Origin of the sequence: Allomuricauda sp. d1, assembly GCF_039592695.1 — a bacterium.
Classification (GTDB): Bacteria; Bacteroidota; Bacteroidia; order Flavobacteriales; family Flavobacteriaceae; genus Flagellimonas_A.
In genome coordinates this window covers 286178-343848 of sequence record NZ_JBBUTK010000001.1, presented here as the reverse complement: position 1 = coordinate 343848, position 57671 = coordinate 286178, and the positions used below count along the sequence as shown (strand labels likewise).

Here is a 57671-nt window from a genome sequence, read left to right as displayed (position 1 = left end):
GAGGTCAACGGTACTTCATGTATTCTGAAAGAGAAGCTCACCCATTATTGCTACAAAAACTACGAAGATTACAAGGGTAAAATGCTTCGTTATGGTCAGCTAAAGGCAAAAGAGGCCTTCTATAAAGAAAAACAGTTCAACTATTTTTTTATGTTGGTGAAGCCCGCTTGGAAGTTCTTCAACCACTATATTCTAAGATTGGGATTTCTCGATGGAAAAAAAGGAATCACCATCTGTTATTTGAACGCCCTTGGAGTCTTAGAGCGTTACCGAGAGCTCAAAAGATTGGAAAAGAAGAACGAATTGGCCTATTATTTGGTGATGCCATAGTGCGTCCACACCTCTTTGTTCTTTCGGGTATCACGTCGTATCGACCTATTCTTCTCAATGGACTCTGGAGTTTTATAGCCCCTTTTGTGGTCTAAATGCACGCAAACGGCACTGTAACGCAACTGTTTTGACTTGATACCAAAATTGAACAACCGTTCACCCAATTCCCTGTCCTGACCCCCATATTGCATACGTTCATCAAAGCCGTTTACGTTGAGAATATCCTTCTTCCAGCCTGATGAGTTGTGGCCATTCCAGCTGGCGTTAGTGGGTGTGACCAAATTCAAAAATGTGGAAATAAAGCCTCGGGCCCGTAATTTATTGTTCTTAAAGGTCTGCGGTATGCCTTTTTCTTTTAGCCATTGAATATTGAAGCAACGCTGCTTCTCAATATCATCTTTGGTTATCATCTTTGAGATGTTCATCGGCAGCATATAATAACCCCCAGAGATGAAATAACCAGGTTCTTTGTTGATGTAGTGCACCTCAACAAAATCTTCGCGCGGTATGCAATCGCCATCGGTCATGATAATATAATCTGCGTTGCACGCCTTGACCGCTTTGTTCAGAATACGTGATTTTTGAAAACCGTCATCCTCTTGCCAAACATGAATGATAGGGTAGAATACCTCTTTCGATAGTTGCTCGATAAGCGCCTTGGTCTCTGGCCCTGAACCATCATCGGCAATGACCACTTCGAAATGTCTGAAAATTTGGCAATTGAATCCCCAGAGTACTTTCTTGAGCCATTCCACAGAATTGTAGGTACTGACGATGACCGATATTTTAGGAGCTTCCATCACTTCAATTATTGTGGCACAAAAATATAAATATTAAAGTGTTGGCGTATATGTTTAATTTTGAGCTCATTTATGCCCATTGCAGGTCTCATGAAAGTAAAGGAACTACCCAAATCAATATACCACACCCTAAGACTTAGATTGACACCTTCAAAAAAGTTTGATGACAATAGACCAGTTTTACCGGTCATCGTCTCTTTGGCCACAATTCCATCAAGGCTCAATATTGTTCACCTGACCATCAGAAGTATTTTACTTCAAAAAAAGCGGCCAAAAAAAATAGTGCTTTGGGTGCACCGTGATTGCAAGTATGACATGCCTGAGAAATTAAGTCGATTGCAAAACAAAACCTTTGAAATCCATTTTTCAGAATTGACCTCATCCCATCGAAAACTGGTCAACACCATGCAGCTTTATCCTGAAGAAACCGTGGTGACCTGCGATGACGATATGATTTATCAGCCAAATTGGTTTCCACGATTGTATGATTCTCATCGAAAGCATCCCAACATGATTATTGCCAATCAGACACGGTGCATTATGTACGATGAAAATGGCAATCTACTTTCCTACAAAAATTGGGGCTCTGGATACACCTGCGAAAATTCTAAGGCTGTTTTGCCCATAGGTGCGGGCGGAACTTTATATCCACCGAACTCATTGCACGAAGATGCTTTGAATTCCTCGTTATTTCTCAAACTGACACCCAAGGCTGACGACCTTTGGTTCAAAGCCATGTCATTGAAAAAAGGCACGCTCAGTTATCAGGCCAAGAACATTGCCGGTGAACCGATTCCTATATTTGGCTCCCAAAAAGAATCCCTCAAAAAAAGTAATATCAAGCAAGATAAAAATCGTGACCAATGGCAAGCGGTCGCTGACCATTATGGATTGCACGATTTGATAAGATAAGCTGAAAATGACGGAAGAAATCAACCACTGTATTACTGCATTAAAAAATGGCGGACTCATACTCTACCCTACCGATACGGTCTGGGGCATTGGTTGTGACGCCACCAACGTAAAGGCAGTCAAAAAGGTGTACGATTTAAAACAGCGTGAAGACTCAAAAGCACTGGTCTGCTTGGTATCAAATGATGCCATGCTTGAGCGGTATGTAGAACACGTGCCCGAAACAGCTTACGACATCATTGATTTGGCCACCAAACCTACCACCATTGTATATGACAATCCGAAAGGAGTTGCCAAAAATCTTATCGCAGACGACAGCTCACTGGCCATTCGGGTGGCTTCCGATACATTTTGCCAACATCTTATCAATAAATTTGGAAAACCTGTCGTCTCAACTTCGGCCAATATTTCGGGTATGCCCACCCCAAAAAATTTTGATGCTATACATCCTCATATTTTAAAAGGAGTCGACTATGTGGTAAATTTGCCTTTGGTAAATCCGGATACGACACCATCATCCATCATCAAATTGGGAAATGACGGTACTGTAAAAATCATCAGAAAATAATTTTATATCTCCCCCTGTCATGCTGAGCTGTCACACTGGGCACAGTCGAAGAAAAGGAGGAGGTGGCCCCGACGATATTGTCGGGGACAGAGGAGTTGAAAATGAACCACAAAGAAGCACTACAACACGAAATCTTCAAAACCATAGGCCAAGCAGCAGATGAAGGGCAGGTCAAAGCCTATGTCATTGGTGGTTTTGTGCGTGATTATTTTCTCAAGCGAGATGCTAAAAAAGATATTGATGTGGTCGCTGTGGGGAGTGGTATTGACCTGGCACAAAAAGTGGCACAAAAATTATCGGACAAACCTGAAGTTTCCGTTTTCAAAAACTTCGGCACGGCCATGATAAAGCATAACGGACTTGAGCTGGAGTTTGTCGGTGCCCGGAAGGAAAGCTATCGAAAAGACAGTCGAAAACCACTGGTGGAAGACGGCACTCTTGAAGATGACCAAAACCGGCGTGATTTTACCATCAATGCCCTTGCGCTATCATTGAATCAAGACAATTTTGGTGATTTACTGGATCCTTTTGACGGCCTGAAAGATTTGGAGCGACAGCTCATACGCACCCCTTTACAACCCGATATCACCTATTCTGATGATCCGCTTCGCATGATGCGGGCAATCCGCTTTTCCACGCAACTCGATTTTACGATTGAATTGAGGTCTTTGCAGGCCATCACCAAAAATAGGGAGCGGATAAAAATCGTCTCTAAAGAACGTATCGTTGATGAACTGCATAAAATACTCATGGCTCCAAAACCATCGATTGGCTTTGCCCTCATGCACAAAACAGGCCTATTGCAATTGATCTTGCCCGAATTGACCACTTTGCAAGGCATTGAAGAAGTGGAGGGACAACGCCATAAAGATAATTTTTGGCATACCCTTGAAGTAGTTGACAACATTGCCCAAACTACCGATAATCTTTGGTTGCGATGGGCGGCCTTACTGCATGATATTGGCAAGGCGCCGACAAAAAAGTTCCATAAAAAAATCGGTTGGACGTTTCACGCCCACGAGTTTGTGGGCAGTAAAATGGTCTACAAACTGTTCAAAAGGCTTCGTATGCCCCTGAACGACAAAATGAAGTTCGTTCAAAAGATGGTATTGATGAGCTCACGCCCCATTGTTCTCTCCGAAGAACATGTAACCGATTCGGCGGTACGCAGGCTTGTTTTTGATGCTGGGGACCATGTTAATGAATTGATGACGCTCTGTGAGGCGGACATTACCACCAAAAACCTAAAAAAACAGCGGAAGTACATAAACAACTTTAAAATCGTTCGTGAGAAAATCATAGAAGTTGAAGAGCGTGACCGCATCCGTAACTTTCAACCCCCGGTATCGGGCGAAGAAATCATGAAAGCGTTTGATCTAAAGCCATCAAAAGAAATCGGTATCATCAAAGAGGCCATCAAAGAGGCCATTTTAGAGGGTGAAATTCCGAATGAACATGGGGCCGCTTACAAATTGATGCTTGAAAAAGGTAAAGAATTAGGATTAAAAGTTGCTTCCGCATGATTGTGTTCAGAAAAACAGCCAAAATCACCTTAATCTTAGTCTACCTCGTCATCATTGCCGGTGCCGTGGTGAGAATGACCGGTAGTGGCATGGGTTGCCCAGATTGGCCCAAATGTTTTGGGTATTACATCCCTCCAACAGATGTAGCGACCTTACAGTGGCAACCCGAAAGAAATTTCAAAAAAGGGCAGGTCATCATCGTAAAACAGCAACTGAAAGTTGCAAAATCAGATTTTACAACAAATGATGACTTCAAAGCTTCAAATTGGGAAACCTATACCAAACATGATTATGCCGTTTTCAACGTATGGCACACATGGATTGAATACATCAACCGTCTTTTTGGGGCACTAGCAGGTTTGGCCACTTTATTGTTGGCCTTATTTTCATTCCGCTTTTGGAATAAAAGTAAACGAGTCACCATCCTTTCATGGTTGGTGGTCTTCGGCATGGGCTTTCAGGCATGGTTAGGGGCTACCGTAGTGTACTCAGTGCTGGAACCCGTTAAAATCACCCTACACATGCTCATGGCTTTGGTCATTGTTGCCATGCTCCTATACCTCATCTACATCACAAAAACGCCCGCTAAAGACGTAACGCAAGATAAAACCGTTTCATCGTTGCTAGGTATTGCGTTGCTATTGACCGTGGTACAAATTGCATTGGGCACACAGGTACGGCAATTGGTCGACCATCAAGTAGAATTGGTCGGTGAACAGGCAAAAAGCCTATGGTTGCAACACCCTACGTTGACGTTTTATGTGCACCGTTCATTTTCTGTGGCTGTCTTTCTTTTAAATGGATTCCTTTTTTGGCAAATCCGACAGAAAAAACTCCCGCTTAAAAAAATCAATTGGGTCATGGGATTTATTTTTTTCGAAATCATAACGGGAATCTTGATGTACTACGTCGATTTTCCGTTTGGTACCCAACCTTTGCATTTAGTGCTCGCTTCGCTACTTTTCGGAGTACACTTTTATCTGGTTCTTGAAGCGTTTGGCAAACGAGAAAGGATAGTTTCAAAATCCGTCTAAGAGTTTAAACTTTTATACCTTTGCATTCTTGCAAAATGGACGTACGGATGATTTACAAAATCAGGATAATTCTTGATACTGAGGATGATATCTTTAGGGATATTGAGATTGAGGAAGAAAACACGCTGGAAGAATTTCACAACGCCATCACCCAAGCTTTCGGCTTTATGGGCAACGAAATGGCATCTTTCTATACCTGCGATGAAGAATGGAACCAAGAGGAAGAAATCGCGCTCTTTGATATGAGCGAAGACGGTTCAGACGTTCGCCTGATGAACGAGACCGCATTGGCTGATGTACTCACAGAAAAATCACCCAAATTAATCTATGTCTACGATTTTCTAAGCATGTGGACGTTCTTCGTAGAGCTTGCCGATATTGTTGACAAAGAAGATGGCCGTTCATACCCCAATCTGCTGTTCAGTTTTGGTGAATTGCCCGATTCGCCACCTGAAAAAAAGTTCGAATCAGAGTCTCCCGAAAATCTTGATGTGGACATCAGCAATTATGACGACCTTGATTTTGACGAAAACTGGAACTAAAGTCAGTAATCAAAGGCGTATCTCAATCTTTAACCTTTAACCTTTAAACTTTAACCTTTAACAAAACAATGCTCAACCTATTCTCTGCCCAAATCGAAACCCTCTCACTACATCGCGTCGGCAATAAGAGCCGTGGCGAAAAAATGTATATCTCGGCCAAACCCCATGCACTCAACGATGAGCTTTCCTCACTTTTGAAAGAGTATTTTTTCAAACCTTTTCGTGAAAAAGAAGAGAATTATTACAAATTTTCGCATGAGGCCGATTTAGAGTTTCATGAAGTCTATCAAGCGGTAAGCTCCATTTTTTCGGATGCTTCTAAGGCACACGAAGTCTCAAAAAGGATCACACAGCATCTTTTTGAGCAATCGGGCAATCCACACATCAAAAATGGGGAAGTGTACATGGCCCACTTTACCAATGTACTGTTGGATAATCAGAAAGTAGAGGCCATTGGCATTTTCAAGAGTGAGCTGAAACATGATTTTTTGGAATTCAAAGAGGGGAATGATACTTTGGATATCATTATCCGTCAGGGTATCAATATCAATAAATTGGACAAAGGTTGCCTTATTTTCAATGTTGACAAAGAGGATGGTTTTAAAGTGTTGTCTGTTGACAGCAACCGGTACGATGCCAAATATTGGGTTGAGGACTTTCTGGGCGTTGCGCCTTTGACAGACGAGAATTTTTATACCAAGAACTACCTGAAATTCTGCCAAAACTTCGCCAAAGATGTGGTGCTACCTGCAGAGGACAAGCAGCAAGAGGTATTGTTCATGAACCGGACAGTGAACCACTTTGCCAAAAATGATGCCTTTGAGGAGAGCAGTTTTTTGAACGAGGTGATGGAAAATCCTGAACTGATTCCCGAATTCAAGCACTACAAGGTCGAGAAAGGCCCAAAATACAGTATTGAGGATGTTTCCAACTTTGATATTGCCAATAAAGCCGTCTCAGATGCCCGAAAGAAAATCAAGAACGTCATCAATCTCGATACCAACATCCAAATAAAACTGGATTTTATCAATCCTGAATCTGCAGAAAAATTTGTCGAGAAGGGTTGGGATGAAGAACGGCAGATGTACTATTATCTGGTGTATTTTAATAAAGAGCAGAAAGGATAGGGTGTCCGTGGTTTATGGTTTATGGTTTATGGTTTATGGTTAAGTGTTCATAATCAGAACAATAAACAACGAACCATTAAACATTAAAATTTCTTCTCAATAATCTGTCGCATGCTCATATCTTCATAATTACGTTTCACAAAGTCAAGGGCAGTCGCCAATATCTGCCCCATGTTCTTACTTTTTTTGAACTCAACATCAGCTGTGTAATCATGTAATTCTGCACTGAGGCGTTCGATATGCCCAGACAGTGATATTTTATCGGTTTTGGCACTGCTGACCAACCTTTTGATTCGCGCGCCCGAGCTCAAAATACGCTTTGCAACGATAGAACGTTCTTCAATCTTATATTGGTCCACTGAATATTCCTGTAGCTTGTCGCTGACCAGCTCGACCATCTTAAAGTTTTCCTTGAAAAACTGGGGGCGGTACACTTTAAAGTTGCCCTCAAAACATTGCTGGTCAAAATCAATGGCGCGAATACGATACACCACATGATCAAAATCATGCACGGGTACAATAACGTAGTTATATGAACGCATGTCACCCAACAACCGAATCATACAGCGCTCGTTGAACTTTACGAACTCTTTGGCCAGCTGTGATTTTTCGGCTTCCGTCAGTACGGGCAAAAAATCTTTTATAAACACATCACCCGGTATGCCCGCAATATGTTCTTCGATGAGGGTATCCTTATAGACCAAAAAGTTCAGGTTGTAAGGTGATAGCATGTGCTCCAACTCTAAGCCATACACTCGTGACGCATCTGTTTTTTTGACATAGAAATGGGTGTAGTTATCGTTGAGGATGTTCCGAACCTTGATACGAAAGGGTTTAGAATTGCCAAAGGTGCAATAGTCGACGGCATCAACATTAAGGTACTCTAAAATACGTTCGCTACCATCAGAATGGAGGATCGAATAGACTTTCTTCAGGCTCAAATCAATTTCTTGTCGCTCTGTGTCAGAATAGTAGACCCGCACCCATAGCGTATCATCACCGTCATCATCATACACTGCAACCGAACCTGCAAATCGCAATAAATCCTCATAAAAAATGGGAATCTCTATTTTACGGTTGTACCGGCCCAAATAAGCATCCAACTTTTTTTGAATCGGATAGGCCGGTTTTTTCTTTGACATCAACTTTTCATCAGACATTCTTCCTTCCATTTTGTAACAAAATCATGTTAATTTCGTCAAGTTATTGAAATTAGTCCATTTTAATCCAATCAAAAAACTATAGCATTTGTCCACAATACTCACCGTCACCAATCTGACCAAGAAGTTTGGGTATCTCACCGCCGTAAAAGACCTTTCGTTTACCATCGAAAAAGGCAATGTCTACGGTATTTTAGGGCCAAACGGCAGTGGTAAATCCACTACTCTGGGTATCATTCTCAATGTTGTCAACCGAACATCTGGAGATTTTAGTTGGTTCGATGGTGCAACCTCAACGCATGACGCCTTAAAAAAAGTAGGGGCCATTATCGAACGGCCCAATTTTTATCCCTACATGTCCGCAGTCAAAAACCTGAAACTCGTCTGCAAGATCAAAGAGGTTTCAGAGGATAAGATTCAAGAAAAGCTGGAGTTGGTCGGACTTTGGGACAGAAAAGACAGCAAGTTCAAGACCTATTCTTTGGGGATGAAACAACGGTTAGCCATCGCATCTGCATTGTTGAACGACCCAGAAATCTTGATTTTGGACGAGCCTACCAATGGATTGGATCCTGCCGGTATCCACCAAATTCGTGAAATCGTCAAAAAAATAGCATCACAGGGTACCACCATTCTTTTGGCCTCGCACCTTTTGGATGAGGTTGAAAAAGTCTGCAGCCATGTCGTCATCCTTAGAAAAGGTGAAAAACTCTATTCTGGCCCAGTGGATGAAATGTTGGCCAGCCACGGCTTCTTTGAACTTCGAAGTTCAGACATGCCCAAGTTGAAAGATTTGTTGGAGAAACACGCCAGTTTTGGTAAAATTTCTGGCGAGAATGGCACTTTGACCGCATATCTCAAGGAAGAAATGAATGCCGAAACGCTGAACAAAATGCTGCACGATAAGGGGATTGTACTATCCCACTTGGTAAAGCGCAAAGAAAGCTTGGAGGAACAATTTTTAACCTTGACCAAAAACAAATAACCATGGTTCGATTGCTACAGATAGAATTTATAAAACTCTGGAACAACAGGGCAAGCAAAGTGCTCATTACCTCATATTTTATCCTGTTGACCTCCATTGCCTTGATTGCGGCCATCAAGTTTGACATTGGCCCGGTAAAATTTCACTTGGCAGAGCAGGGTATTTTCAATTTCCCCTACATCTGGCATTTCAACACCTTTATGACAGCCATTTTCAAGCTGTTTTTGGCAATTGTCATTGTCTCGATGATGGCCAATGAGTACAGTAACAAGACCATCAAGCAAAACTTGATTGACGGCCTCTCAAAGAAAGAATTCATTCTTTCAAAATTCTTGACGGTCATTTCATTCGCTGCCATTTCAACCGTTTTTGTATTTGTGGTTTCCATGATTTTGGGATTGATTTACTCAGACTATAATGAACTCTCCATCATTTTTTCTGACTTGGAGTTCTTAGTGGCCTTCTTTGTAAAATTGGTCGGATTTTTCTCGTTCTGCCTCTTTTTGGGCATTTTGGTCAAACGTTCAGCCTTTGCACTCGGGTTTTTGATTCTATGGCAAATATTCGAAGGATTTATAAGGGGCATGTTGCGTTGGAAGGTTTTTGATGGCCCCACCACAGATGCAGTCATGGGGTTTTTTCCATTGAACGCCATGTTCAACTTGATTGAAGAGCCCTTCACACGATTAAATGCCGTACAGAGCGTTGCCAACCAGATTGGAGAAAAGTTTGAATTGGACTATCACGTGCATTGGTACGAAATTCTTATCGTACTCGGCTGGACGGCAATTTTCATCTATTTATCGTATGCCTTACTGAAAAAGCGAGATTTATAGTATCTTACAGTGTTTGAGAGCATTGTATGTTAAAAAAATTGCTGCCCATATTGGTACTGGGGTTCTCTTATATTTCGTTTGCTCAAGATTGTGCCACTCTAATAACCCCAAGAAACGGTGATACGAACGTACCTGTTGACGTAGCCCTGTCATGGAATGCTGTAGATGGAGTACCATCTTACTTAATATCAATTGGAACAACACCTGGCGGTAGAGATATCGTCAACGAACGCGGTGTAGGAAGTAGTGCAACTTTTCAACCCCCATTGGGACTTCCGGAGAATTCACAAATTTATGTGACCATTACGCTGTCTTTTTTTAATCAATCAAATATCATCTGCACCACGGAAAGCTTTACTACAGCTGAAGTTACCACACCACCTGAATGCACTACTATAACAAACATTGAAGATGGCGATACCGGGGTAAGCGTCTTCACCAATATTTCATGGGATTATTCACCAACTGCCACTGGTTATCGAATTATCATTGGAACGGCACCTGGTTTTGGTGATTTATTCGACGGCGATGTAGGCAATGTTTTAAGCTTTAATCCAGCTTTTGAATTTCCTCCTGAGACTACTTTTTATGTTCGCATTGTTCCCTACAACGAGAACGGTACTGCCAACAACTGTGATGAAATAAGTTTCACCACGCGAGAAGTCGCCCCTTTACCCGATTGCACCAACCTTATAAATCCTTTGGATGGCGCAATCAATGTATCTCTGACACCATTGATTGAATGGGTGCCCGTACCAAATGCTACAGGCTATTTTGTGACCATTGGAACGACTCCTGATGGTAACGATATTCTAGATAGCGCTACTTTTATATCGAATTCTACATTCGTCATTAATTTCAATCCCAATACCCTTTTTTTTATTACCATCACCCCTTTTAATGAGAGTGGCCAAGCAATTGGATGCCAACAGGAAACTTTTTCAACCCTTTTGGGATGCGGACCTTATTTAAATCCTGATACTGGAGAATTTGTTGATTTGAATCCAGAAGTTGAATTTCCTTCGATATTTTCATTTTGTGTGAATGAAAACCCCTTGATTCTTACTGCCCCCATTATTGCAGATGGCTACCGTTGGTTTGGTATCGATGAGTTGGGTAATACGTCATTGCTATCAGAGGAAAGAAATCTTACAGTGGACGACACGGGTCAATTTCAACTTGAGGTGTATGATTTGGTGGTACAACCCGGTGATATCATTGAATGTGCCACATTGGTAGATTTTGAGGTGGTTTCCTCAGAAGCCGCTATCATCAGAAATCTCAGGTTTGAAGACCAAGGTACTTCAGATTTTAGGGTGGTTGTAGAGGTCAGTGGTATCGGTGATTATGAATATGCCATCGACAATGTTGACGGTCCCTACCAAGACAGCAATGTGTTCAATAATGTGTCACCTGGCACCCATACATTCTATGTTCGAGATAAAAATGGCTGTGGCATCGTAGAGGAAATCTTCGAACAAGATTTGACAGTTGAAGGATTTCCTAAATTTTTTACACCCAACGGAGATGGTATCAACGACTTTTGGCAATTCATTCAGCCGCCTGAAAGCGAACCCATCGTTTTACAAAGTATTCACATATTTGATCGCTTCGGAAATTTGCTGAAACAAATAGATCAAAGCTCAGCTGGATGGGATGGCAATTTAAATGGTCAAGCCTTACCGTCCAGTGATTACTGGTTCTTGGCCATAGACGATGAAAATCGGCAGTTCAAGGGCCATTTTGCCCTGAAAAGGTAATTCTTCACAGTTTCTTTTTCTCGTTGCCTTTCGTATTTTTAAGGAGTGAAATTTAAAGTCGTTTCAGAATTCAAACCTACGGGCGATCAACCACAGGCCATCGCCCAGTTGGTAAAGGGTATCGATGAAGGTGACCCCCATCAAACCTTATTGGGGGTAACGGGTTCGGGCAAAACGTTCACAGTTGCCAACGTCATTGAGAGAGTACAAAAACCTACTTTGGTATTGGCTCACAATAAAACCTTGGCGGCGCAACTCTATTCTGAGTTCAAACAGTTTTTTCCAAATAATGCCATAGAATATTTCGTTTCGTACTACGATTATTATCAGCCCGAGGCCTACATCCCCACCAGTGGCACCTATATTGAAAAAGACCTTTCAATCAACGAAGAGATTGAAAAGTTACGGTTGAGCACCACCTCATCACTACTATCAGGTCGCAGGGATGTGCTTGTTGTTGCCTCTGTTTCTTGCTTATATGGAATTGGAAATCCGTTGGAATTTCAAAAAAATGTAATCTCCATTCACAGAGATCAAGTCATTCCACGTACCAAGTTCTTAAAGCAATTGGTGCAGAGCCTGTATTCAAGAACGACTGCGGATTTCAAAAATGGAAACTTTCGTGTCAAGGGTGATGTGGTGGATGTTTTCCCCGGTTATGCCGATCATGCCTTCCGCATCCATTTTTTTGGGGATGAGATTGAGGAAATTGAGGCCCTTGACCCCTTCAACAACAATGTCATCGAAATCTATGATACACTGAATATCTACCCTGCCAACATGTTTGTAACCTCGCCTGATATACTTCAAAATGCCATCCACCAGATTCAAGATGATTTGGTGAAACAAGTGGACTATTTCAAGGAAATCGGAAGACCCCTTGAAGCCAAACGATTGGAAGAGCGCACCAATTTTGATCTTGAGATGATTCGAGAACTGGGCTATTGCTCAGGTATTGAAAACTATTCACGCTATCTTGATGGGCGTGAACCGGGCACGCGACCTTTCTGCCTGCTCGATTATTTTCCTGATGATTATTTGATGGTCATCGATGAGAGCCACGTTACGATTCCACAAGTACATGCCATGTATGGGGGCGACCGCTCACGAAAGGAGAATTTGGTGGAATACGGATTCCGATTGCCTGCTGCTTTGGATAATCGCCCGCTCAAGTTTGAAGAATTTGAGGCATTGCAAAACCAAGTGGTCTATGTAAGCGCTACGCCAGCAGACTACGAATTGCAACTGAGTGAGGGAGTTTACGTAGAACAGGTCATTCGCCCAACGGGATTGTTGGATCCAGTTATCGAAGTACGGCCCAGCTTGAACCAAATTGATGATTTGGTAGAGGAAATTCAAAAAAGGGTCGAGCTTGACGAACGCACCCTGGTCACCACCTTGACTAAGCGAATGGCCGAAGAATTGACAAAATACCTCACTCGAATCGATGTGCGCTGTCGCTACATTCATAGTGATGTTGACACCTTGGAAAGGGTCCAAATCATGCAAGATTTGAGAAAAGGCCTTTTTGATGTACTTATCGGGGTGAATTTATTGCGTGAGGGGCTCGACTTGCCCGAAGTCTCGCTTGTCGCCATTCTCGATGCCGATAAAGAGGGCTTTTTGCGAAGCAACCGTTCCCTGATACAAACAGTGGGCAGGGCAGCCAGACATCTCGACGGAAAAGCCATCATGTATGCCGATACCATTACCGAGAGCATGCAAAAGACCATTGATGAGACCAACTATCGGCGTGAAAAACAGATGGCGTACAACACTGAGCACAATATCACACCAAAGGCACTGAACAAAAGCCTTGACAATGCCTTGGCCAAAAATTCGGTTTCGACCTATTATTATGAAAAAGAAGAGTTAAGAGCGGCTGAACCCGACTTGGAGTACTTGACCCAAGACCAAAGGGAAAAATTGATTCGTGATAAGCGCAAGGCCATGGAAAAGGCGGCCAAGGAACTCAACTTTATGGAAGCCGCCAAATTGCGTGATGAAATCAAAATACTACAAGAGCAGGATTAAATGAAAATACGATTCCTATTACTGGTTTTTGTAGTGATTTGGGCGACAGGCTTGCACTTTGGGCACTCCCAAAAACCGTCGAGAAAAAAAATAGAGAAATGGTCAGAAAAGGCATTGCCGACAGCCATTGGGGAGTTGGTAAATTTCATGGCTATTGCCAATGATGGCAACTATCCGGAACAAATTGAAGAAAACCTGAATTGGTGCAAGGTGGTTTTTGCGGAATTGGATTTTGAGACCAAAATCTTGGAAACCGATGGTGCACCGCTGTTGTATGCGGAAAGTAAAAATCACAATACCGATAAATCCATTCTTTTTTACTTACAGATTGACGGCCAACCTGTAGATACCTTGGCTTGGAACCAACCCAACCCGTATAAGGCGGTATTCAAACATCGAACCGCTGAAAATGAATGGAACATGTTGCCCAAAGATTTCCAAAAAAGTGGCTTTAATATGGATTGGCGCATTTTTGGCCGTTCTGCTTCCGACTCTAAAGGCCCGGCAATCGCGTTCATCAATGCATTACGAATCTTGAAAGAAAAGAATATTATCGTTCCATACACCGTAAAGGTCATCATGGATTTTCAAGAAGAACTGGGCTCGCCAAGCCTTCCCGCAGCAGTGAACCGTTACCGTGAACTACTTGAGGCCAATGCCATTTTGGTGATGGATGGTACCAGACATCTTTCGAACCTCCCCACACTGACTTTTGGTGCAAGGGGCATTGCCACAGCTACCATCAGGGTTTTTGGGCCAAGAAAGGCATTGCACAGCGGGCAATACGGCAATGTTGCACCCAATCCTGTTTTTGAAGCATCGCGTTTGCTCACTTCGTTGAAGGATGAGGATGGCAGGGTCGCTATTCCGAGTTTCTATGACGGCATATCCCTCAATGAAGACGAAAAAAGACGTTTGAACGCTGTACCCGAAGATTTAGAGCAAATAAAAAAGCGATTGGGCATAGCCCAAATTGAGGCAATTGGCGAAACCTATCAAGAGGCGCTGCAATATCCCACCTTGAATGTTCGTGGCTTGAACGCCGCTTGGGTAGGCAAAGAAGTGCGCACATTGATACCCGAAGAAGTGGTGATTGAAATTGATATGCGTTTAGTGCCCGAATCTGATGGGGAAAGATTAATGCAGTTATTGCGAAAACATATCATAGGCCAAGGTTTTCATCTAGCGGATTCAATACCCACCGATAAAGAGCGTGCGGAACACAGAAAATTGGCTTCTTTTAAATATCGACTGGGATCAAAACCCTTTCGAACGTCTTTTGATGCGCCAATAGCCTCAATGCTGAACCATGCCATGCAAAGGATTTTTGATGACCGATTCATTGCAATGCGCACAACAGGCGGATCTCAACCGATAGCACCGTTCATCAATACCTTGGAAGTCGATGCTGTTTCAGTTCGAATTCCAAATCCTGATAACAGTATTCACGCACCCAATGAAAACTTGCGCATTGGCAACTTTCTAGAAGGTATCATGACCAACTTATCTATATTGACCGAACCTTTTGATAGTAAATTGCCACAGGGCAGGCCCACGTGGCATTGAAAGAAACCTTGTTCTAGATTTCTACGCAAGTGTTGGAGCATTTAAATCTCGATTGTCAAGTATAAGGTCAAAACATTTGAAATCAGAAAGCCCCGACTGCAACGTCAGGGCTTTCGTCAACTAACCAACTAAACAAACCAACCATCATGAAATGGGCCAGAACGGCCCAAACATGCTCTTAAATGTCATTAGGCAATTTCAATCATCCGTTTTGGCTTTGGCAACGCCTCTTCTTTCTTGGGCAATTTCAAGGTCAAAATGCCGTCTTCATAATTCGCGTTGATGTTATCTTCATCAACGGTTTCTGGTAAGGTGAAGGCCCTTTTGAAAGATGAATACGAAAATTCCCTTCTGGTGTAATTCTCTTCTTTGGTCTCATCTTCAGATTTCAATTCAGATGAAATGGTCAATACATTGTTGTCGACCTCAACATTGAAATCGTCTTTTTTGAAACCGGGAATCGCCAATTCCAATTTAAAATCCTTCTCATTCTCCTTGATATTCACAGCAGGAAGATTGGAGTCAAAATTGTCCATTCCGCCAAACCAATCAGGCTTAAAAAAATCATTCATCAATGATGGAAATAACAGATTGTTTCTTTTAACTAGACTCATGGTTTTATCTTTTAAATTATGTTACTTAATTCGTTCACCCTATCTAAGACAAATTACATACCACCATGATTTTAATGTCATTTTGTCATTATATTAACAAAAAATAGCGACATAATGTCAGTATTCGAGGCCATTCTCAATTCTATAGAAAGGAAAGAGCCCTTTGTTTGTCGATATCATTGTCCATGGCGTTTTCAATATCATTTTTGATAAGGTCAAGCTCTTTTTTGATAACTTGTTTTTTATGTTCCGACAGTTGCTGGTCGTTAAGCAGGTAATTCATCGTTTTAATGAGTTCATACATGACCGAGACATCATTTTTTGCATAAAACCGTATGGGCTGTACAAGAATGCGCATTACATCTTCAGTGCTGATTTTATTGTTGATGACCACAATCTCTGCTTGCGCCTTGACTTTTGAAATGGTTATTTCAGGCAGTGAAATTACTTTCTTGAGCAATTGCCCCAACTTGACCAAGGCCTCAATTGCAGTACCAGGATCGTTGATACCGGGTGACATGGCCTTAACTGCGATTTCCATCAGTTTCACCATACCGCTGATGCCTCTTTCACCAGTGTGCCTATCCGTAGAGATTCGCACACAAAAAAGTAAGGCTTCCAGCTCTTCTTTGTTCAGTTTGTTTCGCACGCGCATCAGGGGCGTTCCTTCCCAAACATGTTGGTCTACATAAGGTAATACCTCAATTTGATTATCTTTTTGCTTCAAGACATCACGCATCAATCCAATCTCAAATCCACGAAAATAACCGGTTTTATGACTGTGGATGGTTTCAAATCCTTCCAAATCAAATTCATTAAACGATTCCAATTCTTTTGTTTCCGTCAGCTTCTTGTCATAATAAGTATAGCTCGAATCAAAAATTCGGTCAATAATGTTATGTATTTGAATGGATACGGATATGCTATGGATGAAGTATACAAACAGGCCGATGCAGACCACCCCAAGCAACGCTGCGAACATGGTGGACATGCCCAAGAAATTTTTGTCAACATGGTTGGCCCCCAAGGCAATCAATGTAATGATACTGAACAGCAAGGTGCCTATGTAGATGCCCAGAATGATCTGGTGTTTTTTATCAGAAACCAAATTTGGCAAAAGACGTGATGAAAAATTAGAGGAAGCCTGGTTCAAGACCACCATCACCATGGTGAAGCTGAAAACAGTCAAAGACAGTACCCCACCGATAAGTGTCGACAATATGGCCCGTGCCGTCTCATAATCTTCGATAAAAAAACTGGGCACGTTTTCTTTAAGTAGCTTCACGGCCTCGTACCGCTCTGCATTGAGTCCGACAATGGCTAAAATCAGAAAGACCAAGCTCAGCAACACCGGATAAAATGCAATGCTCCGTAAAACTTTATGGTAAGTGTTTTTAAAAAATTTAAGCGTATTTTTTAGCAAAGCTTCTGATTTTCTGTTTCATAGGATTTGTACCATTGAATAGAATTTTGACGTTTCTGGACTTATAAAGTCTAGAAAAACCAATATATCGATGAAAAATATGGAATACGATACGGTGTGATGGCAGCAATAGCTTGAAATACTATCGCAATCACATTTGGCCTAAATCAATTGTAATGTGCCATGAATATGCGGAGGAGCACTTCGGGAGGCACTATCTTATCAGGATATTGATGCATGACTTCCAACACTTGTGAAACCGCACTTGGCGGTAGCCCCATTGCCAAGCCTATCTCGTGGAGTTTTTGAATTTCATCGGGGTGCTGGTCTTGGTCAACGTTCATCAGAAGCACCAAACGATGAAATTGAACAATGCGATCCGCCTGTGATTTCAGTATTTTCTTTTCGGCCTTTTGTTTCAGCAGTCCCTCAAAAACTTCATTTTCAACACCCAGACCTGAAGCAACCTGACGCAAAAAGGCATACTCTGAAGGTTTTATCTTTTCATCGACCCTAGCAAAGGCTATCATTTCAGAAAGAATGCTCAGTTTTTCTTTGTAGGTGCTCATTGTGGCTTGGTTGTCTAATCAATAACTGTGAAAAAGTTTGTTTTAGTATAATAAAAAAATCCCGACATGCATCGGGATTTTTCGACTAATTCAAATAATCCATGTTTTAAGTGATCAATAAAACTAGGTTGAATATTTCATGACATTTCGTTTTTTGATTGGAATGATGACTTATTAAAAAGACTTCCAAAAATTTGAAATGTTACAAGCTTTCAACTTTTTAACATTGTTTTCCTAGAAGGCACTTTGTCGTACCAACCTTAGAAAGCCACTATATGATAGCTAAAATGACTTTGTACTTATACCCTACTAAGGTTTTGTCATTCGAATATCGACCACAAAATTTTCATCAGTGCAGACGGTTTCCATCTGTATTTTTTTGCCCCTGAGACTGTTCACGATAAACCTTTTCAAATCATGGCGCTTGGTCTGCACTTCAAGCAATTGGATTTTGCTTTCTTCGTCCAATGTAAAGAGTACCCGTGCGGTCAAATCCTGATTTCTGACCAGAAAATAATTTTCATTCAAAATTTCAACCAACTGGCTTTTTAAGGCATCAATTGGACTTGACTTTGTGGGTTGGTGGGCGAATGCCCCTGTTGAAAGGACCAATGCTGCGATTACGATAAAAAATTTCATTTTCTTCATGACGTTTGTTTTTTGATTACTGATTGATGATGGGTTAGATATATAAATGATGATGATATTACCCTATTTGTTACCACACAAAAAGGTTTTTAACGTAAGCTTTGCGATATATGATGCAGAATGACCATTATTCTGGTTTTATTAAGAAAAAGGGCTTCAGATTCAGACATAAAAAAAGAAGGCCGAAGCCTTCTTTATAGATTGTAAAATGTAAAAACAGTGTTTACGAGAGCACCTCTTTCACCTTGTCCGCCGCTTCTTGAAACTGTACTGCGGAATGGACCGCCAAGCCTGAATTGTCAATAATTTCTTTTGCCAATTCGGCATTGGTACCCTGAAGTCTTACAATGATGGGCACCTTGATTTCGTCTCCCATGTTTTTATAGGCATCCACAACACCCTGGGCCACTCGATCACAACGAACGATACCCCCAAAAATATTGATGAGTATCGCTTTTACGTTCGGGTCTTTTAAAATGATACGAAAAGCTTCCTCTACCCTTTTTGCATCCGCGGTACCGCCAACATCCAAGAAGTTGGCTGGCTCTCCACCGGCCATCTTAATTAAATCCATTGTCGCCATGGCCAGACCCGCTCCGTTGACCATACAGCCTACATTTCCGTCCAAATCCACATAATTCAATCCAACCGCACGTGCTTCGACCTCAATCGGATTTTCTTCACGCAAATCGCGCATTTCGGCATATTGTTTTCTACGGAACAGCGCATTATCATCAATGGAAACCTTGGCATCAACGGCCATGATTTTATCGTCAGAAGTCTTCAATACCGGATTGATCTCAAAAAGACTGGCATCACATCCTTCATACGCTTTGTAGAGCGCTGTGACAAACTTGGTCATCTCCTTAAAAGCGGTGCCGCTCAAACCAAGGTTGAACGCTACTTTTCTGGCCTGAAAAGGAAGCAGGCCCGTAGCGGGGTCAACCTCTTCGGTGAATATCAGATGCGGGGTTTTATCGGCGACCTCTTCGATATCCATCCCCCCTTCCGTGGAGTACATGATCATATTTCTGCCCGTTGCACGGTTCAGCAATACCGACATATAGAACTCATTGGTTTCGCTGTCACCGGGATAGTAGACATCCTCAGCAACCAAAACCTGGTGTACTTTTTTCCCTTCGGCAGAAGTCTGGGGCGTCACCAAATTCATTCCGATAATGTTACCGGCAAGCTCTTCGACTTCTTTCAGGTTTTTGGCCAGTTTTACCCCACCGCCTTTACCTCGGCCACCTGCATGTACTTGGGCTTTGATGACATGCCAGCCCGTACCGGTCTCTTGGGTCAACTGTTTTGCGGCATCAACCGCTTCTTTTGCATTATGGGCAACAATGCCCTTTTGAATACGCACCCCAAAAGAGGCCAAAATTTCTTTACCCTGATATTCGTGAAGATTCATAAAATGCTACTGTTTGATTGCGGCACAAAAATAGGAAACCAAACATAGAATCAATAATTAATGATGGAGTAAAATGATTTATGCCTGAAGAAGCGTTGGCACCATCACTTCACTTCAAAATCATTAAAATCCAACGGATCAAAATTTCTAAAATGTCCGTTCATTTCAATCATTGCCTTGGTACGGTCTATCTGCTCTAGAACGGCAATGGTCGTGTCAAGATGCTCTTGAATGTAGTGCAGCCGTTCAGACTCTTTGGTCAGTTGCAACAACTGGTACTCTTGCTCGAATGTCAGGCCCATCTTGTGCGCAAAGGCGTAGCTATTGAATTTTTTTATATCCGTTGGAGGAAACTGAACCTGCATAAAGTCATACAGCACTTTTAGTTTATCAAGTACTTTGTTGCGCAAATCATCGTCGGCATCATTGACGGAATCTATAAACTCAACGATGCCCCCTGCATAAAGCTTGCCTTCCATTTCGTGGTCAAAGGTCAGTATCCTGAAAATTTGCCGGGCCACACAGATGACATCAAATTCACCGCTTTCGTAGGTGTTGACCACTTCGACCAACTGCACCTCGGTGCCATACGCAATGGTACCGTTCATATAGACGGGAATGCCAAAGGTGATAGCTTCATCACGACAATCTTGGATCAGCTGTTTGTACCGCTCTTCAAAAATGTGTAGTGGTACCGTCTCGCCTGGAAAAAAAATAGATTTTAATGGGAATAGGGGTAATTTCATCTGTATAAAGTTTTCATCAATGAAATTTAATGTCTTTAAAATTTTAAGACATTCAGTAATTCACAAAAATTTTATTCATTTCGGTGGGTGAATTTCTCAATGAAAAAATTTATGCTCATTTCATAGCATAGTTTGTCTAAAAATACACAGTCAGGGTTGAAATGACAACTTTATAAATGACTTGATTGTTATTTTTATAACATTTTGTTTTATTTCTATTTTTTATATGGATATTTTTGGGAACAAATAGTTCGAATCCTAGTTTTGTCAAAATAAGTTTTCTTATGAAAAGAACTGATTTGCTGCACATTGTTCAAAAACATGGCGCACCCGTATATGCTTATGATTCCAATAAGATTATTTCACAATTCAATCGTTTGACCGATGCCTTTAAAGGAGTCAACAATCTACGGTTGAACTATGCTGCAAAGGCATTGTCAAATCTTGCCATCTTGCGGTTGATGAACAGTTTGGGCAGCGGATTGGACACTGTATCCATTCAAGAAGTCAAATTGGGGCTCTTGGCGGGTTTCAAACCAGAATCTATCATTTATACCCCAAACGGTGTTTCTCTGGAAGAAATTGAAGAGGCAGCTGCATTAGGCGTTCAGATCAATATCGACAACCTTTCCATACTAGAGCAGTTTGGTGCCAAACATCCTGATATTCCTGTATGCATACGTATCAATCCGCACGTGATGGCCGGTGGGAATTCGAACATTTCAGTGGGGCATATCGATTCAAAATTTGGCATCAGCATCCATCAGATTCCGCATTTGTTGCGCATTGTTGAGCTGACCAACATGAACATCAACGGCATCCACATGCATACCGGAAGCGATATTTTGGATATTGATGTATTTCTCTATGCTTCCGAAATCCTGTTTGAGACCGCAAAAAATTTCAAGAATCTGGATTTTATTGATTTTGGCAGCGGTTTTAAGGTGCCCTATAGAGAAGGTGATATTCAAACAAACATTGAAGAATTGGGCAAAAAATTGACCACAAGGTTCAATGAATTCTGTTCAGCGTACGGAAAAGATTTGACCTTGGCCTTTGAACCGGGCAAGTTTTTGGTCAGTGAAGCGGGTCACTTTTTGGCAAAGGTGAATGTTGTTAAACAGACCACTTCGACTGTGTTTGCCAGTGTCGACTCGGGTTTTAACCACCTGATCAGGCCGATGTTGTACGGTTCGGCCCATGAGATTGTGAACATTTCAAATCCCAAAGGGCGTGAGCGCTACTATTCCGTGGTTGGGTACATCTGCGAAACCGACACGTTTGGCAATAACCGGCGTATCAATGAAATTTCTGAGGGGGACATTTTGTGCTTCAAAAATGCAGGGGCCTATTGCTTTACCATGGCCAGCAATTACAATTCGCGCTATCGCCCAGCAGAAGTGCTGTGGCACGAAGGTAAGGCCTATTTGATCCGTGAACGGGAGACTTTTGATGATATCTTGAACAAACAAGTGGACCAAAAAGAGCTTTTCGAGCCCAAAAAAGAAAAGGCGGCGGCCAAATGATATGATTGTAATCCCCATTGTTGTTGCTACGACTTTTGCAGTGTTGGGTTTATTGCACTTCTATTGGGCCATTTTCGGCATCAAAAATCCAGAGCTGGTACTGCCGACAAAGTCATCCAAAGAAAAAGTAAGCTTGCCCAGTTCATTTATGACTACAATGGTAGGTCTGGGGCTTCTCTTGTTTGCCCTGGTCTTTGCAAATAGTGCATTCCAATTTTGGAGCGTCGGTTGGCTTCATTACTTCCAGATTGCCGTTGGGATCATATTTCTTGTTCGAGCCATCGGTGATTTCAAGTATGCCGGATTCTTTAAATCAGTAAAAGGCACCCCTTTTGCCAAGATGGACACCAAATACTATGCACCACTTTGTTTGGTGCTCGCAATTTTGATCGCCATCTCAGTACTAATTGCTTAAATACTTTTTTGGCACAATTTTCGTTAGTTTTGATAGTGACGAGAGACTATTGTTCAAATTGATATTGTGATGAGGATTCTTACTTTTTTTCTTTTATTGCTCTTTTCCAGCTTCTCTTTTGGCCAAGAAATCAATTGGTTGACTTGGGATGAGGCCGTGGCCATGACCCAGAACGAGGGCAACACCAAAAAGGTATTTGTTGATGTGTATACCGATTGGTGCGGATGGTGCAAAAAAATGGATAAGGATACCTTTCAAAATCCTGAAGTGGCTGCGTACATGCAAGAAAATTACCACATGGTCAAAATGGATGCCGAGGGAAAAGAACCCATAGAGTACCAAGGCAAGACTTTTAAATTTGTTCCTTCAGGTAGACGTGGTTACCATGAATTGGCAGCAGCCTTATTGAAAGGGCAGTTGAGCTATCCCACGGTTGTCTTTTTAGATGAGGACTTAAATATGCTCTCTCCAGTACCCGGTTATCAAAAAGTAAAGCCTTTCATGCAAATCGCCCGATATTTCGGCGATGATATCTACAAAACCCAAGACTGGAAAACCTATTCTGGGGTTGGGAAATAATCACCTACTATAATTCGGACTCTCTTTGGTAATTGTTACATCATGGGGATGGCTTTCGGCAATACCGCTAAAGGTGATTTTTACAAACTTTCCAGTTTCTTGCAAATCGGCGATATCTTTTGCGCCGCAATATCCCATTCCAGCACGTAATCCCCCAATAAACTGATGCATGCTTTCGTATAAATCGCCTTTATACGGCACTCGGCCCACGATACCTTCAGGAACCAGTTTTTTGATATCATCCTCCACATCTTGAAAATAACGGTCTTTGCTGCCCTCTTTCATAGCCTCAACAGATCCCATACCTCGATAGCTCTTGAACTTTCGCCCTTCATAGATGATGGTTTCCCCGGGGGATTCTTTGGTACCTGCCAATAAAGAACCCAGCATGACGGTGTCTGCGCCTGCAGCAATAGCCTTGGGTATATCACCTGTGTAGCGAATACCGCCATCGGCAATGACAGGCACTCCGCTACCTTTTATAGCTGCGGCAACCTCTAAAACAGCGGAAAATTGTGGAAATCCGACCCCCGCAACCACGCGGGTTGTACAGATAGAGCCTGGCCCAATGCCCACTTTGACCCCATCAGCGCCAGCATCGACCAAATATTTTGCAGCTTCAGCCGTAGCAATGTTACCGACGACAACATCCAAATCAGGGTGAGCGTTTTTAATCTCTTTTAGTGTAGCGACCACTCCTTTGGTATGGCCATGGGCCGTATCGATGACAATGGCATCGACCCCTGCTTTCACCAAAGCCCCTGCCCTATCAACTGCATCGGACGTTACGCCGATTGCTGCAGCTACACGAAGACGACCGTACCGGTCTTTGTTGGCGATGGGTTTTTGGGTCAGTTTGGTGATGTCACGAAAGGTAATCAGGCCTACCAATTTGTAATCATCATCAACTACAGGAAGTTTTTCAATTTTATTTTCTTGAAGGATGTCTTCGGCTTCCGTCAGGGTCGTACCCACGCCAGCGGTGACCAAGTTTTCTGAGGTCATCACCTCAGCGATGGGGCGTTCGTTATTCTTTTCAAAACGAAGGTCGCGATTGGTGACAATTCCCAAGAGTTTATCTTCTTTGTCTACAATGGGAATACCCCCAATACTGTGTTCCTTCATGCTTGCCTTGGCATCTTGTACCACAGAATGAAGAGGAAGCGTAACTGGATCCATGATCATACCACTCTCGGCCCGCTTGACCTTTCGCACCTTTATGGCCTGTTGCTCACTGGTCATGTTTTTGTGCAGGACCCCAATACCACCTTCACGTGCCATGGCAATGGCCATGCGAGACTCGGTGACCGTATCCATAGCCGCAGAGACTATGGGCACGTTGATGGAAATATTGCGCGTAAATTTTGATTTGATATTGACTTCTCTGGGAAGGACTTGCGAATAAGCGGGTACGAGCAGTACATCATCGTAAGTAAGGCCTTCGCCGACAATCTTTTGAAGATGGGCTTCCATGGCAATTAGAAATTAATTGCGTGCAAAGATACCACAAATACCGTCAACTTTTGCGACGTGGTAAATGGCAATCAATGAATTGAGAAAATAATATTATTTTTATTTAGACTTAATATAAATAATTATATTTGGTTTAAATTAATAACGTATGTGTCCATCCAGAAAAATTCTAAATCAATCCAAAAATGGAACTCTTACATTTTGCAGCCACAGCAAATTGTTTCAGGTGGTGTACAACAATCTATGTTTTGAATATTATGAGTGGGAACTCGATGCTTTTAAGAAATATATCGACACCTTAGATATCAAGTATTGGGAAGAACAGTTGAAATGCACTTTCAATCATAGAAAAATACCCATTTCTTTAGGTTTAAACCATTTTATTATATTGGTAGATCGGCATGAAATTCATGAGTTGAAAGAACTTTTGAACATTGATAATGCTGCAATACATTTTATAGGGTACGATGAAATCAACTACCACCTTATAGAAAACTGATTTCCTTAGTGTTCTCATGGAGATTGGTAATTTGAAAGCGGCCTTGTAGGATTCGGCCGCTTTCTTTTTTAATCAATCTAAATTTAAATAACTGTAAATCAGTTATTTAAATTGTTTCTAAAGCTTCACCATGCTACATTTAGTAGAAATACTAAAAAACTTGTTATGCCCATTCGATTAGCTACAAACTGCACAAATTGTACAAATTTTGAAAACGATAACACCTGTGCCCAACACCATATCAAGGTGAGTGAGCGACATACTTGCGATAGTTTCAATATGCGCGACGCGCTTAAAAATGATTTGAGTTGTGGTACTTGTTCACGATTCAATACACCGACGTGCCCGCATCCGAAAAAGGCTTCGCCCGAAATGCTCTGTTCAAGTTGGGCACCTCAGGCAGTTGCCTAGAGCTTTAATTGCAACGTGGTATAAAACGTGCGTGGTTCAGCTGGAATGATTCCCGGACCGGGGTAGCCTGTTGCCCTTCGGGTGAAATATGAATTATCCAACAGGTTGTTGACACCTGCTTCCAGTTTTAGCATTTTCCATGAATAGGAGAGGGAAAAATCCATGATATCATAGGCAGGAATGGTTCCCTCAATGCCCCTTTGGTTGTCGTTGACATCTTGAAGGGCGTTTGTTGCATCGGTAAATTGTTCCGACAGATACGTGTATTGTAGACTTCCTAAAAGATTTCCGTAGCCAAAACTGAGTCCGGTTTTCAGGTTGATTTCTGGGATGAACTCCACTTGATTGCCTTCCACATTGTTCTGCTCTGACTGGGTATATTCTGAATTGGTAAGCGCGAGGTTGACAAAATAGTTAAGCTTTGCTTTTTCTGACCCTGGAAACAAAATCGATTTCAAATTTACATCTGCGAACGATTCCAGGCCGTAAATAAACGCTGTACCGATATTGCCCCGAAAGCGCACTACCCTACCCGTTTCAATTTCTTCGCCCTCGGCATTGGTTCGTGTTTCATTTCTTAACACCTCGCCCAGACGGTCATCGTACAACAGACCAAATGCGCTCAAATCATAGGTCAAAATATCATTGAACCTTCCCCGGATTCCCAAATCTGCCGTAAATCCGTCTTCATCAGAGATGTTGGGGTCAATTTGAAAGGAAGGGTTGATTATTCGAATATCATTGAAGGTGACCGAGCGATAGTTCTGCGAAAAGTTACCGTACAACTCCATTGATGGTAATATCTTATAGGAAGCTCCCAGTCCGAGCAATAAAAAATTGCGTTCAAAAGTGCGATTGTCGGGAATTTCTTCATTCAGCAGCACATTGCCCGCCAAATCCAGCACTATATTTCTAAAACTACCTTCGCTCTCTGTTTTGATATACTCAAAGCGAAAACCGGGTGTCAAGGAAAACCTGTCTGAAAGATTGAAAATGTTCTCACCAAAAAAGGCAACGTTCCTATTGGGAAAATCAAACTGTGACTGCCGTTCGTAATTGGGAAAATCTTGACTGGCAAATTCAAAATCTGGGTCAGCCGCCGTCGTACCTGGGCCCTGCCGTTGGTCATTCGAGGTCTGGTAGTATTTTGTGCCGAGAAGCAGTACCGCATCTTTATCCTTCAATTTATATCGTGTCAGCAACCGAGCTTCAGCGCCCCAATTTTGAAAATTATCAATTAACAACTCTCTCGGTTCGTTGGGGTCATCGGGTTGTGAGACCCTGTTCGTTCTAAAACCCAGAGCCCTTCGGGCCGCATCAAGGGTGAAGAGGTTCAAGCTGAAATCGGTTTTGGGTGAAAATTGATGTTCCAATCGCAACGAGAACAGCTTCCAATCGACATTGAACCAATTTCGGTCACGATTACTGAATTCTGGATTCTCAATAAACTGGGCATCGGTAAGACCTCCCGGTTGTTTTGCCAAGTAGTTCAAAAATGTCGCCTCAAACGATAGTTTGGTTTTGTCTGAAAGTTGATACCCAAAATGCCCAAAATAGTTTCTGCTGTTGAAATTTGAATTCGGGCGGAAGCCATTGCCCTGCTTGTAATTAAAATAGGTGTAGTAGCTAAAATCACCAACCGTACCTGAAAGACTGTTGAAACTGGTGAACAGACCAAATGAACCCACCGTTTGACGTGAAACAAGCTCAATTTTTTTATTCGGATTGGGTTGTTTGAACCTAAAATTGACCAACCCCCCAAATTGTGGTCCGTATTGCAACGAAGCTGCTCCTCGGACCACTTGAATTTGGTCCAAAGCTTCGGCGGGCGGGGTGTAATAGCTTTCAGGATAGCCCAGCGCATCGGCACTGATATCATACCCATTTTGACGCACATTGAAATTGGCCGTGCGGTTGGGATCCAATCCCCTGCCCCCAATGTTCAGTTGCAGCCCAGCATCACCATAATCGAAGATGTTCAGGCCGACTACTTGGCTGTAAATCTGTCGGGGATTGTTGGCTGCGAGGTTTCCTGGGATGTTTCCTACCAAAACCACCTCGCTTTTTTTACCGGCATAGATTGCGGTACCCTCAACGGTCTTTAATTTTTGCAGGGCAAACACCTTTTCACGCTCTTGGGTGAGCACAACCTCAGAAAGCTGCTGCGCCTGTAGGGGCTCAAGCTGTATGTTCAATTCAAAATCTTGGTCGTAGGTGATTTCTTGTTCGTGAACACGGTATTCAAAGGCAAACACCACAAGGTCATACTTGCCACCGGGAACATCCTCAAATAAAAATTTTCCGTTCTCGTCGGTGCTTACCAATGCTTGTGTCTGTGTCAGATAGACTTCAGCCCCTTGCAACGGATTACCCTTTTGGTCAGTGACCGTGCCAGAAATGGTCAACTGGCCAGCAACTGTCATACAGCAAAACAAGAGTGTCACCATTGAGATTATCACCTTTACTTCGACTGCGCTCAGTACAAGCTTGGGAATGACAAAACCACTAAATACCTTTAATCTCATCTTCAAAGGGTAAAATCCAATCTTTATGTTCAAATGATTCTTTTTGCTGGGCCAAATCAACATTCGGGTCAATGTAGGGTCTGCTCAAACGGCCGTTCAAGGCCGCATAGCTTTCCACAAAAACAGCGATATTCTTATGGCCCTGACGCTCAAAATGTTTTTTTAAAAAATGGGCATATTCCAAAATAAAATCAGGCTGAAAGCTCATCTGCTTTTCTTGAAAAGGGGTCAAAAAATCACTGTTGTCCACATAAAACCGCTTTCCTGTTGCTTTGTCAACAATCTTGAACTGTGCGTAACCCGATTTTTCCATCAACATGACCCGCCATGAAAACCGATACCCTTCCTCGGTCCAGAACAATTCACCCGGGTAGGCCAAATAACGCCATGGTAAAAACAGTTGCACCATAAAAAACAAGGCCAGCACCGCATGCTTCAACCCAGTTGCAACATTCTTGTTCTCATATAAAATGGCGTTGTTGTCAAACTGCTTTTTGTCAATCTTGAAAATTCTGGAGATAACACCCAGAATCTTGTGGTGCACCTTGGGGTCGAAGAAAATCAATGCGGAGACAATCATGATGTACGGAAACATCCCGATAGGAAACAAAACCCGTGTCAATACATGAAAAATGATGACAAAGACAAAAGCAAAATTTCTGGTGGGTTTCCACAGCAATAAAAACGGAATGGTCAAATCGTACAGCGCACCAGCCCAGCTAAATGCATATTGCACCCACACTTTACCCATGAGGCCGCCTATCAACGGAATATCAAATTTTGATGGCAACCAAATTTTCAGGGGCATGGCTTCAACCAACCAATCTGAATTCAACTTGGCCAGGCCTGCATAGATGTAGACGATTGCCAACAGCAGTTTTACTGCATCGATATTCCATTTGGGGATGGATTGAAAACGCTTATCGATATTCTGCTTCGCATCTATCGAAAAGTAGGCGTTGGCAGGCAGAAAAATCATCAGAAAAGATAAGATGCTGATAAAATAATAATGGTTGAGATAAGTGGTCTTATCCATCAACTCGATGTAGGTGAACGAGAGAAAAAAGGTAATGATGGCCCATTTGTACTTCCATCCCAGTGCTACCAGAAGAGCCGAAAGTCCACAGATAAAAAATAAGAGATATGTCCAATTTCCAAGGGGTTTGACCCATTCAAATCCATAGTAAGAAAAGTGGAATTTGGGCTCCAGATAAAGTTTTTCAATCCACCCGTATGACCAAAATCGGATGATGCTCGCCAACATCATCACGCCAAAAAAAATACGAAAGACCGCCAATGGGGCGGCCTCCGAAGTTTGTTTCAAATATTTATTTAGTACCGACGTCATTAATCTCCGTCAGCATCCACAAAGTCAATACTGATGCTCATCGCAGAGACCATATCGACTTTTAAAAGGGGCACTGCCCTTTGTACCTCATCATAGGCCATGAGCATATCAGTAGGCGGATTGTTATTTTCTATTTCTGCTTTAAAGGGATTCAAGCCAGAGACCCTATCACGGGCCAAATCAAATTGCTGATTGATCAATGCGTCCAATTCTTCACCGTTTTTTAAGGTGTTCAAATCTTGGAGGTAGCTTGCCAAACTTTCACCTGTGGCATTTTCATCAAAATGTTTTCCATTGAAAAAATCCTGAACGGCATCCAAACCAGCCAAAAACAGTTCATTGCTCACGTCTTCTTTGTAATATGCCTCAAGCGTGTTCGGTGCGATTGACCCTGTAAACACTCCTAACGGAATGCCCATTTTTCCGGCACGTAAAAACTTTTCATAGTAGAAAATAAAATCGTTTACGAACCTATCGACCGAAGCTGTGGAAGAAGATCCATCGTTGGCCACAAAAGTATCTCGATACCCACTTTCCCATTCATTTGCAACTTGGCCGGTCAAACCAATCATATCTTCCAGAACATCCTCAAAATAACTCAAATAGCCCTCCTTACCTGTTTCAGTACCAAAAAAACTGACAATTTCGGCATCGGTTTCTGCCAGACCGTTGATCAAATAATCCAAGGCCGGAAACCCTTTAGCGTCGCGATTTGAGGGAAGGGATAAATCGTAACTTCCCGCAGCCACAAACTGCTCAATCAAAGCTGTATCTGATGGATATGTGTTGATGTTCAACCGCAGACCGATAGATTCTGCCGGGCCAATCTCAAACATGGAAACTTTTTGCCAGCTCAAATATGTCGACAACCATGCCTGTCGCAATTGAATCAGGTTCGATTCAGAGGCATCGGCCTTAAATGATTCAAATACGGATTGAAAATTGGAAAGCTCATTGACAAAAGAATCGTACGATGGCAAGATGATGTTATCGGCCCAATTGGTGAGCATGGCAGAACGATCAAAAGTCACCGGTACATCGTCATCGGTCATGTTGACATCGTCATCGATTGGAGCTTGGTCATCAGCACCATCAGATGAACAGGCCCAAATCAGCAGCACCAAGAACCATCCCCAATATCTAAACTTTCTCATTTCCAGTTATTTTTATTTATTCTAATTAAAGGATTTCAAAGATAGCCAAAGAGGTCAATTCTACAAGTGGCAATCCACCTCATTCTATTAACAAATTGTAAACTTCACCTTAGCTGCCCGCCTGCTCAACAGTAAAGTCGAACTCAGCTGCGATGGCTTCAGAAATGGCATCCAAAGTTGCTGGGGTCACATCCCAAAGTCCGTTATCGCCATCATCCAACAAATCGACCAAAAAAGCATCAACCTCTGCCTTAGTAAAATAGGGTTCATCAGTGCCCGGTTTTCTCGTAAACTGTAGGCTGTAGATAAACCCATAGCCCTCTGATAGGTCATGAAACGCAGTGCCGTAAGCTGGCGTGGCCTGATCTAATGCATTCTTAGCTTGCTGCAAATAGTATACAGCACGAATTCCGATAACTTTTGAAACCAGCTCCCTTAAAATATCGGCCTGTTCGTCTCGAACTACATAATCTTTGGCGACTATGGCGGCACGGCCCAATTTCAAGGCTTGGTAGATGTCTTCGGTAATACCTACAAAATCATCATCGCCTTCTACCCTACCGATATATTTATTTAAAAAACTGTCATCTTCACCAATGGTCGGTCTCGGGTCGGCCAAATCTTGCGCTGTGCCAAAAGCATAGCCATAGGCTTCATCCCAATCGTGTTCCATGTCGGTATAGTTTTTTCCATCGACCAAAGTTTCGGCATCATTGGCTTCTTCAAACTGGTCCAAAACATTGGAGCTTAAGTAATTGTTCAGCATCTGGTCGACCATCAAGGCCCCAATCAATGATTTATTGAAAAGTTGGTTCATTTCCAATCCCCTTGAATCGATATATCGGGTTGAGGACCCGTCGGCAATCTGTCCGGCCATTCCTTCGGATGCTGCTTCGTTCCAACGTGGGAAAACCTCGTCTACTTGAATCTGTATCCAGCTTTCAAAATCAGCACGGATCAGTGCTTGGTCGGTTGCATTGTTGGAAAAGAAATCAAAAGACGCCGCTGTTTTGCCGCGAACGTTTTTATCGGAAGCATTTAAGTCAGCATCAGAAAAATCCATTTCTCCTTCGGCATGCGCAAACATGGCGTTCAATACCTCGGCCGTTGTGGTCTCATCCAACATTTTATCGATGATTTCCTCAGCCATCAAAATTCGGGTAGTCTGGCCACTAAAACTTACCGAACTTTCACCATTTCGCTCAAAAACATAGGTGGCCGGATTGTCGATTGCAGTCTCGCAAGGTGTACAACTGCCACCGCAGTCAACGCCTGTTTCGTCTCCATCCTGAATTTGATTTTCACAAGACGCCACAGGGTCAATTATTGTATTATCATCGTCAGAGCAGGCAACGAAAAAGCCAGCCACTACAACTACGGAAATCAACCTCTTTATCATGTTAAGTTTATTTAGATTAGTTATAAATAATAATGCAAATATAGATGGCCTTTCAATCCATGCAAAAATTATTTAGACTTATTTTAAATAAAGAACAAGATTTAACATTTAGGTAAAATACAAGAGCCTGAAAGTCTCAATGATAGACCGAAAACAACGCTGTAGCTTTGTTGTAGGCTGCTTCAAAAACCATCCAATTCACTCCGGTTTCTGCTTTATGTTCGGTAAAGTAGGAAAGCATTTTTTCGGTGGGCATATTGCCTGTCAGCTCATCCTTCGCCATGGGGCAACCGCCAAAACCCTGTACCGCGCCATCAAAGCGTCGGCAACCCGCCTTGTAGGCGGCATCTACTTTTTCGTGCCATTTGGTGGGTGTGGTATGCAAATGGGCCCCAAATTCTATATCAGGGTATTTTGGAATTAGATTTGAGAACAAATAATCGATGACCTCTGGAGTCGAGCTTCCGATGGTGTCTGAAAGCGACAGAATTCGAACACCCATTTCGGTCAATCTTTCGGTCCACTCCCCTACAATCTCGACATCCCAAGGGTCGCCATAAGGATTTCCAAATCCCATGGAAATATAGGTGACCACTTCTTTATCGGTCTTATTTGCAATCTCTAAAATATCTTGAAGGATGTCTACAGATTGCGCAATGGTCTTATGGGTGTTTCGCATTTGAAAGTTCTCAGATATCGAAAATGGATAGCCGAGGCAATCAATGGCATTATGAACTGATGCATCTTGTGCGCCGCGTACATTGGCCACAATGGCCAAAAGCTTGCTCTTGGTCTTAGAAAGGTCCAATTGATTCAAAACCTCAGCTGTATCGACCATTTGCGGGATGGCCTTTGGTGAAACAAAACTGCCGAAATCAATAGTATCAAATCCACAGCCCAACAGTGATTGAATGTATTTCGCCTTGTCTTTTGTAGGTATGAAAGCCTTGATGCCTTGCATGGCATCACGCGGACATTCGATGATTTTGACCTGTTCTTGTGCCATCCTCCAAAAATACGAAGTAGGAATTTAGAAGTACGAGGTTTAAAACTCTTGGCACAAAGTATCTAAATTTTAATCAAAGCGTTGATATATGAATTGTCTCCTTGAGGGGCAGTCCGCTGAAAGCGGCGGGGATGTAAATAATACCAATCAAAATATCCCCCTTACTCCCCAGTCAAAGGGGGAATTACTTAATTGTGAATTTAGACAACGTTTTCAACCGAAAAGTAAATAGATGGCTATGGCTAAAAACACCACTATTTGCAACCACTTGAGAAAAATCCCAATTTTTGGTGTCTTCGATAAATATGCTGATATCTTTCCCGCCATCATGGCTATGGAACCAAACACAAGAGAGGAAACTAAAATAAAAAGCAACCCCAAAACATAAAATTGCAGAACGGTACTCAGGGAATCACTAAAAAGAAATCCGGGGAAAAAGGCCAAGAAAAAAATAGTGACTTTTGGATTTAGCACGTTCATCCAGAACCCTTTTTTGAAAAGACTTGCCATGCCCTTATAATGTCTGCTTTCTTCTTCTAAAGAGACTTTTCCATCACTTTTAAGCACTAAATAGGTTAAGTAGAGAAGATAGGCAACGCCCAATAGCTTGATTACCAAAAAGATGTTCTCATTTTCTCGAATCAAGGCCGATACCCCAAAGGCCACCAAAGTAGTGTGGATAAGGCACCCTGTCATGAGTCCGGCCACTGCGGCAAGTCCTTTTTTTGCACCTTTTGCAAGACTCAGGGTCAACACAAAGATGTTATCTGGGCCTGGTGATATGGCCAAAGCTGCCGTAGCTGCCATAAAAGCAAAAAGAACTTCGTAATTCAAAATGAGAAAGCTATCGGTTTTCTAAAATAGCTTTATTGATTTTTTTCACCAAACTAGGGCCTTCGTAGATAAAGCCTGTATATAACTGCACCAAATCTGCGCCTGCTTTTAGTTTCTTGAGGGCATCTTCCGGTGAGTGAATGCCCCCTACCCCTATGATAGAGAAAGCTCCGTCACTATGCTTTGCCAAAAACCGAATCACTTCAGTGCTTCTATCGCATAACGGTTTTCCACTGAGCCCGCCTTGTTCTTCGACCAGTGTAAGATGTGATTTTAGGTCTTTTCGCGCTATGGTTGTATTGGTTGCAATGATTCCATCAACTTGTGTTGCTTTCACGATGTCCACGATGTCAAGTAGTTGTTCATCGGTCAAATCGGGGGCAATTTTTAACAGAATGGGCTTCTCTTTCGCCTGCAGTCTCTTGGCGTATTTTTTATTCTCTCTTTTCAGTTTCTTCAACAACGCTGTCAATGGCTTTTTTTCCTGTAACTCGCGTAATCCAGGGGTATTGGGCGAACTGACGTTCACGACAAAGTAATCTACATATTCGAAAAGGGCGTCAAAACAAATCAGATAGTCTTTGATGGCATCTTCATTTGAGGTAACCTTGTTCTTACCAATATTTCCACCGATAAGAACCCGGTGCTCTTTTTTTAAGCGTTCAACGGCATCAAAGACCCCTTCATTGTTAAACCCCATGCGATTGATAATGGCCTCATCTTCTTTCAACCTAAAAAGTCTTTTTTTGGGGTTTCCAGCCTGTGGTTTTGGGGTCAATGTACCTATCTCGATAAAACCAAATCCGAAGTCAGAAAGTTCGTTGTACAACTTCGCGTCTTTGTCAAACCCAGCGGCCAAACCAATGGGGTTCTTAAAATGAAGACCAAAAACTTTCCTTTCCAACCCTGGCCCGTCTATCACAAACATTTTTCTGAACAACGATGAAAATCCCAATCGGGATAACCATTTTATTGAACGAAAAGAAAAATGATGGGCGGTTTCAGCATCCAGCAAAAACAACAACGGACGCACTAAAAACTTATACATTCAGAAAATTTTTTCAAAAATAGAAACTCTACATACCACAGCTAAAAAATGTCCTCATTTTTCGTCAACCTGACGATTTGCAAAAATCGGACTCCTAGAAACTTGGTGGCACAGTTTGACATACAGGTTGTACTGGTTGTCGTTAAAAAGTGATAACAATCTTTGATCGAGCATTCGCATGTTCGACTTCATGCTGTCCATCAACTTTTGATATTCGTAGGACATTTCAATTAAATCTTCTGGGGAATCCTGTGCGTGTTTTTTCAATAGGTAATTTGCCCTATCTCTTAAAAAACCATTGCGATAGTTGAGCTCTGCGCCCCAATTCTTCATCTGTTCAATTTGGAATTCGTTCAACTGAAAAACAGAAATGATCGTGGAATCATTTTTACCGCCCAATCCGAGGTAACAATCCTCTTGGGCCAATGCACTGGTCAAGGATAGACAGAAAGAAAAAATAAGAAGTATCGGTCGTATCAAAGTTGTTCGGTTTGGTCATGGAAAGTATGGGTTTACTTTATCTATTGCAACAACATCTCGATGTAATAAGCCTTATTTTTGATGAAAAAGCATACATGGAGAAACTTTTACCCCGTTTTTTAGAATATGTTTCGGTAGACACCCAGAGTGACCCAAATTCTAATACCACCCCCAGCACCAAAAAACAGTGGGATCTCGCCAAAAAAATCGTGCTTGAACTGCACCAAATTGGTCTGCAAGAAGTGACCATTGATGAGAAAGCCTACATCATGGCCACCTTACCTGCCAATACCAAAAAAAAGCTGCCCACTATTGGTTTCATTGCCCATTTTGATACCACACCAGATTTTTCAGGAAAGAATGTCAAACCCCAGGTCGTTGAAAACTATGATGGCAGTGACATTGTGCTGAACAAGCAAAAGAACATCACATTGTCTCCTGATTTTTTTGATGACCTGCATCTGTACAAGGGCCAGACCCTGATTACCACTGACGGTACAACACTTCTGGGCGCTGATGACAAGGCAGGGGTCGCAGAAATCATCACTGCTATGGAATACCTACAAGAACACCCTGAAATTGAACATGGCAAAATACGGATCGCCTTCACCCCAGACGAGGAAATCGGTAGGGGTGCGCACCATTTTGACGTTGAAAAATTTGGGGCCGAATGGGCCTACACCATTGACGGAAGCCAAATCGGTGAACTGGAATATGAAAATTTCAATGCAGCCAAGGCCGAGATACGTTTTCAGGGCAGAAGCGTACACCCAGGCTATGCCAAAAACAAAATGGTCAATGCCATTGCGCTGGCCAATGAGTTTTTAAGCCTTTTGCCAAAACATGAAGCGCCTGAGCATACCGAAGATCGTGATGGTTTTTTTCATGTACACCAAATTTCTGGGGATGTGGAAAACGCCAAAATCGAAATCATCATCAGGGATCATGATGAAGAGCAATTTGAGGCCCGAAAGCAATTGTTGCTTGACATACAGGAAAAAATCGAACTCAAACATGCCGATGCCATCACTATAAATATCACTGAACAGTACCGCAACATGAAAGAAAAAATTGTGCCCGTCTTTCATATTGTTGAAATCGCTGAAGAAGCGATGCTCAAGTGTGGCATAGCACCTATTATCAAACCAATTCGGGGTGGCACCGACGGTTCACAATTGAGTTTTATGGGCTTGCCCTGCCCCAATATTTTTGCAGGTGGACATAATTTTCATGGAAAATTTGAATACATACCGTTGGAAAGCATGCAAAAAGCGGTTGAAGTAATCGTGAAAATTTGCGAACTTACTGCACAAAGGATCAAGGTTTGATGGCTCGGGGATTGTTTGGAGAGAAAGTGGTAAAAAAGATACGTTAGACTGATACACCAGAAAGTTCAAATTCGCAAGTACCAAATTGCCAAAAAAATGACGATAAACATGTATTCGTGGAATTCATGTTCAAAAAAACATTTCAAAAATGGATAAATCGGAGAAAATAGAGGCATACTATTCAAAAGAGCATCATTTTAAAGAGGGTATCAATCAACTGCGCGTATTGGCGCTTAAAACCGAAGCTGAAGAGACCTATAAATGGAGTCTCCCTGTATATACCATCAACAATAAAAACGTTTTTGGTATTTGCCGTTTTAAAGACTTTTTTGGGGTTTGGTTCTTTAATGGGGCTTTACTCAGTGACCAAAAAAAAGTATTGCGCAATGCCCAAGAAGGCAAGACCAAGGCCATGCGCCACTGGAACTTTACCTCATCGCAAAAAATCGATGAAAATGGTGTGTTCAACTATATGAACGAAGCCATACAGAATCAAAAAGACGGCAAAGTTTTGGTAGTTGGCAAGCCTCAGAAAAAATTTGAAATTCCAGAAATTCTCAAGACATCTTTATCGGAGAATCCCGCTCTAAAAAAAGCTTACGACAACTTCAGCCTTTCCAAACAAAGAGAATTCTGTGAATACATCCAAGAAGCAAAACAAGCGGCTACTAAGTCACGCCGAATCGATAAGATTTTACCGATGATCAAAGATGGCGTCGGGCTACACGATAGATATCGCTAACAAAAAAAGCACCCCGCAATTGCGGGGTGCTTTTTTTACTCCGTTACGGAATCTATTTTTTCACAGGAGCACTCAATTTTTTGCTCATCTCCATTGAGATGGCAGAACGATCAAATTTCAATCGGCCGGCCATGGTCTCGATGACGCAAGAATTATCTTTGTCGTTCAAATCGACCACCTTGCCATAAAGACCGCTTTTGGTAATGATTTTATCTCCTTTTTTTAAAGCTTGTGAAAACTTTTTCTCGTCTTTTTGTCGCTTTATCTGCGGGCGTATCATAAAAAAATAAGCTACCACAAAAATGAGGATAAGCGGCAAAAATTGTCCCATTCCCTCCATCTACTAACTCTTTTTCATCGGTACAGAAACGCCTTCGGCATTCTTAGGATTCACGAATGCCTTGATGCGAAGCAACTCTGAACCCTTTTCTGTGTTTGCGGTAACAGTCACCGTCTTGGTGACCTGATTTTGACCGGAGCCATTGAATTTCACCAAAAGTTCGCCACTATCGCCTGGGGCAATTGGGGTGTTCTTTGGATATTCTGGCACGGTACAGCCACAGCTACTACTGGCATTGGTGATAATCAACGGGGCATCACCAGTATTGGTAAACTTGAAAATTGTCTCTTGGGGGGTGCCCTGTTCAATTGTACCGAAATCATGCTCACTTCTATCGAAGCTCATTACCGGCAACTTCTTTTGAACGTCATCACGATTGGCTGCCAGTTCAATATTGTCTGAATTGATTTTTTCAGTGGCCTTTTCTTTGCATGATGAGATTGCAAAAACCAATGTCAAAATACCAAGGATGTTAACCATTCTTTTCATTACGTCTAAATTTTTTGTTGCACAAAAATAACAAATACAATTATAACAGGCCCCTGCCCATTTTTTGCAGTTTACCCTCAGCTTTATATTCTTTGACCAGCTTGTCAAGTATGCCGTTGATGAAAATGCTGCTTTTTGGTGTGGAATACTCCTTGGCAATCTCCAAATATTCATTGAGCGTCACCTTTTCAGGGATGGAGGAAAAATTCAGCAATTCACAAATGGCCATTTTTAATAAGATGAGATCGATTTCTGCGATACGGTCATTGTCCCAATTGGGTGTCTTTGCCTCGATTTCCTTTTCCCATTCCGCATCATTGAGCAATGTTTTTGTCAAAAGTTCATTGGCAAACACCATGTCTTGCTCGTCTTTCAGCAAACGTGGCAAAAAATAGTGCTCATTTGACCCAGTGGACGCTTTTTTCAATCGCTTCACCAAAAAAGTGTTGATGATGGGTATATCATCTACCCAGGTCATGCGCTCATCTTCAAAATGCTCGTAAATCTTGTCGTTCGGTGCGATGATCTGTTTAAAAAGCTCAATCAGAAAGTCCTTGTCTTTTTCATAACCGCTTTCGGCATTTGCCATGTATTGCTGGTACAGGCCACTGGCGGTTATTTCTTTATAAATCAGTTTTACGTACTCATCGTTCAAATGCCAGTCGTTGAGCTTTCTACGCTTGATTTCTTTATGCAAAACGCCATTTTTTGCTATTTGCAGTAGCAGCTTGTTCTTTATGAATTTTTCACGATCGGGATATTCATCTTCAGAGGTGGCGATGTATTTCTTTTCTGCATGAAGCACGTGTTTTTCCGCCAATCGGTGCAACTCGACCAATAGTGCCAAAATGGAAAGGTACAGCACATACATACTTTCGATACTATATTTTAGAAATTTTTCCTGTTTTTCTAGGGATTCATCCTTTGACTGCACCAATGCGTAGATGCATTGCATGACTTTAACTCTGATATGCCTTCTGGTGAGCATTGTTGAAGAACCTTGTATTGATGGGTTGATTGATTACGCACAAAAGTAAGGCTATATTTCCATCGTTGCCAAACCAATGGGTTTTCTTATCAGTTTTATAACATTTGGTTTCTTTGCAAACGGCTATCTTTGGCCGTCGTACCTGCGATGATAAGCGCATTCCGTTCATGAAAGAGCTCAGATACCTCAATAAATATCTTAAGAAATACTGGTTTAAACTTCTTATTGGCATTGTCATCACCATTATCGCCAGGGTATTTTCGTTGGTTATGCCATCGTATGTCAACAAATCAATTACCGCGATTGAAGATTTTTATGCCAACAGCCTGACAGCGGTTGAAGCAAAGGATTTGCTGTTGGAGTACATCCTTATAATAATAGGCGCGGCCCTTCTCTCTGGCCTTTTCACTTTTTTGATGCGACAGACCATCATCAATGTCTCACGCTACATTGAATACGACCTTAAAAATGAGGTTTTTGACCACTACCAATTTCTGAACCTTAACTTTTACAAGCGCAACCGTATCGGCGATTTGATGAACCGAATAAGTGAAGATGTCGGTCAGGTGCGCCTGTATGCGGGGCCTGCCATCATGTACGGTATTCAGACCCTGACATTGTTCGTATGTTTGATTCCTTTGATGTTCATCAAGGCCCCTACCATTGCCTTCTACACGTTGATTCCGCTTCCTATTCTATCGGTACTCATCTACCAAATCAGTAGAATCATCCACAAACGGAGTACCAAAGTGCAGCAATTTTTATCATCACTCTCGACATTCACGCAAGAATCGTTTTCTGGGGTAGCCGTTATAAAAGCCTATACCCTCGAACCTAAAATCAATGCAGATTTAAAAGATTTGGCGATTGAGGGAAAAGACACGAGCATGGATCTTGCCCGTGTCAATGCGTGGTTTTTTCCACTGATGATATTGTTGATCGGCATCAGCAACATTTTCGTCATTTATATTGGTGGAAGACAATATATCAACGGTCAAATTGAATCCATCGGAATCATTGCAGAATTCATCCTTTACGTCAATATGCTCACCTGGCCTGTTGCTGTTGTGGGATGGCTTACTTCAATAGTGCAACGTGCCGAGGCATCCCAAAAAAGGATCAATGAGTTTCTTAAAGAACAACCGAGTATAAAAAATGAAGTCGACCTTGCTACCCCGATAACGGGCAGAATTGAATTCAAGAACGTATCGTTTACGTATGAAGATACCAATATCAGGGCTTTGAACAACATTTCTTTTACTGTGGATGAAGGTCAGACCGTTGCCTTTTTGGGCAAAACAGGTTCGGGCAAATCCACCATTTTAGATTTGGTCGCAAGGTTGTATGATGTTTCTGAAGGGCAGGTTTTAATCGATGGCACCCCAATTCAAGAATTGAACCTCAATAGTCTGCGCAGCTCCATAGGTGCGGTACCGCAAGATGCTTTTTTATTCTCCGACACCATTGAAAACAACATCCGTTTTGGCAAAGAAAATGCGACCCACGACGAAATTGTAGAAATGGCAAAAATGGCCGTCGTACATAAAAACATTCAAGATTTCACAAAGCAGTATGAGACGATTCTGGGTGAACGCGGAATCACCTTGAGCGGAGGGCAAAAGCAACGGGTATCCATCGCCAGGGCCCTTTTGAAAGACCCTGAGATCTATCTCTTTGATGATTGTCTGTCTGCGGTCGACACCGAAACTGAAGAAGAAATACTGTCAAATCTCAAACGGGCCTCAAAGAACAAGACCACGTTGATCGTAAGCCATAGGGTGTCGTCTGCCAAGAATGCCGACAAGATAATCGTATTGGAAAATGGCAGAATTTTACAAGAGGGCACCCATGAAGAATTGAACAGTATTGAGGGGTACTACAAAAAACTATATGAAGACCAACTTGCTGAGAAAGCGTAATTAAACTTGGTCATTTAGCATTTTTTTTACATTTTTGGTACGATAAATTAATCCTTTATCACAGAACACTTACCATATGGGCGGAAAAGATTTAATTGACCAAGAGGAAATTTATTCCAAAGTTTTAAGGGCCGGTAGAAGAACTTATTTTTTTGATGTAAGAAGCACAAAAGCCGGAGATTACTACCTGACAATCACTGAAAGCAAAAAGTTTACCCATGATGATGGGTCTTTTCACTACAAAAAACACAAGATTTATCTCTACAAAGAAGATTTTCATGCTTTCAAGGATCACATGGAAGAAATGATGGATTACATCATCGATGAAAAGGGTCTTGAGGTGATTTCTGAACGACACCAGAAAGACTTCAAAAAAGAGGAAGAGTCAAAGGCCAGTGAAAATGGTTCTCCTGCTGAAAATTTTACTGATGTTGATTTTGATGACATCTGAAACATAAAAAATTCAAACCTAACGGCCCCGAATATTCGGGGCCGTTTTTTATTTTTAGCGATATCTAATTCAAAAAATACCTTAATGAGAAAAATTATTGTGCTGGCAGTTGTACTCCTCATCATTTCTCCACTCTTATCACAAAACGATGTCACACTTGAATACTACTTGCCAGATGATGTCAGCTATGACCCTTCCATCCCAAAACCCAAAGATATTATAGGCCACGAAGTCGGGCAATGGCATGTGACCCATGACAAATTGGTTTACTACATGCAGGCATTGGCGAAGGCCAGCGACCGAATAACCATAGAAGATCGTGGTAATACTTTTGAGGGCCGCCCGATTTTGTTGCTCACGGTCACCTCTCCACAAAACCATCAGAATCTTGAAACCATACGGCAAGAGCATGTAGCATTGACCGAAGGCGGTTCAACCAATACCGCCGACATGCCCATTGTCGTATATCAAGGTTTCTCCATCCATGGTAATGAAGCAAGTGGCTCAAATGCTTCTCTGGCCTATGCCTATCATTTGGCGGCTGCCCAAGGGCCAGAAATTGAAGAAACGTTAGACAATACCATCATTCTGCTGGATCCAAGTTTTAATCCAGATGGGCTACAGCGTTTTGCATATTGGGCGAATGTGCATCGCAGCCAAAACCTGAATCCAGATAGCAATGAGCGTGAATACCATGAAGTATGGCCTGGTGGTCGCACCAACCACTATTGGTTTGATATGAACCGAGATTGGCTTCCGGTGCAATTGCCCGAAAGTCGGGCACGGATCGAGACTTTTCACAAATGGTATCCGAATATTTTGACAGACCACCATGAAATGGGTACCAACTCTACCTTTTTCTTTCAACCCGGTGAGCCTTCAAGGGTACATCCTTTAACACCAAAAATCAACCAAGAATTGACCGCTGAAATTGGCACCTACCACGCCAAGGCACTTGACAAAATCGGCTCGCTTTATTATTCTGAGGAAAATTATGACGATTATTATTATGGAAAGGGCTCCACTTTTCCAGATGTGAACGGAAGCATCGGTATTCTATTCGAGCAAGGCAGTTCGCGGGGGCATATCCAAGAAAGTGAAAACGGCATACTCACGTTTCCGTTCACCATCAGAAACCAGTTCACTACGGCCCTATCTACCATTGAAGCCGCCAAAAACATGCGCCAAAAAATACTTGATTATCAGCGCAAATTCTATACTGATGCAAAAAATGAGGGGTCAGGTGGCAGAGTCAAGGGGTATGTTTTTGGCGATGCCAAAGATGCCTCAAAAACCTGGCATTTGGCAGAAATTCTAAATCGGCATAAAATAAAGTTCCATGAACTTGAAAGTGATGTCGCTGTGGGAGGAAAAGCTTATGAAAAAGGAAATGCCTTCCTTGTACCAATGGCACAAAAAAACCCAAGGCTTATCAAGGCCATGTTTGAAAAGCGCACCACTTTTGTTGACAGTCTCTTTTATGATGTTTCTGCATGGACATTGCCACTCGCCTTCAATGTTGATTACGCAGAGGTTTCGTCATTGGCAGCCGCCGGCGATGCAGTCACCGAACTCAAGCCGTTAACGGGCAGTGTTTCAGGCCAGAGCAATTACGCCTATCTTTTTGAATGGCATGAATATTACACCCCAAGGGCGTTGAACAACATTGTGGAAAAAGGCTTGCGCGCCAAGGTGGCCAAATCACCTTTTACACTTGACGGAAAGCAATACGATTACGGCACCATTCTGATACCCGTTCAGAATCAACCGCTATCTTCCCAAGAGCTTCATGCGTTCTTGACAGAGGTTGCAAAAGATTCAAAAATTACAATTACCGCAGTGAATACCGGCCTTACCAAGGGAATAGATTTGGGCAGCAATGACTTTGACCCTGTCAAGAAACAAAAAGTGGCCATTTTAGTCGGTGATGGCGTGCGTTCTTATGATGCTGGAGAAATTTGGCACCTTTTTGACACCAGATATGACATGAAAATCACCAAAATCGATACGCGTTATTTTGACAATGTGAATTTGGACAAATACACCGACCTGATCTTACCAAGTGGTTGGGGAAGCCGCATTTTAGATAAAAAAGCCGCTGAAAAAGTCAAAGCATGGGTGAAAGGCGGGGGTACCATCATTGGTTTCAGGAATGTTGCCGAGTGGTTCAAAAAGAATGAAATCATCAAGTTTGAAATGAAAGAAGATTCTTTGGTGGCCAAAGATGTCAATTTTGACCAAAAGGGCGACTTTCTCGGAGCACAGGTTACTGGCGGTGCCATTTTTGAGGCGAAACTTGACCGTTCACACCCAATCGGGTACGGGTATAAAAACGATAGAATCTCACTGTTCAGAAACACGAACATCTATCTGAAGCCTGAAAAAAACAGCTACGACAATCCCATTCAGTATACCGAAAACCCATTGCAGAGTGGTTATATCTCTGAAGAGAATGCCGAGCTCATCAAAAACAGCGTGCCTTTTAAGGTCGAAAGGTTGGGCAAGGGCCGAGTAATACTTTTTACTGACAACACCAATTTCAGGGCATTTTGGTATGGCACCAATAAATTGATGATGAACGCTATTTTCTTCGGACAGATGATGTAGGGGCCATCGTTTTCAGCAACAGGAAATTAAGGACAGCATGCAAGATCACGGTCACGCATGCCGTTTTCCATTCAAATACCCTGGCCAACACCAAACCGATAAAAAGGTAAAACAAAGGGTACACCAACATACCAAACCCAAATCGGTAGGTCGCCATAAATTCTGGTTCGGGCACTTTGGGCTTGAGCAGCAATCGCCATAAAAACACCAACGGTAGATTGACCGAATAAAACAGAAATCGCAAAAAAGAACCTGCACCATCTTTGCGCAGCCCGATGTCTTGCTCTACTTGCCTGCCCCTTAAAAACGCATTGATATGGATGGGATTCGTGAAGTCTGGGTCCAATTCCATCAGTCTGGCAAGTTTTTCATCGTATTCATCGTCTGGTTCAATATGGGTGGTCAGTTTTTTTAGCCGTTCAAATACTTTGGCCCTTAATTGCAGTGAATCTAACTTGGTGCCTTGATGTTTTTTCAAAGGGATGGGCTTTCCAAAATACAATGCTGCAGCGTCACCCATTTCTGTTGCATTTTGATAATTCTGGCCCACGGGAATCAACTGTAAATCCATTTCTGGATTATTCTCCAAGGCATTCTCAATGATTCTTGTAAACCCTTTGCTCAATGGCCTCACACGTCTTCTCAGGTCATGGTTGGCTTCCGGAAAAATCAAGATGGCCCCATTTTCACACAAGATCTCGCCACATTTATCGAAGACGGCATTGTTTCTAAACAGGTTTTGCTTACCGTCACGTATTCGGTAAATGGGCAACATCTGCAAAAAATGAAAAAGTGGTCTAAAAAATGGGCTCTTAAAGACATCTGCACGGGTAAGGTACCATGGCTTCCTTTTGCTTAAAGTGGCTATCAGCAGCACATCCATCAGGGCATTTTGATGGTTCGATAAAAAGAGTACGGGTTTATCTTTGGGAATATTTTCAAGCCCAACCGTTTTTATCCTCCTATAATAGCAGTTCAGGCCGCATAGCGCCCAATATTTAAAAAAATAATAGCCCAACTGCTTCAAACGAACTTCTCTTTTTTAGCGAATGCCAAACCCCAGTAACTGCCCAGGGCTAAGCCTGAAACCAAATGCCAAATGCCCCAAAAAGCTGTCAAGAGGGCCATTCCCCCCAACCCATCAAAAAAAGTGAAAATCAGCAAAAGCCCCAATCCTGAATTCTGTATGCCCGTTTCAATGGTAATGCTGCGTACATTCTCCTTTGAGAAACCCAACAATTTTGCCAATGAGAATCCTGTTGAAAAGGCCACGAGATTATGCACTACCACCAGCCCAAAGACGTATACGACATACTCTAAAAATATATCTCGATTTTGATACAGGGCCAAGAAAATCAAGGCCGCAAAAAATAACAACGAGCCCATCTTGAAATACTTCGCCATTTTTTTTGCGATAATAGGCTTGGCATGGTTGAGCCACATGCCCAAAATCACGGGCAGGCCCAATAACAGTGCCACCAACTTTGCCATTTCAAAAAACGAGATGGAAACCTGCTGTATGATTCGGCTCGTCGGGGGGTACAGTGAACCCCAAAATTCTAAATTGAACGGAGTCATTACTATGGCCAATAAAGTGGCGATGGCCGTCAATGTCACCGACAAGGCGGTGTTGCCTTTTGCCAAATGGGTCATGAAATTTGAAATATTGCCGCCAGGGCAGGCTGCTACCATAAGCATGCCCAAAGCGATGCTCGGCAGGGGTTCAAAAAACCAAACCATCAGAAAAGTGACTGCGGGCAGCATGATGAATTGACTGAACACCCCCGTCAACACCAGTTTTGGGCTTTGCAACAATTGTCTAAAATCACCAATAGAGATTTCAAGGGCCACGCCGAACATGACCAAAGCTAGGGCAATGTTCAGCGTCCAAAGTGATTGTGGGTCAAAATTGATATGAACGTTGTCAATAACTGTTTCCAAAAATCTTCAAGTTGGTCGTAAGCACTTCCAAAATCGGCTTCATTTCGAAGATACTGTTTTTTGTCGCAATCGATTTTGTCAATTTCCCTTGAAAACGGATAAAAAAATATTCCGTTTCATCTGTTTAAAATTTTATAGTTTGCTGAAAATGAATAAACTAAAAATTTACACACATTCAGTAATTCGCATAAACTTATTTTAAGCATGCTTGTAGGGTGTGCTCAAAAAAGTTTATGCTCTTTTCATCGTATCTTAGAGACTGTTTTGAAATATGTCGATTATTTTTTTACAGTCTCTAAAAGAACAAAAAATAGCAAGAATGGCACAAACACCCAGTACTATGCTTCCCTTGGGCACTTTCGCCCCTGAATTCAGTTTGATGGACACGGTCACTGAAAAGACCCTGAACCTACAGGCCTTAAAAGGAGACCAAGGCACACTCATCATGTTTATCTGTAACCATTGCCCCTTTGTAAAGCATGTCAATGAAGAAATCGCAAGATTAGGAAAAGAATATCAAGAAAAGGGGATTGCTTTCATTGCCGTATCAAGCAATGATGTGGAGAATTATCCACAAGACGCCCCACATTTGATGAAAGAAGTGGCCAAAGAAGAGGGGTATACATTTCCCTACCTGTACGACGAAACCCAAGAAGTCGCCAAGGAATATGATGCAGCGTGTACCCCTGACTTTTTTCTTTTTGATGCGGATTTAAAACTGGTCTATCGCGGCCAATTGGACGATTCGCGCCCCGGAAATGGTATACCCGTCACCGGCAATGACCTCCGTAACGCCATGGATGCATTGCTCAAAAATGAACCTATCAGTGAGGATCAAAAACCAAGTATTGGCTGCAATATCAAATGGAAGGCTTCCCCCTAGCCTCTCGAAATAAATTCGGTACAGGCTCACCAAAGGAGGATAATCAGCAAATGTAAAATTTTAAAGTATGCGGTTGAATACGAAAAACGCATTGAAAAAACTGGCACAGCAAGATTCACCTTTTCTGGAGCTTTTCAACCATGGGTCACTAAAGGTTGAGATCTACAAACCTGAAAAAGTGGATTTGCAGAAACCGCATTCTCGCGATGAAATCTACGTGGTCATATCCGGTACAGGTGAATTTCAAAATGGTGCGGTCAGAACTACTTTTGAACCCGGTGATTTCTTGTTCGTTCCCGCAGGTGCAGAACATCGATTTGAGAACTTTACCGAAGATTTTTCTACTTGGGTGTTCTTTTATGGCCATGAAGGGGGAGAAAAATCATAGAAATGGAGGTTGCCTTTGAGACCGTCACCGAAAAAACAATCGGCGTGTATATTGACACAGGTAAACAATCGTACATCGAGCATTATCTTCACCTTTGGAAAAATGATGATCCGTCACCCTATATCTCCAGAAGTTTCACCCCTGAAATTGTACGATCAGAAATCAATGATGACAACAATGCCCATTTTCTGGTAAAAATGAACAACGACACCATGGGCATTGTCAAGCTCGTGCTGAATAAAGGTTTTGGTGCCTTTGATGGGGAGGAAGCCCTATTGGCCGAAAAAATTTACCTGCTCAAAGACCATTCGGGCAGAGGGTTGGGAAAACAAGTCTTACAGTTCATTATGAAACTGGCGAAACGGCTGAACAAAAAAGTTGTTTGGTTAGATACCATGAAAAAGGGAAGAACCTTGGGTTTTTACCAAAAAAACGGATTTAAAATTGTAAAAGAGACCTCTTTAAAACTCTCCAATGTCAAAATTTCTGAAAGCGCCATGTGGGTATTGGCCAGAGAACTATAAGTCTACCAAAAGTCTACCAACCTTCTCTTTTGATCAAATTTTCGATATGGGCAAAGTGGTGGCTGCCGTGCCACGCATAACGGCCCACATTCTCCTCCAATGTAGTGGTCTGGTTGTCTTCAGGATGGGCAAACGTTCGCTTTAAATCCTCTGATGAAAGGCCTTTCAACAAATAGACCAGCTTGGCGTGAACCGCACTTAGATGGCTTAGTGAAATATCGATCGGCGCTGTCTTGGCATCAAACAACTTTGACCATTCCTTTTCAAGATAGGGTTTGATGGTCGGATTGTCTTCAGTCAACGCCCACTTGAACCGAATATAGCTGTGGTGATGGCTGTCAGAAATATGGTGTACGACTTGTCTTACCGTCCATCCCTCAGGGCGATACGGTGTTTCCAACTGTTCTTCAGAAAGTGGTTTGACCAAATTTGCCAAGCGTTGGGGCAGATCCTCTAGAATACTGATCCAAGACGTAAGGTGTGCCTCGGTAATCGGTTTTGGAATTTTATATTTCCCGATGGGATATCGCAATTGGTCCAATGTAGTTTCATCCATAGTCATAAATATATAAAAGTGATGGATTCGCGATGTGCAGAAATGACAAAAATCATTTTAGGAAACCAAACTTTAATATAGTTTTAACCAGCTTGATCTTTTGATAAATCAATAAGCTACTAATTTAGTAGGAAATAAAAAACAACACACTATGGCAACAATACGATTGGGCGACACCGCCCCCGATTTTACAGCAGAAACTTCACAAGGCACTTTAAACTTTTACGACTATCTGGGCGATGGTTGGGGCATTTTGTTTTCCCATCCTGCAGACTTTACACCTGTCTGCACCACTGAGCTCGGTACCGCCGCCAAGTTCAAGGATGAATTTGACAAACGCAATGTCAAAATGATGGCGTTGAGTGTGGATCCTCTCGACTCTCACCACGAATGGATCAAAGACATCAATGAGACCCAGAACACTGTGGTCAATTTTCCGATCATTGCCGACGAAGATGGTAAAGTGGCCGAATTGTACGATATGATTCACCCCAAGGCCGATGATAAGCTTACGGTGCGTTCGGTGTTCATCATCGCACCCGATAAAACGGTGAAATTGATATTGACCTATCCTGCCTCAACAGGCAGAAATTTTTATGAGCTGCTTCGGGTGATTGACTCGCTGCAGCTGACCGCCTACCACAAAGTGGCTACCCCTGCTAATTGGAAAAATGGGGAAGACGTGGTCGTAAGCCCCGCCATACCCACAGATGAAGCCCAAGAAATTTTTCCGAACGGGGTTGAAGAAGTCAAGCCCTATCTAAGGTTTACCCCAGATCCGCTGGCAGCGGCACAGGTATAATCATTAAAAAAGCCTCCTGAAAAATGGAGGTTTTTTATGTTTGGCGCAACCTTCTGCAGTGTTTGTATCTAATAGCAAGAACAACCCCAAGTTCAATAAACAAACATTGCACCTAAAATCTTATCAAGAGAAATGTTAAAGCTGACATTCTAGGTAGGGTTCGTGTATATGTAAGTGTTGAACTATTGAACACTAGATAGATTCGCGACCATGAATACGTTTTTCAGCATTTTGGCACTGCTGCTCTTAATTAATATCTTGTTGCTGTTCTTGAGCACCAATAGAGCAAAATAATTTTAAGACCTGATTTTTTGGGCACTCAAAAAAAATGTAATTAATAGGCCCAAAAAAACTCACTATCAATTAATTACTTTACCTTTGCACCATTATTTAATTTTTTAATATTTATTATGAGTAAAGGAACAGTAAAATTCTTCAACGATTCTAAGGGCTACGGCTTTATTACTGAAGAAGGTTCAGAAACAGATCACTTTGTACACGTTTCGGGTTTAATCGACGAGATTCGAGAAGGTGATGTTGTAGAGTTTGAACTACAACAAGGTAAAAAAGGATTGAACGCCGTAAACGTACAAGTAGTATAACAGCACCAATTTATCTTTTTTATAAAACAAAAGCCCTGATGGTACCATCGGGGCTTTTTCTTTTAAACTAGTTCAGCGAAATCAGGAAGGTTTAGTTCACATCCATCAATTCAACATCAAATACCAAAGTGGCGTCTGGTGGAATCACCCCGCCTGCCCCACGGCTACCGTATGCCAAATGGGAAGGAATCACAAAACGGGCCTTGTCACCGACCTTCAACAATGCGATGCCCTCATCCCACCCGGGAATCACCTGACCGATGCCCAGTTGAAAATCGATGGGTTCGTTGCGACTGTACGAAGAGTCAAACACTTGGCCATTGGTAAGGCTCCCCTCATAATGAACCGATACTTTTTGGCCTTTCTCGGCCTTTTGCCCGGAACCCTCCTGTATTTTTTTATAGCGCAGCCCACTTTCGGTCTTTTCAAAGCCAGCAGCCAGTTTTTCAAGTTCAGCCTCGGCTTTTGCCTTTTGTTCTGCCATGCGCTTTTCTTTTGATGCATCAAATTCTTGAAACGCTCCTAACGCATCCCAATTTTGGGCTTCTTCGCCTTCTCTGACAATTTCCAAACTTTCTATGGTGTCGCCCTGCTCAATGGCATCGACCACTTCTTGACCGTGTTCTACGTGGCCAAAAACAGTGTGCTTATTATCCAACCATGGGGTGGCTACATGAGTAATAAAAAATTGGCTGCCATTGGTGCCGGGGCCAGCATTGGCCATCGAAAGCACCCCTGGGCCGTCATGGGTCAAATCATCATGAAACTCATCATCAAACTGATAGCCTGGGCTACCGGTGCCCGTACCCTGTGGGCAACCGCCCTGAACCATAAAATCATTGATGACCCTATGAAACTTTAGCCCATCATAATAGGGCTGGCCCTTGTCTTTGGCAGCGTTCTTCATGTTTCCTTCGGCCAAAGCCACAAAGTTGCCCACCGTGCCGGGGGTCTTCTTATGGGTGAGTTTGACCAAAATTTCACCTTTGGTGGTATTGAATCTTGCGTAGATACCGTCTTGCATTGTGCTCGTTTTAAATGAGCGGCAAAGGTAAGGGTTGTCAACGAGCGCCAAAAATTCTGCAATCAGTTATCTTTGATACAGGCTCACATTTTCTGTTGAAAAAGTCAGCAACCAATCATACACAAGATTGTTAGCCACAATTTGAGGTCCTATTAAATTGACAAAAGTGACATTCTACGAAAATGAAATTAAGCGAATAAAAAATATTTGTTTTTCGAATGACAAACAACTACAGACCGTGATTGCCATCAGGAATTTTATCGATAGCAATTTTGATAAAGAGCTTAATTTAAATTTTCTGTCCCATGTACATTTTACTTCAAAATATCATTTGCTACGACTTTTCAAGAGATATTACGGACTTACACCAAAACAGTATTTAATAAACAAAAGAATCGAAAAATCAAAAGAGTATTTAAAACAAGGCATGAGTGTATCAGAGGTTTGCTATTGCGTAGGGTTTGAAACACCCAGTTCATTCAGTACGTTATTTAAGAACAAAATAGGTCTTTCACCAACTGCATTTCAAAAAGAGCAATTTTCACAAAGTGGCCCACAATAGCATTTAAGAACTTGTCGAAATAAACGGAAAAAGTAAAAAAGATGAAAGTAACGCTAACTAGCATTCCGGTTCGAGACCAAGAAAAGGCTTTAAAATTTTATACTGAAAAATTAGGTTTCATATTAAAGAAGGATGCCCCATTAGAAGGTGGAAACAGATGGTTGACCTTAGTTTCACCAGAATGGCAGGATGGACCAGAATTATTATTAGAACCTGCACCTAACCATTTTGAACCTTGTAAAGTTTTTCAAGACGCATTAATGGAAGTAGGAATTCCGTGGACTCAATTTGATGTGGAAAGTGTTGATGCCGAATATGAACGATTATTAAAATTAGGGGTGGAATTCAGTGTCAAGCCAACCGTAATGGGAACTGCAAAATTTGCTGTATTTAATGACACTTGTGGAAATAATATTCAAATCGTTGAAATGCTCTAACCTAAACAAAACTCTAGACATGAAAAGAATTACACCTTTACTGATTTTGGTTTTACTCGCCTTCAGTTGCAATGACTTAAAGAACAACACAGATGCCAACGAAAAATTAATCGCCTTACACAACAACGGAGATGATTTAAAAAAAGTAACACTTGAGACTTCAATCGGCGCGAAAGGGCAAATTGCCACATTCTTGACATTTCAAAAAGAAGACGCCGAACAAGCAATGAACTTTTATGTAGGGCTGTTTGACAATTCTGAAATTGTCACGCTAAAACGTTGGGGAAAGGAAGGACCAGGAAAAGAAGGAACAATAATGCATGCTACATTTAATTTGAATGGAAAACTGTTTATGTGCAGCGACAGCCCACCGATACATGATTGGGACTTTACGCCAGCAGTATCAAATTATGTGAAATGTGCAGACGAAAGGGAACTTGAACAGTTATTCACAAAACTATCCGAAAACGGAAAAGTTATGATGCCATTGGGCAATTATGGTTTCAGTCAAAAATTTGGCTTTGTTGAAGACCGATTTGGTGTGTCTTGGCAACTGAATTTAGATTAAAAGCTAACATACATCATACGAAATCATCGAGAGATGAAAACTGAAAAGTCGAAAATAACCATTCACATGGTTTCCAGTCTTGATGGTTTTATTGCCAAAAAAGACGGAAGTGTTTCTTGGATGCACTCAAAGGATACTTATGAAAAAGGAATCGAGCTTACAAAGGAATATATTGCCAAATTTCTTAAATCAATAGACTGCTACATAATGGGTTCCAAGACTTATGAGCACGCAGTTGAACTAGGCTGGCCTTATGGAAACGTTCCAGTATTTGTATTGACCAAGAGAAATATGAAGTCGAATAGAAAGAATGTTCAGTTTCTATCTGGTGACTTAGCTGAAATCGTATCCAACACATTGAAACCTAAATACAACAATATTTGGATGGTTGGTGGATCCATGTTAACAAAAGAATTCCTGCGACTTGGGTTAGCTGATGAAATCAACATTTCTATCATACCAACTCTTTTAGGCAATGGAAAGCTCTTCTTTGATTTTATTGGAAGAGAAATTTTGTTACACCTTAAAGACACTACTTCTTTTAAAGATGGAATGGTTGAACTTGAGTACGAGATAAAAAAGGAATAAAAATTAGCGCTGCCTGGAAATACTAAATTCAAGTACAAAAAAATATGAATCCGAATACCCTCCGATTTTTCTTCAATCTTGGTATTAGGGAATTATCTATTATATTCACAATTAGAAGTGGGCTCAGCTACTGCTCGACAAAAACAGAAAACCAATGTGGGTACCAGAACCCCTAACCAATCCCTAACAAAATGAGTGATCAACACCAAGAATCCACACACATTGAGAGTTACAATCTGCCCAAGGTCATCTTTTTGGCTTTTGTCGCCGCAATAGGCGGTTTTTTGTTCGGATTTGATAGCGGAGTGATAAACGGTACTGTAGATGCCCTGCAGGCAGCATTTGACTCCGATGCCGCGGGCACAGGGTTTAATGTTGCCTCGGTGCTGCTCGGTTGTGTTGTGGGTGCTTTTTTTGCCGGTACATTGGCCGACAGGTTCGGAAGAAAACCCATGATGTTGACCGCAGCATTGGTCTTTATCATCAGTGCATGGGGTTCAGGTATCTCTGAAGGTTCATTAGAGTTCGTCATCTATCGATTGATTGGTGGTCTGGCCGTAGGCGCAGCCAGTATATTGGCACCACTCTATATTAGCGAGATTGCCCCTTCGAGAATTAGGGGCCGACTGGCCACATTGCAACAGCTCATGATTGTAATTGGCCTGTTTGTAGCATTTATGAGCAATTATTCACTTGTCGGGCTTTCCGGTGGTGCTGAGGAAGAGCTTTGGTGGGGATTTCAAACTTGGTCATGGATGTTTTGGGCAGAAATACTTCCGGCTGCCATATTCTTGATCGTCTTGTTTTTCATCCCTGAATCCCCAAGGTTTTTAGTGGCTTCAAACCAGTCTGAAAAAGCGTTCAAAGTACTTTCTTCCATTGGTAATGCCACAGAAGCTACCGCCAAAGTGGCGGATATAAAATCGACCGTAAGAGCAGATAGCCGCCCCAAGCTCAGTGACATTATCAGTAAATATACCGGTAAAATCCACCCACTGGTATGGGTCGGTATCGGAATTGCTGTACTTCAACAGTTTACAGGTATTAACGTGATATTTTATTATGGTGCCACACTCTGGCAAGCTGCGGGATTTACAGAAGCCGATGCGTTACTTACCAATGTCATTAGTGGCAGTGTCAATATATTTTTCACTATTGTGGCCATAGTTCTGATAGATAAGGTTGGCCGAAAACCTTTATTGTTAGTGGGTTCAATCGGGCAGGCGGTAATGTTGGGAGTACTGGCCTATTTTTTCGGAACAGCTACCGTGGATAGTGCAAACAATCTGATTTTAGAAGGAAATAATGGCACCTATGCATTGATAGCGGCCAATGCGTATATCGCCTTTTTTGCAGCTTCATGGGGTCCGGTGATGTGGGTGATGCTGGGTGAAATGTTTCCCAATCAATATAGAGGAGCAGCACTGGCTGTTTGCGGAATAGCCCAGTGGGGATCCAATTTCGCCATAACCATGACTTTCCCCATCATGCTGAGTTATTTGGGGCTGGGCGTTTCCTATGGCGTTTATGCACTCTTTGGCTTAGTCGCATACTTCTTTGTCAGGGCGTTTGTCAAGGAAACCAAGGGCAGAAGTTTGGAAGATATGTCTCGTGAGCAGGAAGAGGAGGAAAGAAAGTATGCTGGGCAAGGGAGTCCATGAAGCAAACACTTGCTTCGACTACCCTTTTGTGTACTGAATAATGATTTAAAGGAAGGGTTTATAGCAGATAGGAATCCATATTACTGCCACATATCACTAGCGGCCTAGTATGCGCTTATATTTACCCTTTTACCTTCTTCGATTTAATAATCCCATATTTATCCACCAAATAGACCAAACTTGCCATGGTGGCCGCACCCAGCTCCAATTCACGTTTGTTCACGTGCTCAAAGGTGTCGTTCTCGGCATGATGGTGATCAAAATAACGCTGCGAGTCGGGTCGCAGCCCGGCCAAGACCAAATCTTCATCTTTCAACGGGCCAATGTCGGCACCACTGCCACCCTTTACGAATAGGTGTATCATGTAAGGTTCAAAAAGTGGTTTCCAGCTTTGTACCTGTTCAAAATTGGCCTCATCGGTATCAAAAGAAAAACCACGTGGGGTAAATCCGCCCGCATCACTTTCCAAGGCAAATACGTGTTGCTCATTCTTGCTTTTGGCCACTTGGGCGTATTTATTGCCTCCTCGGAGTCCGTTTTCCTCATTCATAAACATGACCACTCGAAGTGTACGCTTGGGTTTATAGCCAATTTTCTTAAAAAGGTGCAACACTTCCATACTCTGAACGCAGCCCGCGCCATCATCGTGCGAACCATCGCCAAGATCCCATGAATCAAGATGGCCGCCAACCACCATGATTTCCTCTGGGTGCTCTGAGCCCCTGATTTCTCCAATGACATTGTACGATTCCACATCAGGATATTGCTTACAACTCTGCTTGAAATAAAACTTGATATTGGGATTCAGCTTTAAGGTCGTGCTCAACAGCTCAGCACCGTTCGTACTGATGGCAGCGGCAGGTATGCGTTTCTCAACCGGAGTCTCACCATAACTCATTGAGCCCGTATGTGGCAGGTCATCCAATCGAAGGTTCATTGAGCGTACAATGACCCCTGCAGCACCATATTTTCCGGCTTCTGCTGCCCCAGAATAGCGTTGGTCCACGCAACCCGAATATGCTGAAAACGTACTGATCTTTGTGGGATCCATCGGCCGGTTGTAAAACACAATCTTTCCTTCAATGCTATCACGCCCTATTGCTTCCAATTCTTCAATGCCCTGTACTTCGATCACCTCTGCTTTTAATCCGCCATCAGGGGTGGCCACCGAACCGCCCAGCGCACAAATGGGAACATTGTTCGTCACACCTGGCTTGTTTTCAATGTAGGCGAATTCAGGGGTGCCGCGCACCCATTTTGGTACCATAACGGGTTGAAGCCATACCCTATCCAACCCTAAATCCTCAAGTTGTTCTTTGGTATATTCAACCGCTTGTTGGGCCTGTACCGAGCCCGAAAGCCTACCACCAATTTGGTTTGACAAGTGGTTCAACCAATCATAGGCTTTTGCCTCGGTCAGTGCGGCATCGTATATGGCGCGAATCTGTTTTTCATCTTCAGATTGTGCTTGTAGCAGAAAGGTGCACAACAATGCCAAAAAGAGTATTGCTTTGTTCATTTTTCTTTTTCCAGTTGTTTTTTAAAGTTTTCCAAGTTAGCTTTTATCTCATCGTCAAGCTCTGGTTCGTCGATATCTTTGTATTTTTTTAACGCATCCATCAAAATCGAGGCCACGATGACCCTAGCCGCTTTTTTGTTGTCGGCTGGTATCACAAACCATGGAGCGTGCTCTGTTGTCGTCTTTTGGATGGCTTCTTCGTAACATTCTTGGTAGACATCCCATAGTTTTCTCTCCTTAAGGTCACCAGGGGAAAATTTCCAGTTTTTTTCTTTCAGCTCAATGCGCCTGAGCAAGCGTTTTCGCTGTTCTTCTTTGGATAAGTGAAGGAAAAACTTGAAGATAATCGTGCCATTTTCGGCAATGTGCCGCTCAAAATCGTTGATTTGGCGGTAACGCTTTGCCCAAAAATCTTCGTCGATGTCAGATATGCCATTCACATCGGGAAGGTTCTCGCCCAAAATATATGTAGGATGCACTTTGGTGACCAACACATTCTCATAATGTGTACGGTTAAAAACGCTGAATTTTCCACGCTCTGGCAAAGCGATATAGTGGCGCCAAAGGTAATCGTGCCTCAACTCAATGGGCGTGGGCACTTTGAAACTGTGCACTACGACCCCACGGGCATTAAAATCTTTGAAGACCTCCCGGATTAGGCTATCCTTGCCGGCGGTGTCCATCCCCTGAAGGCAGACCAAGACACCATATTTGCCGTGGGCATACAAGGTATCCTGAAATTTTCCGAGGTCTTTCCGAATCTTTTCAAGTTCTTTTTTTAATTCCTTATCCGATTTACCAAAATCTTTATGTGTTGAACACTCAGCTAATTTGATGGGGTTTGAAACGCGGTAGTCGCTACTAACAATGTTATCCATACTGAAATATAGGCATTTTCATCCTATCACTTTGCAGTGATTTTTCATCCTTTTGCCGAAATTTTAAGATTTCCGTTTCCTTTAAGCCAAGAAAAAAGCCGTATACCGAGGTAATTTCGATATCCTATATTCCTTGCCTATTTTTACCGTCCCAAATCATGCCTAAATGAAAACCATAAAGCGAGTTTTGCTGCTTATTGCCGTTGCTTCGGGCGCAGTGGGCCTATGGCTTTCATTTTCTGCTTTTGCACCCTACAGCCCTTGCGAATTTGCCAACAACAATATCTTGTTCATCAAAGAACAGACCCAACAGGCCATTGCGGCACCAGATTTAAAAATGTCGCGGTATTATGCCTACAAGGCACTCAATGGTATTTGGAACGCCCAATACAGCTTTTCAGAATGTGGTTGTGAAGATGCCATCACCAGCATGGATCTTGCTTCTGACAATCTAAAGGAAGCTACCAGAGCCGACAGTGTCGAGGATTCTAAAACATTTCTTCAAATCGCCATGAAGAACACACGAAACGGAATCAATGCCATTGATGAATATAAGAACAACCTCAGCAAGTATGGCAATGAT

At 42.3% G+C, this 57671-nt stretch carries 58 protein-coding genes (2 of these 58 running past the window's edge); 32 read left to right on the top strand and 26 right to left on the bottom strand.

From position 1 onward, the window contains the following. A protein-coding gene (locus AAAH86_RS01660; protein ID WP_343485761.1) for a glycosyltransferase family 2 protein crosses the window boundary here: on the top strand, nucleotides 1-330 show its 3' end. It extends 465 nt beyond the left edge of the window; only the last 330 of its 795 coding nucleotides appear in the window; its start codon lies off the left edge, out of view; it ends in the stop codon at nucleotides 328-330. Here the strand turns inward: AAAH86_RS01660 and AAAH86_RS01655 are convergent. Continuing rightward, nucleotides 312-1130: a glycosyltransferase family 2 protein gene (locus AAAH86_RS01655; RefSeq protein ID WP_343485760.1), complete on the bottom strand. Its 819-nt coding sequence runs from the start codon at nucleotides 1128-1130 to the stop codon at nucleotides 312-314. The two genes, AAAH86_RS01660 and AAAH86_RS01655, sit on opposite strands and share 19 nt — an antisense overlap. Nucleotides 1131-1220: 90 nt before the next feature. On the opposite strand from AAAH86_RS01655, the gene AAAH86_RS01650 reads away from it, so the two are divergent. The 6 genes from AAAH86_RS01650 to AAAH86_RS01625 all read left to right on the top strand — a co-directional run bounded on the left by AAAH86_RS01650 (nucleotide 1221) and on the right by AAAH86_RS01625 (nucleotide 6836). After that, nucleotides 1221-2042, top strand: a complete 822-nt coding sequence (locus AAAH86_RS01650; protein ID WP_343485759.1) for a zinc-binding alcohol dehydrogenase — start codon at nucleotides 1221-1223, stop codon at nucleotides 2040-2042. 7 nt (nucleotides 2043-2049) lie between these two features. Next, nucleotides 2050-2610 (top strand): L-threonylcarbamoyladenylate synthase, encoded by a 561-nt coding sequence (locus tag AAAH86_RS01645; RefSeq protein ID WP_343485758.1) that lies wholly within the window; start codon nucleotides 2050-2052, stop codon nucleotides 2608-2610. Between the two features lie 101 nt (nucleotides 2611-2711). After that, entirely contained in the window at nucleotides 2712-4133 is a 1422-nt protein-coding gene (locus AAAH86_RS01640; RefSeq protein ID WP_343485757.1) for an HD domain-containing protein, read from the top strand. Next, nucleotides 4130-5167, top strand: a complete 1038-nt coding sequence (locus AAAH86_RS01635) for a COX15/CtaA family protein (protein ID WP_343485756.1) — start codon at nucleotides 4130-4132, stop codon at nucleotides 5165-5167. Before AAAH86_RS01640 ends, AAAH86_RS01635 begins: the two co-directional genes overlap by 4 nt. A gap of 47 nt (nucleotides 5168-5214) precedes the next feature. Beyond that, nucleotides 5215-5709, top strand: a complete 495-nt coding sequence (locus AAAH86_RS01630; RefSeq protein ID WP_343485755.1) for a hypothetical protein — start codon at nucleotides 5215-5217, stop codon at nucleotides 5707-5709. 68 nt (nucleotides 5710-5777) lie between these two features. After that, on the top strand, nucleotides 5778-6836 hold the full coding sequence (locus tag AAAH86_RS01625) for a nucleoid-associated protein (RefSeq protein ID WP_343485754.1): 1059 nt from the start codon (nucleotides 5778-5780) through the stop codon (nucleotides 6834-6836). Nucleotides 6837-6919: 83 nt separating this feature from the next. Here the strand turns inward: AAAH86_RS01625 and AAAH86_RS01620 are convergent, their stop codons facing one another. Next, entirely contained in the window at nucleotides 6920-7996 is a 1077-nt protein-coding gene (locus AAAH86_RS01620) for a hypothetical protein (protein ID WP_343485753.1), read from the bottom strand. Between the two features lie 88 nt (nucleotides 7997-8084). On the opposite strand from AAAH86_RS01620, the gene AAAH86_RS01615 reads away from it, so the two are divergent. The 5 genes from AAAH86_RS01615 to AAAH86_RS01595 are packed head-to-tail and all read left to right on the top strand — an operon-like array spanning nucleotide 8085 to nucleotide 15177. After that, the gene (locus AAAH86_RS01615; protein ID WP_343485752.1) at nucleotides 8085-8981 is read left to right on the top strand and encodes an ATP-binding cassette domain-containing protein; all 897 of its coding nucleotides are present in this window, start codon (nucleotides 8085-8087) and stop codon (nucleotides 8979-8981) included. Between the two features lie 2 nt (nucleotides 8982-8983). Further along, nucleotides 8984-9817, top strand: coding sequence for an ABC transporter permease (locus AAAH86_RS01610; protein ID WP_343485751.1), 834 nt, complete (start codon nucleotides 8984-8986; stop codon nucleotides 9815-9817). A gap of 26 nt (nucleotides 9818-9843) precedes the next feature. Beyond that, nucleotides 9844-11577 (top strand): T9SS type B sorting domain-containing protein, encoded by a 1734-nt coding sequence (locus AAAH86_RS01605; RefSeq protein ID WP_343485750.1) that lies wholly within the window; start codon nucleotides 9844-9846, stop codon nucleotides 11575-11577. Between the two features lie 45 nt (nucleotides 11578-11622). Beyond that, entirely contained in the window at nucleotides 11623-13611 is a 1989-nt protein-coding gene (gene uvrB, locus AAAH86_RS01600) for an excinuclease ABC subunit UvrB (protein WP_343485749.1), read from the top strand. Continuing rightward, on the top strand, nucleotides 13612-15177 hold the full coding sequence (locus AAAH86_RS01595) for a M20/M25/M40 family metallo-hydrolase (protein ID WP_343485748.1): 1566 nt from the start codon (nucleotides 13612-13614) through the stop codon (nucleotides 15175-15177). Nucleotides 15178-15365: 188 nt separating this feature from the next. Here AAAH86_RS01595 and AAAH86_RS01590 read toward each other — a convergent pair whose 3' ends face one another. The 6 genes from AAAH86_RS01590 to AAAH86_RS01565 form a co-directional block, all read right to left on the bottom strand. After that, on the bottom strand, nucleotides 15366-15791 hold the full coding sequence (locus tag AAAH86_RS01590) for an Hsp20/alpha crystallin family protein (RefSeq protein WP_343485747.1): 426 nt from the start codon (nucleotides 15789-15791) through the stop codon (nucleotides 15366-15368). Between the two features lie 142 nt (nucleotides 15792-15933). Next, nucleotides 15934-17214, bottom strand: a complete 1281-nt coding sequence (locus tag AAAH86_RS01585; protein ID WP_343485746.1) for a DUF2254 domain-containing protein — start codon at nucleotides 17212-17214, stop codon at nucleotides 15934-15936. 167 nt (nucleotides 17215-17381) lie between these two features. After that, a complete protein-coding gene (locus tag AAAH86_RS01580) occupies nucleotides 17382-17783 on the bottom strand; it encodes a TerB family tellurite resistance protein (RefSeq protein ID WP_343485745.1) in 402 nt (133 codons plus the stop codon). A gap of 309 nt (nucleotides 17784-18092) precedes the next feature. Beyond that, a complete protein-coding gene (locus tag AAAH86_RS01575) occupies nucleotides 18093-18431 on the bottom strand; it encodes a hypothetical protein (RefSeq protein ID WP_343485744.1) in 339 nt (112 codons plus the stop codon). Between the two features lie 223 nt (nucleotides 18432-18654). After that, entirely contained in the window at nucleotides 18655-19848 is a 1194-nt protein-coding gene (gene sucC / locus AAAH86_RS01570) for an ADP-forming succinate--CoA ligase subunit beta (RefSeq protein ID WP_343485743.1), read from the bottom strand. Nucleotides 19849-19952: 104 nt separating this feature from the next. Continuing rightward, on the bottom strand, nucleotides 19953-20594 hold the full coding sequence (locus AAAH86_RS01565) for an LON peptidase substrate-binding domain-containing protein (protein WP_343485742.1): 642 nt from the start codon (nucleotides 20592-20594) through the stop codon (nucleotides 19953-19955). Between the two features lie 284 nt (nucleotides 20595-20878). On the opposite strand from AAAH86_RS01565, the gene lysA reads away from it, so the two are divergent. The 3 genes from lysA to AAAH86_RS01550 all read left to right on the top strand — a co-directional run bounded on the left by lysA (nucleotide 20879) and on the right by AAAH86_RS01550 (nucleotide 23114). Next, complete coding sequence (gene lysA / locus AAAH86_RS01560) at nucleotides 20879-22120, top strand: diaminopimelate decarboxylase (RefSeq protein WP_343485741.1); 1242 nt, start codon at nucleotides 20879-20881, stop codon at nucleotides 22118-22120. Nucleotide 22121: 1 nt separating this feature from the next. After that, nucleotides 22122-22535, top strand: coding sequence for a DUF3995 domain-containing protein (locus AAAH86_RS01555; protein WP_343485740.1), 414 nt, complete (start codon nucleotides 22122-22124; stop codon nucleotides 22533-22535). A 69-nt stretch (nucleotides 22536-22604) separates the two neighbouring features. Beyond that, nucleotides 22605-23114: a DUF255 domain-containing protein gene (locus AAAH86_RS01550; RefSeq protein ID WP_343485739.1), complete on the top strand. Its 510-nt coding sequence runs from the start codon at nucleotides 22605-22607 to the stop codon at nucleotides 23112-23114. Here the strand turns inward: AAAH86_RS01550 and guaB are convergent, their stop codons facing one another. Beyond that, complete coding sequence (gene guaB / locus AAAH86_RS01545) at nucleotides 23115-24587, bottom strand: IMP dehydrogenase (protein ID WP_343485738.1); 1473 nt, start codon at nucleotides 24585-24587, stop codon at nucleotides 23115-23117. A gap of 148 nt (nucleotides 24588-24735) precedes the next feature. Here guaB and AAAH86_RS01540 point away from each other — a divergent pair, with 148 nt between their 5' ends. Beyond that, entirely contained in the window at nucleotides 24736-25086 is a 351-nt protein-coding gene (locus tag AAAH86_RS01540) for a DUF6686 family protein (protein WP_343485737.1), read from the top strand. Between the two features lie 407 nt (nucleotides 25087-25493). Here the strand turns inward: AAAH86_RS01540 and AAAH86_RS01535 are convergent, their stop codons facing one another. The 8 genes from AAAH86_RS01535 to AAAH86_RS01500 all read right to left on the bottom strand — a co-directional run bounded on the left by AAAH86_RS01535 (nucleotide 25494) and on the right by AAAH86_RS01500 (nucleotide 35291). Then, the gene (locus AAAH86_RS01535) at nucleotides 25494-28022 is read right to left on the bottom strand and encodes a TonB-dependent receptor (protein WP_343485736.1); all 2529 of its coding nucleotides are present in this window, start codon (nucleotides 28020-28022) and stop codon (nucleotides 25494-25496) included. Continuing rightward, complete coding sequence (locus tag AAAH86_RS01530) at nucleotides 28003-29370, bottom strand: HTTM domain-containing protein (protein WP_343485735.1); 1368 nt, start codon at nucleotides 29368-29370, stop codon at nucleotides 28003-28005. The genes AAAH86_RS01535 and AAAH86_RS01530 overlap by 20 nt, the downstream gene beginning before the upstream one ends. Further along, nucleotides 29370-30524, bottom strand: a complete 1155-nt coding sequence (locus AAAH86_RS01525) for an imelysin family protein (protein WP_343485734.1) — start codon at nucleotides 30522-30524, stop codon at nucleotides 29370-29372. Before AAAH86_RS01525 ends, AAAH86_RS01530 begins: the two co-directional genes overlap by 1 nt. A gap of 109 nt (nucleotides 30525-30633) precedes the next feature. Continuing rightward, nucleotides 30634-31923 carry a DUF4856 domain-containing protein gene (locus AAAH86_RS01520; RefSeq protein WP_343485733.1) on the bottom strand — a complete coding sequence of 430 codons (1290 nt, stop codon included), beginning with the start codon at nucleotides 31921-31923 and terminating at the stop codon, nucleotides 30634-30636. 136 nt (nucleotides 31924-32059) lie between these two features. Then, nucleotides 32060-32929 (bottom strand): hydroxymethylglutaryl-CoA lyase, encoded by an 870-nt coding sequence (locus tag AAAH86_RS01515; RefSeq protein WP_343485732.1) that lies wholly within the window; start codon nucleotides 32927-32929, stop codon nucleotides 32060-32062. Nucleotides 32930-33142: 213 nt separating this feature from the next. Further along, entirely contained in the window at nucleotides 33143-33763 is a 621-nt protein-coding gene (locus AAAH86_RS01510) for a LysE family translocator (RefSeq protein ID WP_343485731.1), read from the bottom strand. 10 nt (nucleotides 33764-33773) lie between these two features. Next, the gene (locus AAAH86_RS01505; protein WP_343485730.1) at nucleotides 33774-34811 is read right to left on the bottom strand and encodes a quinone-dependent dihydroorotate dehydrogenase; all 1038 of its coding nucleotides are present in this window, start codon (nucleotides 34809-34811) and stop codon (nucleotides 33774-33776) included. A gap of 54 nt (nucleotides 34812-34865) precedes the next feature. Next, nucleotides 34866-35291, bottom strand: a complete 426-nt coding sequence (locus tag AAAH86_RS01500; protein ID WP_343485729.1) for a hypothetical protein — start codon at nucleotides 35289-35291, stop codon at nucleotides 34866-34868. Nucleotides 35292-35386: 95 nt separating this feature from the next. Between AAAH86_RS01500 and pepT the strand changes: the two genes are divergently transcribed. Both pepT and AAAH86_RS01490 read left to right on the top strand, forming a co-directional pair. After that, nucleotides 35387-36619: a peptidase T gene (gene pepT / locus AAAH86_RS01495; RefSeq protein ID WP_343485728.1), complete on the top strand. Its 1233-nt coding sequence runs from the start codon at nucleotides 35387-35389 to the stop codon at nucleotides 36617-36619. Between the two features lie 148 nt (nucleotides 36620-36767). After that, nucleotides 36768-37361 carry a YdeI/OmpD-associated family protein gene (locus AAAH86_RS01490; RefSeq protein ID WP_343485727.1) on the top strand — a complete coding sequence of 198 codons (594 nt, stop codon included), beginning with the start codon at nucleotides 36768-36770 and terminating at the stop codon, nucleotides 37359-37361. Nucleotides 37362-37413: 52 nt separating this feature from the next. Here the strand turns inward: AAAH86_RS01490 and yajC are convergent, their stop codons facing one another. From yajC to nusB, 3 genes are read right to left on the bottom strand one after another with little or no spacing between them, the layout of a single operon-like run. Next, a complete protein-coding gene (yajC, locus tag AAAH86_RS01485) occupies nucleotides 37414-37701 on the bottom strand; it encodes a preprotein translocase subunit YajC (protein ID WP_343485726.1) in 288 nt (95 codons plus the stop codon). Between the two features lie 3 nt (nucleotides 37702-37704). Next, a complete protein-coding gene (locus AAAH86_RS01480) occupies nucleotides 37705-38190 on the bottom strand; it encodes a DUF1573 domain-containing protein (protein ID WP_343485725.1) in 486 nt (161 codons plus the stop codon). Between the two features lie 40 nt (nucleotides 38191-38230). Continuing rightward, nucleotides 38231-39178: a transcription antitermination factor NusB gene (nusB, locus tag AAAH86_RS01475; protein WP_343485724.1), complete on the bottom strand. Its 948-nt coding sequence runs from the start codon at nucleotides 39176-39178 to the stop codon at nucleotides 38231-38233. Between the two features lie 167 nt (nucleotides 39179-39345). Between nusB and AAAH86_RS01470 the strand changes: the two genes are divergently transcribed. The 3 genes from AAAH86_RS01470 to AAAH86_RS01460 all read left to right on the top strand — a co-directional run bounded on the left by AAAH86_RS01470 (nucleotide 39346) and on the right by AAAH86_RS01460 (nucleotide 44155). Next, entirely contained in the window at nucleotides 39346-41097 is a 1752-nt protein-coding gene (locus tag AAAH86_RS01470; protein ID WP_343486809.1) for an ABC transporter ATP-binding protein, read from the top strand. Nucleotides 41098-41173: 76 nt separating this feature from the next. Continuing rightward, nucleotides 41174-41548: a PUR family DNA/RNA-binding protein gene (locus AAAH86_RS01465; RefSeq protein WP_343485723.1), complete on the top strand. Its 375-nt coding sequence runs from the start codon at nucleotides 41174-41176 to the stop codon at nucleotides 41546-41548. 84 nt (nucleotides 41549-41632) lie between these two features. Then, entirely contained in the window at nucleotides 41633-44155 is a 2523-nt protein-coding gene (locus AAAH86_RS01460) for a M14 family zinc carboxypeptidase (protein ID WP_343485721.1), read from the top strand. Here AAAH86_RS01460 and AAAH86_RS01455 read toward each other — a convergent pair. Beyond that, nucleotides 44130-45182 (bottom strand): 1-acyl-sn-glycerol-3-phosphate acyltransferase, encoded by a 1053-nt coding sequence (locus tag AAAH86_RS01455; RefSeq protein WP_343485720.1) that lies wholly within the window; start codon nucleotides 45180-45182, stop codon nucleotides 44130-44132. The genes AAAH86_RS01460 and AAAH86_RS01455 overlap by 26 nt on opposite strands. Then, nucleotides 45179-46096: a bile acid:sodium symporter family protein gene (locus AAAH86_RS01450; RefSeq protein ID WP_343485719.1), complete on the bottom strand. Its 918-nt coding sequence runs from the start codon at nucleotides 46094-46096 to the stop codon at nucleotides 45179-45181. Before AAAH86_RS01450 ends, AAAH86_RS01455 begins: the two co-directional genes overlap by 4 nt. A 319-nt stretch (nucleotides 46097-46415) precedes the next feature. Here AAAH86_RS01450 and AAAH86_RS01445 point away from each other — a divergent pair, with 319 nt between their 5' ends. The 3 genes from AAAH86_RS01445 to AAAH86_RS01435 all read left to right on the top strand — a co-directional run bounded on the left by AAAH86_RS01445 (nucleotide 46416) and on the right by AAAH86_RS01435 (nucleotide 47891). Further along, entirely contained in the window at nucleotides 46416-46979 is a 564-nt protein-coding gene (locus AAAH86_RS01445) for a thioredoxin family protein (RefSeq protein ID WP_343485718.1), read from the top strand. Between the two features lie 67 nt (nucleotides 46980-47046). Continuing rightward, entirely contained in the window at nucleotides 47047-47367 is a 321-nt protein-coding gene (locus tag AAAH86_RS01440) for a cupin domain-containing protein (RefSeq protein WP_343485717.1), read from the top strand. Nucleotides 47368-47369: 2 nt separating this feature from the next. Further along, nucleotides 47370-47891 (top strand): GNAT family N-acetyltransferase, encoded by a 522-nt coding sequence (locus AAAH86_RS01435; RefSeq protein ID WP_343485716.1) that lies wholly within the window; start codon nucleotides 47370-47372, stop codon nucleotides 47889-47891. A gap of 13 nt (nucleotides 47892-47904) precedes the next feature. On the opposite strand, the gene AAAH86_RS01430 is transcribed toward AAAH86_RS01435, so the two are convergent. Further along, entirely contained in the window at nucleotides 47905-48447 is a 543-nt protein-coding gene (locus tag AAAH86_RS01430) for a YfiT family bacillithiol transferase (RefSeq protein ID WP_343485715.1), read from the bottom strand. A 151-nt stretch (nucleotides 48448-48598) separates the two neighbouring features. Between AAAH86_RS01430 and AAAH86_RS01425 the strand changes: the two genes are divergently transcribed. After that, nucleotides 48599-49249, top strand: a complete 651-nt coding sequence (locus AAAH86_RS01425) for a peroxiredoxin (protein ID WP_343485714.1) — start codon at nucleotides 48599-48601, stop codon at nucleotides 49247-49249. A gap of 410 nt (nucleotides 49250-49659) precedes the next feature. Beyond that, nucleotides 49660-49851, top strand: a complete 192-nt coding sequence (locus AAAH86_RS01420) for a cold shock domain-containing protein (RefSeq protein ID WP_343485713.1) — start codon at nucleotides 49660-49662, stop codon at nucleotides 49849-49851. A gap of 91 nt (nucleotides 49852-49942) precedes the next feature. Here AAAH86_RS01420 and AAAH86_RS01415 read toward each other — a convergent pair whose 3' ends face one another. Next, on the bottom strand, nucleotides 49943-50875 hold the full coding sequence (locus AAAH86_RS01415; protein WP_343485711.1) for a peptidylprolyl isomerase: 933 nt from the start codon (nucleotides 50873-50875) through the stop codon (nucleotides 49943-49945). A 166-nt stretch (nucleotides 50876-51041) separates the two neighbouring features. Between AAAH86_RS01415 and AAAH86_RS01410 the strand changes: the two genes are divergently transcribed. From AAAH86_RS01410 to AAAH86_RS01390, 5 genes are all read left to right on the top strand, one after another. Beyond that, on the top strand, nucleotides 51042-51437 hold the full coding sequence (locus tag AAAH86_RS01410) for an AraC family transcriptional regulator (protein ID WP_343485710.1): 396 nt from the start codon (nucleotides 51042-51044) through the stop codon (nucleotides 51435-51437). Between the two features lie 41 nt (nucleotides 51438-51478). Further along, nucleotides 51479-51874, top strand: coding sequence for a VOC family protein (locus AAAH86_RS01405; protein WP_343485709.1), 396 nt, complete (start codon nucleotides 51479-51481; stop codon nucleotides 51872-51874). A 19-nt stretch (nucleotides 51875-51893) separates the two neighbouring features. Then, nucleotides 51894-52442, top strand: a complete 549-nt coding sequence (locus AAAH86_RS01400; RefSeq protein ID WP_343485708.1) for a VOC family protein — start codon at nucleotides 51894-51896, stop codon at nucleotides 52440-52442. A 33-nt stretch (nucleotides 52443-52475) separates the two neighbouring features. Then, nucleotides 52476-53030: a dihydrofolate reductase family protein gene (locus AAAH86_RS01395; protein WP_343485707.1), complete on the top strand. Its 555-nt coding sequence runs from the start codon at nucleotides 52476-52478 to the stop codon at nucleotides 53028-53030. 191 nt (nucleotides 53031-53221) lie between these two features. Beyond that, nucleotides 53222-54691, top strand: a complete 1470-nt coding sequence (locus tag AAAH86_RS01390) for a sugar porter family MFS transporter (protein ID WP_343485706.1) — start codon at nucleotides 53222-53224, stop codon at nucleotides 54689-54691. 121 nt (nucleotides 54692-54812) lie between these two features. Here the strand turns inward: AAAH86_RS01390 and AAAH86_RS01385 are convergent, their stop codons facing one another. Beyond that, on the bottom strand, nucleotides 54813-56210 hold the full coding sequence (locus tag AAAH86_RS01385; protein WP_343485705.1) for a M28 family peptidase: 1398 nt from the start codon (nucleotides 56208-56210) through the stop codon (nucleotides 54813-54815). Further along, nucleotides 56207-57088, bottom strand: coding sequence for a PPK2 family polyphosphate kinase (locus tag AAAH86_RS01380; RefSeq protein ID WP_343485704.1), 882 nt, complete (start codon nucleotides 57086-57088; stop codon nucleotides 56207-56209). Before AAAH86_RS01380 ends, AAAH86_RS01385 begins: the two co-directional genes overlap by 4 nt. Before the next feature lie 166 nt (nucleotides 57089-57254). On the opposite strand from AAAH86_RS01380, the gene AAAH86_RS01375 reads away from it, so the two are divergent. Beyond that, nucleotides 57255-57671, top strand: partial view of a hypothetical protein gene (locus tag AAAH86_RS01375; RefSeq protein ID WP_343485703.1) — the 5' portion only. It continues 333 nt past the right edge of the window; only the first 417 of its 750 coding nucleotides appear in the window; its start codon is at nucleotides 57255-57257; its stop codon lies beyond the right edge, outside the window.

Excerpts from the sequence above, each read along its gene's own strand:
- AAAH86_RS01655 (WP_343485760.1), bottom strand. The coding sequence starts at position 1,130 with ATGGAAGCTCCTAAAATATCGGTCATCGTCAGTACCTACAATTCTGTG.
- AAAH86_RS01650 (WP_343485759.1), top strand. The coding sequence starts at position 1,221 with ATGAAAGTAAAGGAACTACCCAAATCAATATACCACACCCTAAGACTT.
- AAAH86_RS01645 (WP_343485758.1), top strand. The coding sequence starts at position 2,050 with ATGACGGAAGAAATCAACCACTGTATTACTGCATTAAAAAATGGCGGA.
- AAAH86_RS01640 (WP_343485757.1), top strand. The coding sequence starts at position 2,712 with ATGAACCACAAAGAAGCACTACAACACGAAATCTTCAAAACCATAGGC.
- AAAH86_RS01635 (WP_343485756.1), top strand. The coding sequence starts at position 4,130 with ATGATTGTGTTCAGAAAAACAGCCAAAATCACCTTAATCTTAGTCTAC.
- AAAH86_RS01630 (WP_343485755.1), top strand. The coding sequence starts at position 5,215 with ATGATTTACAAAATCAGGATAATTCTTGATACTGAGGATGATATCTTT.
- AAAH86_RS01625 (WP_343485754.1), top strand. The coding sequence starts at position 5,778 with ATGCTCAACCTATTCTCTGCCCAAATCGAAACCCTCTCACTACATCGC.
- AAAH86_RS01620 (WP_343485753.1), bottom strand. The coding sequence starts at position 7,996 with ATGTCTGATGAAAAGTTGATGTCAAAGAAAAAACCGGCCTATCCGATT.
- AAAH86_RS01610 (WP_343485751.1), top strand. The coding sequence starts at position 8,984 with ATGGTTCGATTGCTACAGATAGAATTTATAAAACTCTGGAACAACAGG.
- AAAH86_RS01605 (WP_343485750.1), top strand. The coding sequence starts at position 9,844 with ATGTTAAAAAAATTGCTGCCCATATTGGTACTGGGGTTCTCTTATATT.
- AAAH86_RS01595 (WP_343485748.1), top strand. The coding sequence starts at position 13,612 with ATGAAAATACGATTCCTATTACTGGTTTTTGTAGTGATTTGGGCGACA.
- AAAH86_RS01590 (WP_343485747.1), bottom strand. The coding sequence starts at position 15,791 with ATGAGTCTAGTTAAAAGAAACAATCTGTTATTTCCATCATTGATGAAT.
- AAAH86_RS01580 (WP_343485745.1), bottom strand. The coding sequence starts at position 17,783 with ATGAGCACCTACAAAGAAAAACTGAGCATTCTTTCTGAAATGATAGCC.
- AAAH86_RS01575 (WP_343485744.1), bottom strand. The coding sequence starts at position 18,431 with ATGAAGAAAATGAAATTTTTTATCGTAATCGCAGCATTGGTCCTTTCA.
- sucC (WP_343485743.1), bottom strand. The coding sequence starts at position 19,848 with ATGAATCTTCACGAATATCAGGGTAAAGAAATTTTGGCCTCTTTTGGG.
- AAAH86_RS01565 (WP_343485742.1), bottom strand. The coding sequence starts at position 20,594 with ATGAAATTACCCCTATTCCCATTAAAATCTATTTTTTTTCCAGGCGAG.
- lysA (WP_343485741.1), top strand. The coding sequence starts at position 20,879 with ATGAAAAGAACTGATTTGCTGCACATTGTTCAAAAACATGGCGCACCC.
- AAAH86_RS01555 (WP_343485740.1), top strand. The coding sequence starts at position 22,122 with ATGATTGTAATCCCCATTGTTGTTGCTACGACTTTTGCAGTGTTGGGT.
- AAAH86_RS01550 (WP_343485739.1), top strand. The coding sequence starts at position 22,605 with ATGAGGATTCTTACTTTTTTTCTTTTATTGCTCTTTTCCAGCTTCTCT.
- guaB (WP_343485738.1), bottom strand. The coding sequence starts at position 24,587 with ATGGAAGCCCATCTTCAAAAGATTGTCGGCGAAGGCCTTACTTACGAT.
- AAAH86_RS01540 (WP_343485737.1), top strand. The coding sequence starts at position 24,736 with ATGTGTCCATCCAGAAAAATTCTAAATCAATCCAAAAATGGAACTCTT.
- AAAH86_RS01535 (WP_343485736.1), bottom strand. The coding sequence starts at position 28,022 with ATGAGATTAAAGGTATTTAGTGGTTTTGTCATTCCCAAGCTTGTACTG.
- AAAH86_RS01530 (WP_343485735.1), bottom strand. The coding sequence starts at position 29,370 with ATGACGTCGGTACTAAATAAATATTTGAAACAAACTTCGGAGGCCGCC.
- AAAH86_RS01525 (WP_343485734.1), bottom strand. The coding sequence starts at position 30,524 with ATGAGAAAGTTTAGATATTGGGGATGGTTCTTGGTGCTGCTGATTTGG.
- AAAH86_RS01520 (WP_343485733.1), bottom strand. The coding sequence starts at position 31,923 with ATGATAAAGAGGTTGATTTCCGTAGTTGTAGTGGCTGGCTTTTTCGTT.
- AAAH86_RS01515 (WP_343485732.1), bottom strand. The coding sequence starts at position 32,929 with ATGGCACAAGAACAGGTCAAAATCATCGAATGTCCGCGTGATGCCATG.
- AAAH86_RS01505 (WP_343485730.1), bottom strand. The coding sequence starts at position 34,811 with ATGTATAAGTTTTTAGTGCGTCCGTTGTTGTTTTTGCTGGATGCTGAA.
- pepT (WP_343485728.1), top strand. The coding sequence starts at position 35,387 with ATGGAGAAACTTTTACCCCGTTTTTTAGAATATGTTTCGGTAGACACC.
- AAAH86_RS01490 (WP_343485727.1), top strand. The coding sequence starts at position 36,768 with ATGGATAAATCGGAGAAAATAGAGGCATACTATTCAAAAGAGCATCAT.
- yajC (WP_343485726.1), bottom strand. The coding sequence starts at position 37,701 with ATGGAGGGAATGGGACAATTTTTGCCGCTTATCCTCATTTTTGTGGTA.
- AAAH86_RS01480 (WP_343485725.1), bottom strand. The coding sequence starts at position 38,190 with ATGAAAAGAATGGTTAACATCCTTGGTATTTTGACATTGGTTTTTGCA.
- nusB (WP_343485724.1), bottom strand. The coding sequence starts at position 39,178 with ATGCTCACCAGAAGGCATATCAGAGTTAAAGTCATGCAATGCATCTAC.
- AAAH86_RS01470 (WP_343486809.1), top strand. The coding sequence starts at position 39,346 with ATGAAAGAGCTCAGATACCTCAATAAATATCTTAAGAAATACTGGTTT.
- AAAH86_RS01465 (WP_343485723.1), top strand. The coding sequence starts at position 41,174 with ATGGGCGGAAAAGATTTAATTGACCAAGAGGAAATTTATTCCAAAGTT.
- AAAH86_RS01460 (WP_343485721.1), top strand. The coding sequence starts at position 41,633 with ATGAGAAAAATTATTGTGCTGGCAGTTGTACTCCTCATCATTTCTCCA.
- AAAH86_RS01445 (WP_343485718.1), top strand. The coding sequence starts at position 46,416 with ATGGCACAAACACCCAGTACTATGCTTCCCTTGGGCACTTTCGCCCCT.
- AAAH86_RS01440 (WP_343485717.1), top strand. The coding sequence starts at position 47,047 with ATGCGGTTGAATACGAAAAACGCATTGAAAAAACTGGCACAGCAAGAT.
- AAAH86_RS01435 (WP_343485716.1), top strand. The coding sequence starts at position 47,370 with ATGGAGGTTGCCTTTGAGACCGTCACCGAAAAAACAATCGGCGTGTAT.
- AAAH86_RS01430 (WP_343485715.1), bottom strand. The coding sequence starts at position 48,447 with ATGGATGAAACTACATTGGACCAATTGCGATATCCCATCGGGAAATAT.
- AAAH86_RS01425 (WP_343485714.1), top strand. The coding sequence starts at position 48,599 with ATGGCAACAATACGATTGGGCGACACCGCCCCCGATTTTACAGCAGAA.
- AAAH86_RS01420 (WP_343485713.1), top strand. The coding sequence starts at position 49,660 with ATGAGTAAAGGAACAGTAAAATTCTTCAACGATTCTAAGGGCTACGGC.
- AAAH86_RS01415 (WP_343485711.1), bottom strand. The coding sequence starts at position 50,875 with ATGCAAGACGGTATCTACGCAAGATTCAATACCACCAAAGGTGAAATT.
- AAAH86_RS01405 (WP_343485709.1), top strand. The coding sequence starts at position 51,479 with ATGAAAGTAACGCTAACTAGCATTCCGGTTCGAGACCAAGAAAAGGCT.
- AAAH86_RS01400 (WP_343485708.1), top strand. The coding sequence starts at position 51,894 with ATGAAAAGAATTACACCTTTACTGATTTTGGTTTTACTCGCCTTCAGT.
- AAAH86_RS01395 (WP_343485707.1), top strand. The coding sequence starts at position 52,476 with ATGAAAACTGAAAAGTCGAAAATAACCATTCACATGGTTTCCAGTCTT.
- AAAH86_RS01390 (WP_343485706.1), top strand. The coding sequence starts at position 53,222 with ATGAGTGATCAACACCAAGAATCCACACACATTGAGAGTTACAATCTG.
- AAAH86_RS01385 (WP_343485705.1), bottom strand. The coding sequence starts at position 56,210 with ATGAACAAAGCAATACTCTTTTTGGCATTGTTGTGCACCTTTCTGCTA.
- AAAH86_RS01380 (WP_343485704.1), bottom strand. The coding sequence starts at position 57,088 with ATGGATAACATTGTTAGTAGCGACTACCGCGTTTCAAACCCCATCAAA.